General features: G+C 64.6%; 52 protein-coding genes and 1 tRNA gene (2 of these 53 cut by a window edge). 51 read left to right on the top strand and 2 right to left on the bottom strand.

What is annotated here, in order from left to right:
• The 4 genes from uvrB to H5T73_08485 all read left to right on the top strand — a co-directional run.
• Positions 1-871 carry the 3' portion of an excinuclease ABC subunit UvrB gene (uvrB, locus tag H5T73_08500; GenBank protein ID MBC7247806.1) on the top strand. It extends 1,133 nt beyond the left edge of the window, so 871 of the gene's 2,004 nt are visible here — the last part of the coding sequence; its start codon lies beyond the left edge, outside the window; the stop codon is at positions 869-871.
• 22 nt (positions 872-893) lie between these two features.
• Positions 894-3,716, top strand: coding sequence for an excinuclease ABC subunit UvrA (uvrA, locus tag H5T73_08495; protein ID MBC7247805.1), 2,823 nt, complete (start codon positions 894-896; stop codon positions 3,714-3,716).
• Positions 3,717-3,837: 121 nt separating this feature from the next.
• Entirely contained in the window at positions 3,838-5,736 is a 1,899-nt protein-coding gene (gene uvrC, locus H5T73_08490) for an excinuclease ABC subunit UvrC (protein ID MBC7247804.1), read from the top strand.
• A gap of 87 nt (positions 5,737-5,823) precedes the next feature.
• A complete protein-coding gene (locus tag H5T73_08485; protein MBC7247803.1) occupies positions 5,824-6,315 on the top strand; it encodes a methylated-DNA--[protein]-cysteine S-methyltransferase in 492 nt (163 codons plus the stop codon).
• Between the two features lie 9 nt (positions 6,316-6,324).
• Here H5T73_08485 and H5T73_08480 read toward each other — a convergent pair whose 3' ends face one another.
• Positions 6,325-7,716: a radical SAM protein gene (locus tag H5T73_08480; GenBank protein ID MBC7247802.1), complete on the bottom strand. Its 1,392-nt coding sequence runs from the start codon at positions 7,714-7,716 to the stop codon at positions 6,325-6,327.
• A gap of 229 nt (positions 7,717-7,945) precedes the next feature.
• Here H5T73_08480 and rapZ point away from each other — a divergent pair, with 229 nt between their 5' ends.
• The 42 genes from rapZ (at position 7,946) to H5T73_08270 (ending at position 51,844) form a co-directional block, all read left to right on the top strand.
• Entirely contained in the window at positions 7,946-8,800 is an 855-nt protein-coding gene (rapZ, locus tag H5T73_08475) for an RNase adapter RapZ (GenBank protein ID MBC7247801.1), read from the top strand.
• A gap of 3 nt (positions 8,801-8,803) precedes the next feature.
• A complete protein-coding gene (whiA, locus tag H5T73_08470) occupies positions 8,804-9,736 on the top strand; it encodes a DNA-binding protein WhiA (protein MBC7247800.1) in 933 nt (310 codons plus the stop codon).
• A gap of 173 nt (positions 9,737-9,909) precedes the next feature.
• Entirely contained in the window at positions 9,910-10,902 is a 993-nt protein-coding gene (gap, locus tag H5T73_08465; protein MBC7247799.1) for a type I glyceraldehyde-3-phosphate dehydrogenase, read from the top strand.
• Positions 10,903-10,915: 13 nt separating this feature from the next.
• The gene (locus H5T73_08460) at positions 10,916-12,106 is read left to right on the top strand and encodes a phosphoglycerate kinase (protein ID MBC7247798.1); all 1,191 of its coding nucleotides are present in this window, start codon (positions 10,916-10,918) and stop codon (positions 12,104-12,106) included.
• Positions 12,107-12,114: 8 nt separating this feature from the next.
• Entirely contained in the window at positions 12,115-12,876 is a 762-nt protein-coding gene (locus H5T73_08455) for a triose-phosphate isomerase (protein MBC7247797.1), read from the top strand.
• A gap of 198 nt (positions 12,877-13,074) precedes the next feature.
• Positions 13,075-13,290, top strand: coding sequence for a preprotein translocase subunit SecG (secG, locus tag H5T73_08450; protein ID MBC7247796.1), 216 nt, complete (start codon positions 13,075-13,077; stop codon positions 13,288-13,290).
• A 174-nt stretch (positions 13,291-13,464) separates the two neighbouring features.
• Positions 13,465-14,664, top strand: coding sequence for a methionine adenosyltransferase (locus tag H5T73_08445; protein MBC7247795.1), 1,200 nt, complete (start codon positions 13,465-13,467; stop codon positions 14,662-14,664).
• Between the two features lie 181 nt (positions 14,665-14,845).
• Positions 14,846-15,349, top strand: a complete 504-nt coding sequence (def, locus tag H5T73_08440; GenBank protein ID MBC7247794.1) for a peptide deformylase — start codon at positions 14,846-14,848, stop codon at positions 15,347-15,349.
• 36 nt (positions 15,350-15,385) lie between these two features.
• The gene (gene fmt / locus H5T73_08435) at positions 15,386-16,372 is read left to right on the top strand and encodes a methionyl-tRNA formyltransferase (GenBank protein ID MBC7247793.1); all 987 of its coding nucleotides are present in this window, start codon (positions 15,386-15,388) and stop codon (positions 16,370-16,372) included.
• Positions 16,356-17,819 (top strand): 16S rRNA (cytosine(967)-C(5))-methyltransferase RsmB, encoded by a 1,464-nt coding sequence (rsmB, locus tag H5T73_08430; protein MBC7247792.1) that lies wholly within the window; start codon positions 16,356-16,358, stop codon positions 17,817-17,819. Before fmt ends, rsmB begins: the two co-directional genes overlap by 17 nt.
• A gap of 214 nt (positions 17,820-18,033) precedes the next feature.
• Positions 18,034-19,122, top strand: a complete 1,089-nt coding sequence (gene recA / locus H5T73_08425) for a recombinase RecA (protein ID MBC7247791.1) — start codon at positions 18,034-18,036, stop codon at positions 19,120-19,122.
• 333 nt (positions 19,123-19,455) lie between these two features.
• The gene (gene rny / locus H5T73_08420) at positions 19,456-20,991 is read left to right on the top strand and encodes a ribonuclease Y (protein MBC7247790.1); all 1,536 of its coding nucleotides are present in this window, start codon (positions 19,456-19,458) and stop codon (positions 20,989-20,991) included.
• 337 nt (positions 20,992-21,328) lie between these two features.
• Entirely contained in the window at positions 21,329-22,438 is a 1,110-nt protein-coding gene (locus tag H5T73_08415; protein MBC7247789.1) for a sensor histidine kinase, read from the top strand.
• A gap of 471 nt (positions 22,439-22,909) precedes the next feature.
• A complete protein-coding gene (locus H5T73_08410; protein ID MBC7247788.1) occupies positions 22,910-23,170 on the top strand; it encodes a stage V sporulation protein S in 261 nt (86 codons plus the stop codon).
• 173 nt (positions 23,171-23,343) lie between these two features.
• Positions 23,344-23,730 (top strand): hypothetical protein, encoded by a 387-nt coding sequence (locus H5T73_08405; protein ID MBC7247787.1) that lies wholly within the window; start codon positions 23,344-23,346, stop codon positions 23,728-23,730.
• Positions 23,731-23,778: 48 nt separating this feature from the next.
• Positions 23,779-24,531, top strand: a complete 753-nt coding sequence (locus tag H5T73_08400) for a sugar phosphate isomerase/epimerase (protein ID MBC7247786.1) — start codon at positions 23,779-23,781, stop codon at positions 24,529-24,531.
• Between the two features lie 165 nt (positions 24,532-24,696).
• Complete coding sequence (miaB, locus tag H5T73_08395) at positions 24,697-26,010, top strand: tRNA (N6-isopentenyl adenosine(37)-C2)-methylthiotransferase MiaB (protein ID MBC7247785.1); 1,314 nt, start codon at positions 24,697-24,699, stop codon at positions 26,008-26,010.
• Between the two features lie 89 nt (positions 26,011-26,099).
• Positions 26,100-26,936: a hypothetical protein gene (locus H5T73_08390; GenBank protein MBC7247784.1), complete on the top strand. Its 837-nt coding sequence runs from the start codon at positions 26,100-26,102 to the stop codon at positions 26,934-26,936.
• 12 nt (positions 26,937-26,948) lie between these two features.
• Positions 26,949-27,482, top strand: coding sequence for an AmmeMemoRadiSam system protein A (amrA, locus tag H5T73_08385; protein MBC7247783.1), 534 nt, complete (start codon positions 26,949-26,951; stop codon positions 27,480-27,482).
• A 163-nt stretch (positions 27,483-27,645) separates the two neighbouring features.
• Positions 27,646-28,626 (top strand): tRNA (adenosine(37)-N6)-dimethylallyltransferase MiaA, encoded by a 981-nt coding sequence (gene miaA, locus H5T73_08380; protein MBC7247782.1) that lies wholly within the window; start codon positions 27,646-27,648, stop codon positions 28,624-28,626.
• Between the two features lie 20 nt (positions 28,627-28,646).
• Complete coding sequence (locus H5T73_08375) at positions 28,647-29,513, top strand: diaminopimelate epimerase (protein MBC7247781.1); 867 nt, start codon at positions 28,647-28,649, stop codon at positions 29,511-29,513.
• Between the two features lie 101 nt (positions 29,514-29,614).
• Entirely contained in the window at positions 29,615-30,832 is a 1,218-nt protein-coding gene (locus H5T73_08370; protein ID MBC7247780.1) for an LL-diaminopimelate aminotransferase, read from the top strand.
• Between the two features lie 23 nt (positions 30,833-30,855).
• Entirely contained in the window at positions 30,856-32,139 is a 1,284-nt protein-coding gene (gene hflX, locus H5T73_08365) for a GTPase HflX (GenBank protein MBC7247779.1), read from the top strand.
• Positions 32,140-32,285: 146 nt separating this feature from the next.
• Positions 32,286-34,454 (top strand): diguanylate cyclase, encoded by a 2,169-nt coding sequence (locus H5T73_08360; protein MBC7247778.1) that lies wholly within the window; start codon positions 32,286-32,288, stop codon positions 34,452-34,454.
• Between the two features lie 125 nt (positions 34,455-34,579).
• Positions 34,580-34,657 (top strand) — tRNA-Pro (locus H5T73_08355).
• Positions 34,658-34,780: 123 nt separating this feature from the next.
• A complete protein-coding gene (gene pgsA / locus H5T73_08350; protein ID MBC7247777.1) occupies positions 34,781-35,365 on the top strand; it encodes a CDP-diacylglycerol--glycerol-3-phosphate 3-phosphatidyltransferase in 585 nt (194 codons plus the stop codon).
• Positions 35,366-35,522: 157 nt separating this feature from the next.
• Positions 35,523-36,209: an MBL fold metallo-hydrolase gene (locus tag H5T73_08345; GenBank protein ID MBC7247776.1), complete on the top strand. Its 687-nt coding sequence runs from the start codon at positions 35,523-35,525 to the stop codon at positions 36,207-36,209.
• A 153-nt stretch (positions 36,210-36,362) separates the two neighbouring features.
• Entirely contained in the window at positions 36,363-38,858 is a 2,496-nt protein-coding gene (locus tag H5T73_08340; GenBank protein MBC7247775.1) for an NTP transferase domain-containing protein, read from the top strand.
• 253 nt (positions 38,859-39,111) lie between these two features.
• Positions 39,112-39,645, top strand: a complete 534-nt coding sequence (locus tag H5T73_08335; protein ID MBC7247774.1) for a cysteine hydrolase — start codon at positions 39,112-39,114, stop codon at positions 39,643-39,645.
• A 14-nt stretch (positions 39,646-39,659) separates the two neighbouring features.
• Positions 39,660-40,832 (top strand): nicotinate phosphoribosyltransferase, encoded by a 1,173-nt coding sequence (locus tag H5T73_08330; GenBank protein MBC7247773.1) that lies wholly within the window; start codon positions 39,660-39,662, stop codon positions 40,830-40,832.
• Between the two features lie 64 nt (positions 40,833-40,896).
• Complete coding sequence (locus H5T73_08325) at positions 40,897-41,799, top strand: lipoate--protein ligase family protein (protein MBC7247772.1); 903 nt, start codon at positions 40,897-40,899, stop codon at positions 41,797-41,799.
• Positions 41,796-42,104 carry a hypothetical protein gene (locus H5T73_08320; protein ID MBC7247771.1) on the top strand — a complete coding sequence of 103 codons (309 nt, stop codon included), beginning with the start codon at positions 41,796-41,798 and terminating at the stop codon, positions 42,102-42,104. The genes H5T73_08325 and H5T73_08320 overlap by 4 nt, the downstream gene beginning before the upstream one ends.
• Positions 42,105-42,246: 142 nt before the next feature.
• Positions 42,247-42,723, top strand: a complete 477-nt coding sequence (locus H5T73_08315; protein ID MBC7247770.1) for an FHA domain-containing protein — start codon at positions 42,247-42,249, stop codon at positions 42,721-42,723.
• A gap of 41 nt (positions 42,724-42,764) precedes the next feature.
• Positions 42,765-43,496 (top strand): MerR family transcriptional regulator, encoded by a 732-nt coding sequence (locus H5T73_08310; protein ID MBC7247769.1) that lies wholly within the window; start codon positions 42,765-42,767, stop codon positions 43,494-43,496.
• A 92-nt stretch (positions 43,497-43,588) separates the two neighbouring features.
• Positions 43,589-44,083 (top strand): hypothetical protein, encoded by a 495-nt coding sequence (locus H5T73_08305; protein MBC7247768.1) that lies wholly within the window; start codon positions 43,589-43,591, stop codon positions 44,081-44,083.
• A 52-nt stretch (positions 44,084-44,135) separates the two neighbouring features.
• Complete coding sequence (gene mgtE, locus H5T73_08300; GenBank protein MBC7247767.1) at positions 44,136-45,941, top strand: magnesium transporter; 1,806 nt, start codon at positions 44,136-44,138, stop codon at positions 45,939-45,941.
• A 72-nt stretch (positions 45,942-46,013) separates the two neighbouring features.
• The gene (locus H5T73_08295; protein ID MBC7247766.1) at positions 46,014-47,444 is read left to right on the top strand and encodes a D-alanyl-D-alanine carboxypeptidase; all 1,431 of its coding nucleotides are present in this window, start codon (positions 46,014-46,016) and stop codon (positions 47,442-47,444) included.
• Between the two features lie 101 nt (positions 47,445-47,545).
• A complete protein-coding gene (gene hpt, locus H5T73_08290) occupies positions 47,546-48,097 on the top strand; it encodes a hypoxanthine phosphoribosyltransferase (protein ID MBC7247765.1) in 552 nt (183 codons plus the stop codon).
• 370 nt (positions 48,098-48,467) lie between these two features.
• Positions 48,468-48,938, top strand: coding sequence for a bifunctional nuclease family protein (locus tag H5T73_08285; GenBank protein ID MBC7247764.1), 471 nt, complete (start codon positions 48,468-48,470; stop codon positions 48,936-48,938).
• Positions 48,939-49,091: 153 nt separating this feature from the next.
• Positions 49,092-50,141 (top strand): potassium channel protein, encoded by a 1,050-nt coding sequence (locus H5T73_08280; protein MBC7247763.1) that lies wholly within the window; start codon positions 49,092-49,094, stop codon positions 50,139-50,141.
• A gap of 600 nt (positions 50,142-50,741) precedes the next feature.
• Positions 50,742-51,278 carry a septal ring lytic transglycosylase RlpA family protein gene (locus tag H5T73_08275; protein MBC7247762.1) on the top strand — a complete coding sequence of 179 codons (537 nt, stop codon included), beginning with the start codon at positions 50,742-50,744 and terminating at the stop codon, positions 51,276-51,278.
• A 161-nt stretch (positions 51,279-51,439) separates the two neighbouring features.
• On the top strand, positions 51,440-51,844 hold the full coding sequence (locus H5T73_08270; protein ID MBC7247761.1) for a hypothetical protein: 405 nt from the start codon (positions 51,440-51,442) through the stop codon (positions 51,842-51,844).
• 330 nt (positions 51,845-52,174) lie between these two features.
• Here H5T73_08270 and H5T73_08265 read toward each other — a convergent pair whose 3' ends face one another.
• Positions 52,175-52,879 carry a helix-turn-helix domain-containing protein gene (locus H5T73_08265; protein ID MBC7247760.1) on the bottom strand — a complete coding sequence of 235 codons (705 nt, stop codon included), beginning with the start codon at positions 52,877-52,879 and terminating at the stop codon, positions 52,175-52,177.
• Between the two features lie 90 nt (positions 52,880-52,969).
• On the opposite strand from H5T73_08265, the gene H5T73_08260 reads away from it, so the two are divergent.
• From H5T73_08260 to H5T73_08240, 5 genes are all read left to right on the top strand, one after another.
• A complete protein-coding gene (locus H5T73_08260; GenBank protein ID MBC7247759.1) occupies positions 52,970-53,266 on the top strand; it encodes a hypothetical protein in 297 nt (98 codons plus the stop codon).
• Positions 53,267-53,355: 89 nt separating this feature from the next.
• Positions 53,356-53,568 carry a DUF1858 domain-containing protein gene (locus H5T73_08255; protein ID MBC7247758.1) on the top strand — a complete coding sequence of 71 codons (213 nt, stop codon included), beginning with the start codon at positions 53,356-53,358 and terminating at the stop codon, positions 53,566-53,568.
• Positions 53,569-54,000: 432 nt separating this feature from the next.
• A complete protein-coding gene (locus tag H5T73_08250; protein ID MBC7247757.1) occupies positions 54,001-54,552 on the top strand; it encodes a signal peptidase I in 552 nt (183 codons plus the stop codon).
• Between the two features lie 188 nt (positions 54,553-54,740).
• On the top strand, positions 54,741-55,550 hold the full coding sequence (locus H5T73_08245) for a glycerophosphodiester phosphodiesterase (protein MBC7247756.1): 810 nt from the start codon (positions 54,741-54,743) through the stop codon (positions 55,548-55,550).
• Between the two features lie 586 nt (positions 55,551-56,136).
• Positions 56,137-57,671: the 5' portion of an AMP-binding protein gene (locus H5T73_08240; protein MBC7247755.1), read on the top strand. The gene runs 190 nt beyond the window's last position; 1,535 of the gene's 1,725 nt are visible here — the first part of the coding sequence; its start codon is at positions 56,137-56,139; its stop codon lies off the right edge, out of view.

Here is a 57,671-nt window from a genome sequence, read left to right as displayed (position 1 = left end):
CGAGTTCCTGGAGAGGACACACCAGCTGATAGCGGTGAGCGCCACCCCCGGTCCCTGGGAGCTGGGGGTATCAGAGCGCGTGGTGGAGCAGATAATACGCCCCACGGGCCTTGTCGACCCACAGTTGGTGGTGCGGCCGGCGGAGGGGCAGATAGACGACCTCATCGCCGAGATCAGGAAGAGGGTGGAACGCGACGAGCGGACGCTCGTGACCACCCTCACCAAGCGCATGGCGGAGAACCTTACCGATTACCTCCTGGAGATGGGCCTGAGGGTGCGTTACCTGCACTCGGAGGTGGACACCCTCGACCGCGTGGAGATCATCCGCGACCTGCGCCTGGGCGAGTTCGACGTGCTGGTGGGCATCAACCTCCTGCGCGAGGGCCTGGACCTGCCCGAGGTGTCGCTGGTGGCCATCCTGGATGCGGACAAGGAGGGCTTCCTGCGCAACGAGCGCTCGCTCATACAGACCATCGGAAGGGCCTCGCGCAACGTGAACGGCCAGGTGATCATGTACGCCAGGGAGGTCACCGATTCCATGCGCCGGGCGTTGCAGGAGACGGAACGCCGGCGGCGCCTGCAAATGGAATACAACCGCAGGCACAACATCAACCCCCAGACGGTGCGCAAGAGGGTGAGCGATATAATGGACATGGTCCTTCTGCCCGACGAGAAGGTGCCTTACCGCACGGGACGGCGCGAGAGGGAGGCGATGCCGGCGGAGGAGATAGAGCAGCTCATAATGGGGCTGGAGGACGAGATGCGCCTGGCCGCCGAAGACCTGCGTTTCGAGTACGCCGCGAGGCTCCGTGACGAGATAGCCGACCTGAGGAAGAGGCTGCGCCGTGCCTCGGCGGGAGAGGAGAGGTGAGGCTCGCTTGGAGTGGATCGTCATCAGCGGAGCAAGGGAACACAACCTGAAGAACGTCAACCTGCGCCTCCCGCGCAACCGTCTCATCGTCATGACCGGCATCTCGGGGAGCGGCAAGTCCTCCCTGGCCTTCGATACCATATACGCTGAGGGGCAGAGGAGGTACGTGGAGTCCCTTTCCGCCTACGCGAGGCAGTTCCTGGGCCAGATGGAGAAGCCGGACGTCGACCACATAGACGGCCTCTCGCCCGCCATCTCCATCGACCAGAAGAGCGCTTCCCGCAACCCCCGTTCCACCGTGGGCACCATCACCGAGGTCCACGATTACCTTCGCCTTCTCTTCGCCCGCATCGGCAAGGCGCATTGCCCCTCCTGCGGGAACGCGGTGGAGCGCCAGACGGCGCAGCAGATCGTGGAGAAGGTCGCTTCCCTGCCCGAGGGGACGAGGATAACCGTCCTGGCCCCGCTGGTTCGGGGAAGGAAAGGGGAATATTCGCGCCTGCTCTCGGAGGTGCGGGGAAAGGGCTTCTCCCGCGCCCGGGTGGACGGCGAACTTCGAGACCTGGACGAGGACATAAGGCTGGAGCGCTACCGCCAGCATGACATCGAGGTGGTGGTGGACCGCCTGGTGATAAAGGAGGGCGTGGGGCGCCGCCTGGCCGAGTCGCTGGAGACCGCCCTGGAGCTCGGGAAGGGCATGGTCGTCGTCTCCGTGGAGGGGGAGGGCGACCGCTATTTCAGCGAACATCTCGCCTGCCCCGCATGCGACATCTCCCTTCCCGAACTCGAGCCGCGCATCTTCTCCTTCAACAGCCCCTACGGCGCCTGCACGCAGTGCAGCGGCCTCGGTTTCCTGCAGGTGATAGACCCGGAGCTGGTGGTCCCGGACCCCAGCCTCAGCCTGGAGGAGGGGGCCCTCGTGCCCTGGCCGAGGAGTTCCAGGATCTTCTACCAGAAACTGGAGGCGCTGGCCCAGAAGTACGAGTTCAGCCTGCGCACGCCCTTCCGCGACCTTCCGGAGCACGTGCGGGAGAAGATACTTTTCGGGACGGGGGAGGAGAAGATCTATATCAGGTACCGCAACCGACGCGGCCTCCTGCGCTCTTACTTCACGCACTACGAGGGCGTCGTCAACTGGCTGGCGCGCCGCTACGAGGAAACGGACTCGGAATATTCGCGTGCCAGGATATCCCAGTACATGAGCCTGCGGCCCTGCCCGGCATGCGGCGGAGCGCGCCTCAAACCGGCCAGCCTGGCGGTGACCGTCAACGGCCTCAACATCCACCAGGTATCACAGCTCTCCATAAGGGAGTGCGTTTCCTTTCTACGGAACCTCGCCCTCACCGATACCGAGAAGGCCATCAGCGACCGCATCCTGAGGGAGCTCCTGGCGCGTCTGGGCTTTCTCGTGGACGTGGGATTGGACTACCTGACCCTGGACCGCGCCGCCTCCACCCTCGCCGGCGGCGAGGCGCAGCGCATACGCCTGGCGACGCAGATAGGCTCGGGGCTGGTCGGTGTCCTCTACATCCTGGACGAACCCTCCATCGGCCTGCACCAGCGCGACAACCAGCGTCTCATCAACACCCTCAAGGAACTGCGTGATCTGGGGAACACCCTCATCGTGGTGGAGCACGACGAGGCCACCATACATGCCGCCGACTGGGTGGTGGACATAGGCCCGGGGGCCGGAGAGCGCGGAGGGGAGATAGTGTTCAGCGGACCCCTCCAGGACCTGCTGCGACACCCGGATTCGATCACCGCCCGCTACCTGCGGGGCGAGAAGAGCATCCTTACGCCGGAAAGAAGGCGCCCTCCCACCAGGCGGAGGCTGGTCGTGCGAGGAGCGGAGGAGCACAACCTCAAGCGCATCGACGTGGAGATACCCCTGGGGCTCCTGGTGTGCGTGACCGGCGTCTCCGGCTCTGGCAAGAGCACCCTCGTGCACGACATCCTCTACCGCGGGCTGGCGCGGCGCCTCTACCACGCAAGGGTCCCGCCCGGTAGACACGAGGCCATCGAGGGATGCGAGCACATCGACAAGGTGATCAACATAGACCAGAGCCCCATCGGACGCACCCCCCGTTCCAATCCCGCCACCTATACTGGCGTCTTCGACCATATCCGGGCCCTCTTCGCCGAGACGCGCGAGGCGAAGGCGCGCGGTTACAAGGCGGGCAGGTTCAGCTTCAACGTGCGCGGGGGACGCTGCGAGGCCTGCCGCGGCGACGGCACCATAAAGATAGAGATGCACTTCCTCCCAGACGTCTACATCCCCTGCGAGGTGTGCAAGGGAAAACGTTACAACCGCGACACCCTCGAGGTGACCTACCGGGGCAGGAACATCAGCGAAGTGCTGGACATGTCCGTGGAGGAAGCCCTGGACTTCTTCGATGCGGTGCCCGCCATACGCCGCCGCCTGCGCACCCTGCACGACGTGGGGCTCGGTTACATAAAGCTGGGGCAGCCCGCCCCCACCCTCTCCGGGGGGGAGGCGCAGAGGGTCAAGCTCTCCGCGGAGCTGAACAAGCGGCCCACGGGGAAGACCCTCTACCTCCTGGACGAGCCCACCACCGGACTCCATTTCGACGACATCAACAAGCTCCTGGCCATGCTGCAGGGGCTGGTGGAGGCCGGAAACAGCGTCATCGTCATAGAGCACAACCTGGACGTCATCAAGTGCGCGGACTGGGTGATCGACCTGGGACCGGAGGGAGGGGAGGAGGGCGGAAGGGTGGTCGCCGCGGGCACCCCCGAGGAGGTGGCGGAAAGCGGCGGTTCCTACACGGGACTTTACCTGCGGCCCCTGCTCGAGGAGGCGGGCAGGGCGGCGTATTCCCTGTGAGGGAGCGGCATTCCCAAGGCAAATCCCGCAGACGCGCAGCGCGTATCGGGCTCCCGCGATACGCGACGCGCGGCGTGGGGGGCCGCGGCGAACGCGGGTCGGTGCCTCCGGGTGGTGAAAAATGGAAGCGAAGCGGAAAAAGACGGCATCCCTGCCGGACGCACCCGGCGTATACCTCCTCATGGACGGGGAGGGGAAGGTCATCTACGTGGGAAAGGCGGCCTCCCTGCGCAAGAGGGTGGCCTCCTATTTCCAGTCCCGCGAGGAGGAAAACCCGCGACTGGCCAGCCTGCGCTCGCGCATCGCCGATATAGACTTCATCGTCACCGAAAACGAGAGCGAGGCGCTCATACTCGAGGCCAACCTCATCAAGAGGTTCCACCCCCCTTACAACATCGACTTCCGCGACGACAAGTCGTATCCGTACATGGTCATACGCACGGAGGACCGCTTTCCCCGCGTCATGTTCATGCGCGGGAGGAGGGGCCGACGTTCCGTCTATTACGGACCCTTCGCGCATGCCGGCGCGGTGCGGGAGACCATCGACACCCTGAGGAAGGTGTTCCCCTTCCGCGCCTGCCGCGGCAGGGAGCCGGGCAAGGGAACGGGGGGGCCATGCCTGGATTACCACATCGGCCTCTGCTGCGGGCCCTGCACAGGCGAGGTCTCGCCGGAGGAATACGGACGTATCATCGCCGGCGTGAGGGGTTTCATGGAAGGGGACCACCAGGCCGTGCTCGCGCGGCTCGAGATGCGCATGCGGGAGGAGGCGGAAAGGCGGGAGTTCGAGCTCGCGGCGCGCACGAGGGATCGCATCGTCGCGCTGCGCAGGATACTGGAAAGGCAGCAGGCGCATTCCCTGCAGGAGGGAGACCAGGACGTCTTCGCACTCTGCGCCGGGGACCTGGACGCCTGCGTCACCGTCCTTTACGTGCGGGGTGGAAAGATCCTCGGCAAGCAGGACTTCTTCAGCACCGTTCCAGCGGGCAGCGGGGAAGGCGACATACTGGCCGCCTTCCTGCCGCAGTTCTACGCGCAGTCCACGCAGATCGCGAGGGAGGTCCTCCTCTCGCACCCGCTTGAGGACGAGGAGAAGGAGCTCCTGGAGGGATGGCTCACGTCGAGGGCGGGGAGAAGGGTTAGGATACACTATCCCCGCCGCGGGGACAAGAGAAGGCTCGTGGAGAAGGCCGCACGCAACGCGCGGCTTTCCCTGGAGGTGCGACTGGCCAAGCAGGCGAGCGACCTGGGATGGGTCTCGCGGGCGGTGAACGGCGTGCGGGAGGGGCTGTCCCTGCACCGGCTTCCCTATCGCATGGAATGCTACGACATCTCCAACCTGGGCGGGGAGGATGCCGTGGCCTCCATGGTGGTCTTCGAGGGGGGCCTGCCGCTGCGCAAGGACTACCGCCGTTTCCGCATCAGGAGCGCCGACGGGCGCAACGACGTGGCCATGATGGAGGAGGTCATCGAGCGCCGCCTTTCCAGGCTTTCCCAGGGGATGGGGGAGGGAGAAGGGGCGCAGATCGATGCGGAAAAGGCCCCCTCCCGCCTCGACTCGTTCCACAAGAAGCCCGACCTCATACTGGTGGACGGGGGGGAGGCCCAGCTGGCGGCCGCGGCGCGCGCCCTGGCGCGCCACGGGCTGCAGGACATAGAGGTGGCGGCACTCGCCAAGAGACTCGAGGAGATCCACCTGCCGGGCCGCGGGGAGCCCGTGAGCCTTCCCAGGGATTCGGAGGCCCTGCACCTGCTGCAGCGCCTGCGCGACGAGGCGCACCGCTACGCCCTGGAACACCACCGCGCGCAGAGGGAGAAAAGGGCCAGGAGTTCGCTGCTGGACGGCATCCCGGGAATAGGGCCGAAACGAAAGCGGGGCCTCCTGCGCCATTACGGGAGCCTGGCGCGCGTGGCGCAGGCCTCGCTGGAGGAGTTGCGGGAGTTGAGCTTCCTCGACGCCCGCAGCGCCGAAAACCTTTACCGCGCCCTGCACCCGCCGGCAATGGAAGGGGAGGATTGAGACGCCGTGCACGGGAAGGGTAGTAGCCGTGAGGGGGGGACTTGCCGCATTGCGGCGACGGCCGGACGCTGCGCCGTGCAGACCCCCCTGGGAGAAGTCCACGTATGTTGCCTGGAGGGGCGCCCGCTGCGCATCGTCCTCGGCGGGGGCTGTGGCGGTGAGACCGGGGAGACGCCCCCCCGGACCCGCGGCTGCGCGGTCCTGGAAGCAGTGGAGGCTTTTTTCGAGGGAGAGGACTGCCCCGAGAAGGTGAGGTCTACGCTGCTCGACGACCCTCGCTTCACCCCCTTCCAGAGAAGGGTCTACGGCGTGGTCTGCTCCATCCCGCGCGGAAACACGCTCTCCTACGGCGAGGTGGCGCGCAGAGCCGGCCGCGCGGGGGCGGCACGCGCCGTGGGGAGCGCCATGCGCCGCAACCCCTTCCCCCTCCTCATCCCCTGCCACCGCGTGATAAGGGGGGACGGGAGCCCCGGGGGATACAGCGGTCCGCCGCACGCAAAGCCGTGCCTGCTCGCACTCGAAGGCATGGAGCTCGCGCCCTCTCCGCGGGGATTCCTCCGGAAGAACGGGGAGGCCTGAGTAGTATCCTCAGTCCATGGCGTCCATGAAGCGCTTGGCGAGATAGAAAAGCTGCCTGGGCGTCTCTATATCCCTCATGACCCTGAAGGCCACCCGGGGGCGGAGGTAAAAGCGCAGGTATGCCCTTCTCTGTAGGTTCTTCAGCTGTCTCCTGGTCATGCCCTCGGGGACGTAGCTGACGTCGTGGACGAAGAAATGGTCCGTGGGCAGGCCGTCAAGCTTGCCCTCCTCCTTGAGCCTGTCGTATATCTCGGTGCCCGGAAGGGGCATGAAGTTGTTGAACTGCGCACGGTGGATGGGCAGCTCCCTCGCCAGGCGCATGGTCATGAGCATCTCCTCGCGTGTCTCGCCCGGTATCCCCATCAGGAAGAAGCCCGTCACCTTGATATCGTACCTGGCGAGGAGCGCTAGTTTCTCCCTGATGACGTCGACGGTAAGCCCCTTCCTGGTCAGGGCATGGATCCTGTCCGAACCGAATTCCACCCCCACCGCCAGGGAATGACATCCCGACCTGCTCATGGCGTCAAGCATCTCCGTGTCCAGGTTGTCCAGGCGTATCCCGGATGGGCAGGCCCAGGTGAGCCCAAGGCCGCTTTCCATGAGGGAATCGCAGAACTCCATGACCAGCCTGCGGTGGAGGGTGAAGTTCTCGTCCTCCACGTGCACCTCGCGTACCCCGAAGTCCTCCGCCAGGTAGCGCAGCTCCTCCATGACGTTGGCGATGGATCTCTTGCGGACCAGCGTCCCGGTGACCGATTTGCCGGAGCAGAAGGTGCACTTGAAGGGGCAGCCCCTGGTGATGATTATGGGCGCCACGGGAAAGTTGCGCGCGAAGCCGCCGTGGGGAGCCTCGGGATATGTCCTGGGGTCCATGAGGTCCCATGCCGGGAAGGAGATGGTGTCGAGGTCGTGTATCACCCTCCACCCGTTGACCACGATCTTCCCCGCGGGATCCCTCCATATCAGGTTGGCGACCCGCCCCATGTCCGCCCGCGAGCCCCCCTCCCTTATCTTTTCCAGGAATTCCCTGAAGCCCAGCTCCGCCTCGCCGCGGAAGGCGAAGTCGGCCTGGGGGAAATCGTTCAGGATACCGAGGAAATCGCCGCTGGGATGCGCCCCGCCGAGGACGATCAGCGATGACGGGTAGTGTTTCCTTATGATCTCTATGTGTTTCCTCGTGGGGTTGATGTCGTAGGTCATCATAGTGATGGCGAAGATGTCGGCGGGGTTTTCCACTATGTAGCGCTCGAAATCCCGGAAATCCATCCTCTCCTTGAGGCAGTTGAGGATGCGCGGTCGGTAGCCGCTCTCCCTGGCCACGCTCGCGAGGTAACCGAGACCCAGGTGGGGCATGATGACGTATGTCCTGTTGATGGGCACGATGAACAGTATGCTTTCCATGGTCCCTCTCGTCCCGGGGCGGCCGCCGGCGCCTCCGACGCCCACCCTTATACCATAACGCACGGCGCATGGCAATCAAATCACGGGGACCGCGTAATAGCACTCCAGGCGCCGAGCGCCCCTATCCGTTATCCGGTAATCGCGGGCGGTGAATCCTGTATAATATTCCTATAAGATACTGGTGCAGGAAAAACGTCGCTGCGAGGAAGGTACGGGGGGTAAGAGAGAGCTGGAACTGACCATCATCACCGGCCTTTCCGGGGCAGGGAAATCGGTGGCCATCAAGAGCCTCGAGGACTCCGGCTTCTATTGCGTCGACAATCTACCGCCCTCCCTTATCCTCAAGATGGTCGAGCTCTGCATGCAGGGCGACGCCGTGGAGCACCTCGCGGCGGTGATCGACGTGCGCGGCGGCGAGTTCTTCGACGACCTGAACGACGCCCTGGACGAGCTCGACCGCGGCGGCATATCCTACCGCATCCTTTTCCTGGAAGCGGACGACGACACCCTCATCCGCCGTTTCAAGGAGACGCGCCGCTCCCATCCCCTGCACGCGGAAGGCGGCATCGCCGAGAGCATCGCGCGCGAGAGGGAACTCCTGCAAGGCCTGCGGGGCCGTGCCGACATCGTCATCGACACCTCGAAGAGCAACATGCACCAGCTGCGCGAGCAGCTCATGAACCTCTACCGCGCGGAGGGCCTCTCCTTCCCGCTGGAGGTCGCCATCATCTCCTTCGGCTACAAGTACGGCCTTCCCCTTGATGCCGACATCGTCCTTGACCTGCGCTTTCTTCCCAATCCCTTCTGGGTGGACGAGCTGCGCGAGCTTGCCGGCGATGACCCGAGGGTGAGGGAATACGTGCTGGGCAAGAGGGAGAGCGAGGAATTCCTGGACCGCGTGCACTCGCTCCTGCTCTACCTGAAGGAAGGCTTCGTGCACGAGGGCAGGCGCTATATCACGGTGGCCCTGGGATGCACGGGAGGGCGTCACCGCTCCGTGGTGATGGCCGACGAACTGGCGGAGAGGCTGCGCTCGCACGGCCTGCAGGTAAGCGTCCGCCACCGCGACATGGACCGTAGATAGAGCATGAGTTTCACCTCCAACGTGAAGAACGAGCTGGCGCGCGTCCGCCCTTCGCGGCGCTGCTGCCGACTGGCGGAACTCTCCGCCCTCCTGCACCTGGAGGGCTCCCTGCACCTGGTGGGCCCCCTGCGCCTCGCCGTTCACACCGAGAGCGAGAACGCGGCAGTGGCGCGCCTCATGTTCAACCTGCTCAAGGAGCTCTTTTGCGTGACCCCGGAACTGCGCGTGGAGAAGGCTCCCCGCCTAAGGGGTCGCAACTGCTACCATCTTTACCTGCAGCAGGAGGGCATGGCGCAGATCCTCAACGAGACGGGCCTCCTCGACGATTCGCTGCGTCCCGTCCTCGGGATCCCTGCGCGCATCGTACGCCGCCGCTGCTGCGGGGTGGCCTACCTGAGGGGCGCCTTCCTGGGCGGCGGGTACGTAAGCCGTCCCGAACAGCCCGCCCATCTCGAGATAAACGTGCAACACGCCGAGATGGCCGAGGGATTGCGCCTGCTGATGGAGAGATACGATATCCACTGCCAGGTGGCCAGGCGCAGGAACATGCTCGCCGTTTACGCGAAAAACCGCCGTGACCAGGCGGATTTCCTGGCCCTGGTGGGCGCTCACCGCACGGTTCTGAGCCTGCAGAGCGACGCCGTGGTGCGCGAGCTGCGCGAGAACGTGAACCGCAGGGTGAACAGCGAGGCGGCCAACCTCGAGAAGGCGGTCGCCGCCGCCCAGAGGCAGCTCAAGGACATCTCCCTCATCGAGAGCAGGGTGGGCTTGCAGGGCCTGCCGCAAACCCTGCGCGCCGTGGCGGAGGCACGCATGAGAAACCCCGAGGCCAGCCTGCGCGAGCTGGGCGATGCCCTCCGTCCCCCGGCGAGCAAGTCGGCGGTGTATCACCGCATGCTGCGCCTGCAGCGGCTGGCCAGGGAACTGCGGGGATAGCGGCCGTGCGGCAAGAGGGTCCCCACGGAGACCGGCGGTCGGCATCCCCGCCCGGCCTCGGTGCGGCTCCGTGAAAACTCCATCCCTGCATGTTTATACCACGTGGATTTGGCTTATAATGTCATGGTGGACTTGGTAGGAGACATGTCGTTGCGGCGAAGGAGGTAGGAAAAATGGCAAGTAGAGTGGGAATAAACGGCTTCGGAAGGATCGGTCGCCTCTTTTTGCGGGCGGCGGCCGGCAAGGACGTGGACATAGTGGCCGTGAACGACCTCACCGACCCGAAGACCCTCGCCCACCTGCTGAAGTACGACACCGTTTTCGGCAGGTATCCCGGCGAGGTGGCCGCGAAGGAAAGCGCCCTGCTCATAGACGGCAAGGAGATAGAGGTGCTCTCGCAGTCCGACCCCGCGCAACTTCCCTGGAAGGACCTGGAAGTGGAAACGGTCATCGAGGCCACGGGGAGGTTCACCGACCGCGAAAGCGCCGCCAAGCACCTCTCGGCGGGTGCCCGCAAGGTCATCATAACCGCCCCCGCCACCGACCCGGACATCACGGTGGTCATGGGGGTCAACGACGGTAGCTACGACCCCGAAAAGCACCACATCCTGAGCAACGCCTCCTGCACCACCAACTGCCTGGCGCCCGTGGTCAAGGTGCTCATGGAGAGCTTCGGGGTGGAGCGCGGCTTCATGACCACCGTGCACGCCTATACCAACGACCAGCGCATCCTGGATTTCCCGCACAAGGACCTGCGCCGCGCCCGAGCCGCCGCCGGCAACATCATCCCCACCTCCACGGGTGCCGCGCGCGCCATCGGGCTGGTGCTGCCGGAGCTCAAGGGGAAGATGGACGGCATCGCCATGCGCGTACCGGTGATGGACGGCAGCGTCGTCGACCTCACCGCCGTGCTATCGCGGGAGGCAAGCAAGGAGGAGATAAACGCGGCCATGAAGGAAGCCGCCGCAGGAGCCCTCTCCGGCATCCTCGAGTACACCGAGGACCCCATCGTCTCCTCGGATGTCATCGGGAACCCCGCCTCATCCGTCTTCGACGCCGCGTCCACCATGGTCATGGGCAACATGTGCAAGGTTGTCTCCTGGTACGACAACGAGTGGGGGTTCTCCAACCGCCTGGTGGACCTGCTGGGCATCCTTTATCGCTGAGCGAGGGTGGAAAATGCCCAAGAAAACAGTTCGCGACATCGAGGTGTCGGGAAAGAGGGTCCTGATCAGGGTGGATTTCAACGTCCATCTGGGAGAAGGGGGGGAGATCGAGGACGACACCCGCATACGGGCCTCCCTTCCCACCCTGCGCTATCTATTGGAGCGGGGAGCCTCCCTGGTTATCATGTCCCACCTGGGGCGGCCCAAGGGCAAGGTGGACGAAAGGCTGCGCCTTGATCCCGTGGCGGCACGCCTGGGCGAGCTGCTGGGGGTGGAGGTGCGCAAGCTGGACGAGGCGGTGGGGCCGGCGGTGGAGGAGGCCTGCGCCCGGCTGCAGCCGGGCGAGGTCGTGCTCCTCGAGAATCTCAGGTTCTACCCCGGCGAGACGGACAACGACCCGGATTTCGCCGCCTCGCTGGCGCGCCTGGGAGACGTCTACGTCAACGACGCCTTCGGGGCCGCTCATCGCGCCCATGCCTCGGTGGTGGGGGTGGCACGGCACCTTCCCGCCGTGGCCGGCTTACTCATGGAGAAAGAGATCACCTCCCTTGACAGGCTACTGCACGAACCCGCGCGCCCCTTCATAGCCATACTGGGCGGCAGCAAGATCTCCGATAAACTGAAGGTGCTGGGAAAGTTCCAGGAAATAGTGGATGCCATCCTGCTTGGAGGGGGCATGTGCTTCACCGTCATGAAATGGCAAGGTCTGGAAATCGGAAGATCCCTGTGCGAGGACGACCTTCTCGCGGAAGTCGGCGAGGTTATACGGGAAAGCGGAGGGAAGAGGGCTGAGATGTTGCTGCCCCTGGACCTGGTGGTCGCAGCCGATTTCAGGGAGGACGCCGAGAGCAGGGTGGTGGAAGCGGGGGCGATCCCCGAAGGATGGATGGGCCTGGACATCGGGCCGCGGACCGTCGCGGCGTACGTCAAGAGGATCGGCGAGGCCGCGACCATCTTCTGGAGCGGGCCCATGGGCGTCTTCGAATGGGAACGTTTCCAGGAGGGCACGCGCGCCGTGGCCGAGGCCATAGCCGCTTCCGAAGCGGTCACGGTGGCCGGGGGAGGCGACACCATCGCCGCTATCCGCAAGTACGGGCTTGAGGACTCCTTCACCCACATCTCCACGGGGGGAGGAGCCTCCATGGAATACCTTGAAGGCAGGCCGCTGCCCGGCGTGGAAGCCCTGCAGGACAGCGAGGGGTGACGTTGGACATGCGCATACCGCTTATTGCCGGCAACTGGAAGATGCACAAGAACCACCTCGAGGCGGTGGAGCTGGTGCGCGGGCTGCATGCCCGGGTCGCCGACCTGGAGGGCGTGGAGATCGCCGTGTGCCCGCCCTTCACCGCCATTCCCGATGTCTCCCGCCTCCTCTGCGAGCTCGCTTCCTCGCTGGTGCTGGGAGCCCAGGACGTTTATCCCGCCGACGAGGGCGCCTTCACGGGCGAGATATCGCCCGGTATGCTGAAGGCGCTCGACGTCGTCTACGTCATCACCGGCCACAGCGAGAGAAGGGAGATCCTGGGAGAGGACGATGCCTTCGTCGCGCGCAAGGTTAAGGCGGTTCTCGCCGCCGGCATGAGGCCCATTCTCTGCGTGGGGGAAAGCGACGCGGAGAGGGAGGCGGGGAAGGCGCGTGCCAAGGTGGAGGGCCAACTTGAGGCCGCGCTCGGCGCGCTCTCCGCGCGCGAGATGGAAGGAACCGTCATCGCCTACGAGCCCATATGGGCCATCGGCACGGGCAAGACGGCCACCCCCGGCGACGCACAGGAGATGAACGCCTTCATCCGCGCCTGGCTGGAAGGTCGCTTCGGCGGCGAGGTCTCGGGCAGGGTCCGCATACTCTACGGCGGGAGCGTGAAGCCGGATAACGCGTCGGAGCTCATGGCCATGCCGGACGTGGACGGGGCACTGGTCGGCGGCGCCAGCCTCAAGGCCGAGGATTTCGCGGCCATAGCCCGTTCCTCCGCCTGAGCCCGAAGCCCGGCGTCACGCCGCGAGCGCACCTCGCGTCACGGCGGCCACGAGGCGATGTGCGTCCGGCGCATGGTAAACGGGGGGCAAGCCGTGAGGGTTCGCTGCCGGGGATACCCTTGCGGGGAAAGCGTGGTAGAATATCCCGCATGGGATCTCTCTGAGAGGAGGTAGGAGTTGGATATACTAAAATACATCATGTTGCCGCTGTTCTTCCTCTCCGGCCTCTCCATGACCGTCTTCGTACTGCTGCATTCCGGAAGGGGAGGCGGCCTCTCCAGCGCCTTCGGCGGTTCCTCGCTCGGAGGACTCTCGGGGACGCAGGTGGTGCAGAAGAACCTCGACCGCATCACCATCAGCAGCGCCGTGGTATTCGTCGTAACCACCATCGTCCTCATATATATCTACAAGTGACCTGGCAGCCACCCCGGCACGGGCGGCGCATCCGCCGCCAGGCGAGCGCATAACCCGATCCGTCATGCGGGATGAGCGCGTGCGTGGAGCGGGCGTGTAGTATAATAATGCGATTAAGGGCCGTGCAGCTCATCACGGAGCGAGGTTCGCGCGGCGGGAAGGAAAGGAGCGAAAGTGGGCGACAGACATCTTTTCACGTCGGAGTCCGTCACGGAGGGACATCCGGATAAGATAGCCGACCAGATATCCGACGCCATCCTGGACGAGGTTTACAAGGACGACCCCTTCGGGAGGGTGGCGGTGGAGACCCTGGTGACCACGGGCCTGGTGATAGTGGCGGGCGAGATGACCACCTCCACCTACGTGGACATACCGTCAGTGGTCCGCAGGACCATCGAGGACATCGGTTACACGCGCGCCAAGTATGGGTTCGACTACGAGACCTGCGGCATCGTGGTCTCCATAGATCCCCAGTCTCAGGATATCGCCCAGGGGGTGGAGCAGGCGCTCGAGGCGCGCCTGGGGATGGCGGAAGACGAGATGCTAGATTCCCTTGGGGCGGGTGACCAGGGGATGATGTTCGGTTATGCCTGCAACGAGACCGCTGAGCTCATGCCCATGCCCATCCTCCTCGCCCACAAGCTGGCGCACCGACTCTCGGAAGTGCGCAAGGCGGGCATCCTGCCCTACCTCCGCCCCGACGGCAAGTCGCAGGTTACGGTGGAATACGAGAACGGGAAGCCGGTGCGCGTGGACACCGTGCTCATCTCCGCCCAGCACCGGCCCAACGTGGACATAGAAGAGCTCATGAAGCCGGACCTCATCGAGCACGTCATATCCCCGGTGCTCCCACCCGAGCTGGTGGACAGGAACATGCGCGTTCTGGTGAACCCGACGGGAAAATTCGTCACCGGCGGCCCCATGGGGGACACGGGCCTGACCGGCCGCAAGATCATCGTCGACACCTACGGGGGGATGGCACGCCACGGCGGCGGCTGCTTCTCGGGCAAGGACCCCACCAAGGTGGACCGCTCCGCCGCCTATGCGGCGCGCTACGTGGCCAAGAACGTGGTGGCCGCGGGCCTCGCCGACCGCTTCGAGATCCAACTGGCGTACGCCATCGGGGTGGCCCATCCGGTATCCATGATGATGGACGCCTTCGGCACGGAAAAGGTGTCCCTGGAGACCATCGAGGAGTTGATACGTTCTCACTTCGACCTGCGCCCGGCGGCCATCATAAGGGACCTGAACCTGCGCCGTCCCATCTACAGGAAGACGGCCGCCTACGGGCATTTCGGGCGCATGGACAAGGACTTCACCTGGGAGAGGACGGACAAGGCGGAGGCGCTCAGGCGCGAGGCGGGGCTCGCATGAGCGGCGTCATCGCCCTCGCCCCCGCGTTTCTGTCATTATTTCTTCATGACATGCTAGCTGCGCAGGCGGCGGCGACCGGGAAGGGCCGCCGATAGCGCGAAAAGGCCGGTGAGGGGCGGCGAGATACGGTACCGCGGAGGACGGCCGCTGGAAAGAAATACCGGACGGGAGGTTGCAGGACATGGCGGTTCTGCCCATTAGGACCTTCGGAGACCCCGTGCTCAGGGAGAGATGTAGCGAGGTCGGCGAGGTCGACGTGCACATCCTGCGACTCGTCGACGATCTCGCTGATTCCATGCCCAGGCCCGGTGGGGCGGGGCTTTCCGCGAACCAGATCGGCATCCTGAAGAGGGTCTTCGTCTACGATGACGACGGAGAGATCGCCGCGTGCATCAACCCGCGCCTTATCTCCGCCTCCGAGGAGATGGTGGAGGAGATGGAGGGATGCCTGAGCCTGCCCGGAGCCGTCGTCCCCGTGAAACGCCACGCCTCGCTGGAGCTCGAGTTCATCGATCTCCATGGCGAGAAGAAGAGCTTGCAGGCGGAGGGGTGGCTGGCAAGGGTATTCCAGCACGAGCTGGATCACCTGGATGGGATATTGATCCTGGACCGCACGGACCGGGAGAGCAGGGTGGAAGCGCTGCAGATCCTGCATGGCGCTCCGGGGCAAGCGATAGAGCTTTGACGACTGCGTTGGCGGTCGAGGGGGGAGCTGTCTTCCTTGGAGATCATCTTCTTCGGCAACGGTGATTTTGCAAGCGATCTTCTCGATGGCATGCTCCGGGTCGAACTGCGTCCCCGCGCGGTGATCACGGGCCCGGACCGTCCAGTGGGCAGGGGCCTGCGCAGGACGCCCAGTCCCGTGGCCGCCCTCGCCGCATCCGTGGGCTTGCCTTTGCACAAGTTCGCGGGGCCGCGGGAGGCCGGGCTGCGCGAGGTGCTCTCGAGGGAGAGACCGCAGGCCGTGCTCGTCGCAGATTACGGGCATCTCATACCCCGCGATGTCCTGGACCTCTTCCCGGAGAGGTTCCTCAACGTGCACCCGTCCCTGCTCCCCCTCTACCGCGGCGCGGCGCCCATCCGCAGGGCGCTCCTCGACGGGGTGGAGGTCAGCGGTGTATCCTTGATGGTCATGGTGGAGAGCCTGGACGCGGGGCCGCTCATCGGCCAGGCGGAAACGCCCGTGCTGCCGGATGACGATGCGGGAGAGTTGCGGCGCCGCCTGGCGCTCCGCGGCGCCGACCTGGTCGCGGAGAGGCTGCCGCGTTACCTCCGCGGCGAACTCGTCGCCGAGCCGCAGGACGAATCACGCGCCACTTATGCGGCCCCCGTGGAGAAGCACGAGCTGCGCATCGATTGGGGGCAACCCGCGGTTTATGTCCACAACCGCGTGCGCGCCTTCGCCCCGCGCCCCGGGGCATGGACCTGCTGGCGCGGCGGCAGGCTCAAGATCCTGCGAACGCGGCAGCGACGGGAGGCGTCGGGACTGCGGGCGGGAGAGCTGCGGCGCATAAACGGCGAAAGGCTGGTGGTCGGCACGGGGGAAGGCGAGCTGGAGCTGTTGCTTCTGCAGCCCGAGGGCAGGAAAAGGATGACGGCCGCCGAGTTCCTGCGCGGCTACAGGCCGGCGGAAGGCGAGACCTTCTCCTCGCCTGGCGGGGAAAGGCATTGCGTCTCGAAAGAAAGCGGGGATGATGGACTTGGGTAAGGACAACAGGAACCGGGGAAAGAAAAAGGGCGGCGACGTGCCGGACGCGGGCCGTCATCGCCGTAACGGCGGGCGCCACGACGAGCGGGGAGGGAAGAAGAAAGGCGGCGACGTGCCGGACGCGAGGGAGACCGCTTACCAGATCACGCGCAGGGTGCACAGCAAGGGCGGCTACCTGGGGCTCTTGATCCGCTACAACGCCGGAAAGAGCGGCCTTTCGGCGCGTGACCGCTCGCTGGTCGCCGAGCTGTGTTACGGGTTACAGAGACATCGCAACAAGATCGATCACCTCATCGCGTACTTCTCAAATCGAAGCCTGGATGATATCGACCCCGAGGTCCTCGACATCCTCCGCCTCGGTTTCTACCAGCTCTCGGAGATGGGGACCCCGCCGCACGCAGCGGTCAACGAGACCGTCGAGCTGGCCAAGCGGCACCTGGGAAAGGGAGCGGGTTTCGTCAACGCCGTGCTGCGCAGGGCTGTGGTCGCGTGGGACGAGGTGGAGTGGCCGACCCGCGAGGACCTCGCTGGTTACCTGGAGATCGTGCAGTCCCACCCGCGCTGGCTCGTTGAATACCTCATCAAGTACCTCGGTGCGGAGGACGCGGAGGGCCTGTGCCTCGCCGACAACCGTATCCCCACGCTCTCGCTTCGCGTGAACCTCGAGAGGACGGAGCCTTCCGCCCTCCTGGAAGAGATCGCTTCCCACGGCTGGGCGGGAACGGCGTCACGGCATTTTCCCGAGGCGCTGGTGGGGGTGGGGATGCCCTACGACGCCCTCATGAGATGGCTGCAGAAAGGTCTCTGCGTGGTCCAGGACGAGAGCTCCATGGCCGTCAGCCACGTGGTGCGACCGGGTGAGGGGAAGACTGTGGTGGACGCCTGTGCCGCGCCGGGAGGAAAGACCACCCACCTGGCCCAGCTGGGCGGGGAGTCCTGCCGCGTGGTGGCCGTGGACCGCAACCGGCGCCGCCTGAAAGCCCTGCGCAAGGTAACGGAAAGGCTCGGACTGCAGGGGGTGGAGATCGTGGAGGGCGACGCCACGAGGCTGCGGGAGCTGGTGGGGGAGGTGGACGCGGTGCTCCTCGACGCTCCCTGCAGCGGCCTGGGTACCCTGCAGAGAAACCCCGAGCTCAAATGGAGAAGGTACCCGGGGGACATCGCCAACCTGGCGACCGTGCAGGCCAGGCTTCTGCGCGGCTGCGCCGAGGCGGTCAAGCCCGGTGGCGTGATGGTGTATTCCGTCTGCACCTTCACGCGCGGGGAGACCGTGCGGGTTGTGGGGGATTTCCTGCACGAGCGCGATGACTTCTCCTGCGAGGATCCCACTCCCTACATCCCGCGGAGCCTTGCTTCCGCCGTCGTGCAGGGGAAGTACATACAGCTCATGCCGCACCGCCACGACATGGAGGGCATGTTCATCGCCCGCCTGCGACGGCGCGGCTGAGGACGCCGCAGAGGGTCCGCGGGCCGCGAGGTCCGCGCAACCCGGAATGTGAGGGGCGAGGTGCGGCGCCGGAGGCAACACGCCCTCCTTTCCGCTTTCCCGCCACGGAGGTCATCCTGTCACTGCACAGAAATATAATCTAGGAGGTTCGAGAGAGGCTTCTCGCGCCGAGGCGGTTTCCGTGGCAGGTCGCGTTTACGGAGAGGTCAGGAGGATGAAAGTGGAAAAGGACAAGGCGCTGGAGATGGCCCTCATGCAGATCGAACGCCAGTTCGGCAAGGGCTCGATCATGAAGCTGGGCCAGGATAACCACCGTTTCCAGGTGGGGGTGATACCCACAGGGGCTCTCTCCCTCGACCTGGCGCTGGGTATCGGGGGGGTTCCGCGCGGGCGCATCGTGGAGATATTCGGCCCCGAATCCTCGGGCAAGACCACGGTGGCGCTGCACATCATAGCGGAGGCGCAGAGGAGGGGAGGTATAGCCGCCTTCATAGACGCCGAGCACGCCCTGGACCCCAGCTACGCCAAGGCGTTGGGGGTGGACGTGGACGAGTTGCTCATATCCCAGCCGGATACGGGAGAGCAGGCCCTCGAGATAGCCGAGATGCTGGTGAGGAGCGGTGCCCTCGACGTGGTGGTCATAGACTCCGTGGCCGCACTGGTCCCCCGCATGGAGATAGAGGGGGAGATGGGAGACGCACACGTCGGCCTGCAGGCGAGGTTGATGTCGCAGGCCCTGCGCAAGCTCGCCGGCACCATAAGCAAGTCCAACACCACCGCCATCTTCATCAACCAGTTGCGGGAGAAGATAGGCGTCATGTTCGGCAGCCCGGAAACGACCCCCGGCGGCAAGGCGCTCAAGTTCTACGCCTCCGTGCGCCTCGATATCCGCAAGCTGGACAGCATCAAGCAGGGGGCGGAGATAATCGGGAACCAGGTAAGGGTCAAGGTGGTCAAGAACAAGATGGCCCCTCCCTTCAGGAAGGCGGAGTTCGACATCATGTACGGGCGTGGAATATCAAGCGAGGGAAACATCCTGGACCTGGCGGTGGAACACGGCCTGGTGAAAAAGAGCGGTTCCTGGTACACGTACGGTGAGGAGCAACTGGGACAGGGCAGGGAAAACGCCAAGCAGTACCTCGTCGATCACCCGGAGGTCCTGCAGAAACTCGATCGCGAATTGAGGGCAAGGCTTAACCTCCCACCCGACCAGGGCGCCCCACAGCCACACGAGGCCGCCGCGGCACCCAAGCCGGGCAATGGGGGAAAGGCCGAGGAGAAGGCGACCGCAAAGGAGGCCTGAGCGGGAAACGCCTGCGGCTGTTTCTTGCGATGGGCACAGCACGGCGTCGCGCCCGAGCAAGCGCGGCGCCGCTTTTTCCTCGCTTTCTTGACACCCCTTACCTGCTTTCATAGAATGAAATCAGGCTAAGGTTATAGATGCAGTTGCCGATATCCTGGCGGGATCATGGTGACCCGCTTTTAGGATAAACCGTAAGTGAAGGAGAATGGAATCGGTTTGAACTTACGGTAAACTTAAATAAGAGCTTTAACCTTATGCCGAGAAATCCGCTCGGCATTTTTCGTTACGTATCCGGGCCTGCGTACCGGGTTGACATAGAAGGGAGGAACGGAAATGGTGATAGCGATAGTGATAGGAGTTGCGGCTCTGCTCGTTGGAGTCATAGTAGGCTACCTATCAAGGAAGTTCATGGCCGAGGCCAAGATATCTTCCGCCGAAGAGGAGGCGAGGAGGATCGTACAAGAGGCGGAAAAGGTCTCGGAAACGAAGAAGCGTGAAGCTATGGTGGAGGCTAAGGATGAGATCTTCGCCATGCGCAACGAAGCGGAGAGAGAGATAAAGAACCGCCGTAACGAACTGCAGAGGTTCGAGCGCAGGCTGCTGCAGAGGGAGGAGCAGTTGGACAACCGCGTGGAGAACCTCGAAAAACGCGAGAAGGCCCTCTCCTCGAAGGAACGCGAGCTGGAAGACATGCGCAAGAACGTCGAGAGACTGCAGGCGGAACAGGAGGAGAGGCTGGCGAGCATCGCGGGGCTGTCAAAGGAGGACGCCAAGCAACTCCTTCTTTCCCAGGTGGAAGAGGAGACGAAGCGGGAGGCGGCCCAGATAATCAAGAAGATCGAGTCGCGCGTGAGGGAGGAAGCGGAACGGAAGGCGAAGCACATCATCGCTAACGCCATCCAGAGGTGCGCCTCCGACCACGTCGCGGAGACCACCGTATCGGTGGTCCCCCTGCCCAATGACGAGATGAAGGGCAGGATCATAGGGCGCGAGGGGAGGAACATCCGCACCTTCGAAACCCTCACGGGCATAAACCTCATCATCGACGACACGCCGGAGGCGGTCATCCTCTCCAGCTTTGACCCCGTGAGGAGGGAGATAGCCCGCCTCACCCTCGAGAGGTTGATCGCGGACGGGCGCATCCAGCCCGCGCGCATCGAGGAGATGTACGAGAAGGCCAAGGCGGAGGTTGAGGCCGAGATCAAGGAGCTCGGGGAGCAGGCCGTCTTCGAGGTGGGACTGCACGGGGTCAACCAGGAGTTGATGAAGGTCCTCGGGCGCCTGAAATACCGCACCAGCTACGGCCAGAACGTACTCAAGCACTCCCTGGAGGTGGCGCACCTGGCCGGCCTCATGGCGGCGGAGCTGGGGACCGACATCAAGCTAGCCAAGAGGGCGGGGCTGCTCCATGACATCGGCAAGGCCATCGACCACGAGGTCGAGGGCTCGCACGCCATCATCGGCGCCGAGCTGGCCAAACGACTGAAGGAGAGCGACGCGGTGGTCCACGCCATAGAGGCGCACCATGGCGAGGTGGAGGCGCAGACCATCGAGGCGGTGCTGGTCCAGGCCGCGGACGCCATCAGCGCCGCGCGTCCCGGCGCGCGGAGGGAGACGCTGGAGAGCTACATCAAGCGCCTGGAAAAGCTGGAGACCATCGCGGACTCCTTCGATGGCGTCGAGAGCTCCTACGCGCTGCAGGCCGGCCGCGAGATAAGGGTCATGGTGAAATCCGACGTCATCGACGATCTCGGGTGCGTGACGCTGTCCCGCGAGATCGCAAAGCAGATCGAGGACGAACTCGAATACCCGGGCCAGATCAAGATCACGGTGGTGAGGGAAAAGCGCGTGGTCGATTACGCCAAGTGAGGACCCACCCTCACCGCCGCTGCCATCGCCGCCCGACGGGGCGACACGCCGTCTCGTGATCGCGGCAGCGCTCCACAGGCGCCGCGCGACAGGAGAAACGACGCCCGCCGGAGCTCCGTCGTCATGGACACGTGCCGCCCCGGGGCGGCCCCCCGTTATCATGCGAACACGCCTGCACGTGAAATCTGCCGCGGCGGGTCTTATACTTGTCGGGGAAGAGGGGGCAAAAGGGCTCGCGAAAGGCGCCGTGACTTACTTCCGGGTTCAGGTGCGTCCCCGGCGTGCCGAGATGAAGATTAGGACGTGCGCCGGTCTCCTCGTGGAAGGACGAGAGCGTATGGCCGCGAAGGAAAACAGCGAAGACCTGCTGGCGTTCGTGAAGGAGATCGCGAACGCGGAAACCGTCTCCGTCGAGGAGGATCTCGGTCACGGCTACGTAAGGTTGCGGGTCACGGAGGCGGAGAGGCGCCAGGCCCTGCAGGACATCCGTTGCGTGGAGGACGTGGTCAAGGAGCTGGTGCGCAACGCGAGGGACGCCGGCGCCGATCGCATCTACGTTTCCTTCCAGAAGGAAAAGGGGCGCTGGCGTCACCTGCACGTGCTGGACAACGGGAAGGGAATACCCCCCGAGCTGCACCGCAAGATCTTCGAGGCCCGCGTGACCTCCAAGGTCGCAGACGTGGTGGAGGACCATTTCGGGGTGCACGGCAGGGGGATGGCGCTTTTTTCCATCAGGCAGGTGGTGGAGGAGATCCGCCTCGTGGACTCCGCGTTGGGCAGGGGGACCATAATACACGCGCGCATAGACACGCACCGCGTACCAGAGAAAAAGGATCAGTCTACCTTCCCGCGCCTTGAGACCGACGAGGACGGCAGGCTCGCGGTCGCCGGAGGACCCCGCAACGTGCCGCGCATCCTCGCCGAGTTCGCCCTGGACGCGGGCGGCACGGAGATATATTTCGGCTCCAACTCCGAGATCCTCTCCACCCTCTACCACCATTCCACGGAGATGCGCAAGCACTGGGCCATGGGCGTGGAGGGAACAGATCGCCCCCTCTGGTTCGAGCTCGGCGGCATCAAGGACGGGAAGAGCCTCCACCGCTTCGCCACGCAGAACCTGGCGCTGGCGGTATCGGAACGCAACGCGTTCCGCGTGCTGGAATACGAGATCCCGCCCCTCATGAGCGTGAACGAGCTGCTCGGAGGCAGCAGGGGAGAGAGGTGCGTGCGCCGCGCGGACCTGCAACGCAAGCCGAAGCCCTCGTGGGGGGATCATCTCGCACGGCGCCTTTCACCCCAGGACATCAGCTTTTTCGCCGACAGGCTGCGAGATGCTTTCGCCGCCATCGGTGAGCGCAGCTGGCTGACGGCGGAGGACCCGGTCATACGGAGGCGTAAGGACCGTCTCGTCATAACCCTCAAGCTGCACGAGAAAGAGGAGGAATGACATGGCGGCGACGCGGCGGCAGTTTCGGAAACCGCGGGCTTCGCGATCTTTCCACGCATGAAAACGACGGTCAGGCGCGCCTTATGCCGAAGGAACTGGCCGGTCGCCGCGCGAGGGCGGACACGTGAGAAAGCACGGGAGAAAGGGATGCCGGGCGGGCATGAGACCAAGCGGGGGCACGTGTGGGCGAAGCTGTATCGTCTCAACAGGCGCTTTCCGGATTGAAAAGGGCGTGGGGACACGAGGGTTGCCTTTCCCTGCGCCGGGTGATATTTTTTTTCACTAACCGGGCATTATTGTATTCGGAACTGCCCGGAAAGCGGCGATGTTCGCGGGGGGTTTCGCGGCGCGGCCATATTTATCGAGAAGGCAAAGCATTTTAAAATCGTATATGGATACAGGCCCGTTGAGGGCCGGATACCTTGGGGATCGGTTTCGCCGCAGAGAGGAAGCAAGGGGAGGAGTAAAGAAATGGAAGTGCTTAAGGTTTCCTCGAAATCAAATCCCAACTCCGTGGCAGGGGCATTGGCGGGAGTGCTACGCGAATCAGGGAGCGCTGAGATCCAGGTGATAGGGGCGGGTGCCCTCAACCAGGCCATCAAGGCCATCGCCATCGCCAGGGGATTCGTGGCCCCCAGCGGCATAGACCTCGTCTGCATACCCGCATTCACGGACATCATCATCGACGGCGAGGAGCGGACAGCCATACGGCTTTCCGTGGAATCACGCTGAACCCCGCATCAGCGCGGCAGCGGAGAAAGCATGCCATACCTGCTCCCGTCATCCGGAAGCGGTGATGAGGCGAGCGCGTTTTACCCCGCGGAGGCATGCATATAAAATGGGGACGGGATCTCATTACGGCATGCCGGTGCCAGTTAGGCTGGCCCGCCGGAAAGGGAGGGACCATGCAGGTCTTGAAGGTGATACTGGCTCTTCTCGCCATCGTCCTCTTTCCCGTCCTGACCTTTCAACTCGTCCGCCTTGCTCTCAAGGCGGGCAGGGCCCTGGATCACCTCAACCGCACCCTGGATGACGCGCGCCCGCAGCTGCTCGTCTTTCTCGCCAACCTCAACCACGCCCTGGATGAGGCCAACCACGAGTTGGACGACGTGGTACGCATGACCGGCGAGGTGGAGGAAATGCTGCGGTCCGCCGAGGAAGGCCTGCGCGCCGTCGAGAAGGCACTGCGTTCTCCCTGGGCACGCCTGGGAGGCACGCTGGCGGCTTTCGCCACCACCAGCTTCCTGTTGCGGGGGGTGCTCCGCCGCCTCCCGGGCGGGAGAGACGGCTGAGGAGGTGGCAAGATCGACTTCATATTCTCCACCGCGTCCCTCTTCAACATGGAACTCGACGACGTCATGCGCATGGCGCGGGACGCCGGCTTCCAGGCCATAGAGCTCATGGTGACCAAGCGGGAGGAAACCCAGTCCGCGGAGCGGGTCCGGGTCCTGTGCGAACGTTACGGCCTCAAGGTGGACAGCATACACGCCCCCTTCCTCATGGCTGCGAAAAGGGTCTGGGGTGGCTACCTGGGAAAGATAGAACGCTCGGTGGAGATGGCGGAGCGACTGGGGGCCGGGGTGGTGGTGGTTCACCTTCCCTACTTCTGGCAGTGGGACTACGCACGCTGGGCGCTCCGCCACCTAACGCGCTGCGGCGAAAGGAACGGCGTGATGCTCGCGGTGGAGAACGCCATGCTCCTGAAGCTGCGCCGGACCTGGAACCTGAGCCTCTTCAACTCCCTGCACGACCTGGGGCGTTTCCAGAACCTGGCATTCGACACCAGCCACTTCGCGGTGGCTGGGGTGGACATCTTCCATGCCTGGAACGAACTGCGGTCCCGCGTGCGCCACGTACACCTTTCCAATAATTACCTGAAGGGTTTCGACGATCACGCCCTTCCCTTCGAGGGGCGCCTGCCGCTCGCCCGCTTCATCTCCCTCCTCTCCCGCGATGGCTTCGCCGGTAAGGTGGCACTCGAGCTCGGCCCCGGTCCGCTGGAGGCGCGCCTGGGAGAGGAGCGCATCGTGCGCAACCTGAGGCGCAGCCTCGCCTTCTGCAGGGAAGCGGCCGCCGCCGGGCCACGGCACTGAGACGCCGCACTGGACGCGGGCCTGCCGAGGACGTCTTCCCGCGGCGCCCCCGGAATGCCCGTCGGTTACAATGATCGTATGGTCGTGCGTGGTAACGCCGCCGCCACGCAACGGCGCGGGCGCCGGGAGGCGGCGAGAAGGAAAGAGCGGGCAGGTAAAAACGGGATGGCGAGAAGATACGCGCTCCTGACCTTCGGATGCCAGATGAACATCCACGACGGGGAGCGCATAAGCGGGGCGCTGGAGGCCGCGGGCTGGAGGGAAGCCTCGCTCGAGGACGCCGACGCGGTCATACTCCTCACGTGCTGCGTGCGCGCCAGCGCCGAGAGACGCCTCATGGGACGCCTCGCCTCCTTGAAGCCGTTGAAGGAGGGGAGAGGGGTGACCATAGCGGTGGGGGGCTGCCTCGCACAGAAGGAGGGTGTGCGCCTCCTGCAGAGGGCCCCCCACGTGGACCTGGTCTTCGGCACCCACCAGTATCCCAACATAGCCGCGCTGCTCGAGGAGGCGGCGACGGGGGCCACCTGCGCCCTCGACATGGACGGCCTGCGCCTGCACGACGTCCCCGTGAAAAGGAGAGAGGGCTTCCGCGCATGGATCACCATATCCCACGGCTGCGACAACTTCTGCAGCTACTGCGTGGTGCCTTACGTGCGCGGCCGGGAGGTGAGCAGGCCAGCGGACGAGATACTCGCGGAGGCCGAAAGGCATGTAAGCGAAGGGGTGCGAGAGATCGTGCTCCTCGGCCAGAACGTCGATTCCTACCGCCTGCGCGAGGAGGGGAGGAGCCGCTTCGCCGACCTCCTGCGGCGGTTGGGCTCCACGTTTCCCGACGTGTGGATCCGCTTCCTCACCTCCCACCCGAGGGATTTCGACCGCGACGCGATCCGGGCCATCGCGGAGACCCCCAACGTATGCGAGTACGTGCACCTCCCCATGCAGTCGGGGTCCGACCGCATCCTCGCGGCCATGAACCGCGGGTACGACAGCGAAACCTACCTGTCAAGGGTGAAGGCCCTGCGCGACTCCGTGGAGGGCGTGGTCCTCTCCACGGATATCATCGTCGGTTTTCCCGGCGAGAGGGAGGAGGACTTCCTCCACACCATGGAGATGGTGGAGCTGTGCCGCTTCGACGCCTCATTCACCTTCCTCTACAACCCGCGGCCGGGGACGGCGGCGGCGCACCTTCCCGACGACGTCTCCCCGGCGGAAAAAGGCGCGAGGATGGAGAGGCTCCTTTCCCTCACCCGTCGGCTCACGGCGGAGAGCCTGCGCGCCAGGGTGGGCAAGGAGGAGGTGGTGCTCGTGGAGGGGCCGAGCGCCAGGGACCCCGGGCGCTGGCGGGCGCGTACGCGTGGCAACCAGCTCGTGCACTTCCCGCGCGGGAAGGAGGACCTCACCGGGAGGTTCGCCCGCGTGCGCATCACCGCCTCCGGCAGCTGGTGCCTGCAGGGCAGCCTGCGGGAGGTGCTGGGTTAGAAGTTTCCGCCGCGCGGCATCGGGGTATCCTAATTACTTGAAGGCAGCCGGTGATGAACGACGGATCAAGAGGCCCGCATGGGGGTGAGATGATGAGCGCGGCAGGCGGCTTCCTGGGTGGTTGTATCGTTCCCCACCCTCCCTTGCTGGTCCCCGCCATCGGGGGAAAGGACCTTGACACGGTGCGCGCCACCCAGGATGCGATGCGCGAGCTGGGAAGCGAACTGGCGGGGCTGCGCCCAGAGGTGCTGGTCATGATCTCCCCGCACACCCCCATCTTCCGCGATGCCTTCACCGTGAAGACGGCGTCGACCCTCGAGGGAAGCTTCGCCTCCTTCGGTTGCCCGCAGGTGCGCATCGCCAAGAAGAACGACGTCGAGCTCTCCGCGGCGCTGGTGGAAGCCGCGGGGGAGAGGAGGTTCCCGCTGCTTCCTGTGGATGCGGCTTCAGGCCGCTGGTTCGAGCGCGGAGAGGATCTCGACCACGGGCTCCTGGTGCCCCTCTACTACCTCGACCAGTACCTGGAAACCCCCGTAGTGTCCCTCTCCATCGCGGCGCTGAGCTACGACAGCCACTTCCACCTGGGCTCCCTGGCGTCGGAAGTATGCCGCCGACTGGGACGGCGCGCCTTCTTCGTCGCCAGCGGGGACCTTTCACATCGTCTCATCAGGGGCGCCCCCGCGGGTTATGACCCGCGCGGACGGGATTTCGACGCACGCATAGTGGAGATCGCAAAAAGCGGTGATTTTCCCGCCTTGAAAGAGTTGGAAGAGGACCTGGTGGAAGCGGCGGGCGAATGCGGGCTGCGCTCCATATACGCCCTGTGGGGAGCCCTGCATGACGGCGCCCTGCGCAACCGTGTGCTTTCTTACGAGGGTCCCTTCGGGGTGGGCTACATGGTCTCCCTGCATCTTGTCGCCGATTGAGGGGGTGTGCTAATGCCGGGAAGCACCGCGAAAGGAAGTCCCCACGTGCAGCTGGCAAGGGCTGCCATCGAGGCATGGGTGAAAGAGAGAAGGATACTCGATGCGGCGGAGGCGGAGGACCTGAGCAGGGCGCTCCCGGGAAGGGCGGGCGCTTTCGTGAGCCTCAAGAAGAGGGGGGTGCTGAGGGGATGCATCGGTACCTTCCAGCCCACGCGTGAAACCCTGGCCGAGGAGATCATCTCCAACGCCATAAGCGCCGCCACGCGTGACCCCCGTTTTCCTCCGGTCGGCCCCGAGGAGATCGACGAGCTGGAGATCAGCGTGGACGTCCTCAGCGACCCGGAAGCGGTCGACGACATAGCGCAACTCGACCCCCGCCGTTACGGGGTCATCGTGCAGCGGGGGAGCCGCATAGGCCTTCTCCTTCCCGACCTGGAGGGCGTGGACACGGTGGAGGAGCAACTGGATATCGCCCGGCGCAAGGCGGGCATAGGGCAGCACGAGCCCATCCAGATCTACCGCTTCACGGTTGACCGGTATCACTGACGGAACACGGCCGGGGGCCCGACCCCCGACCCACCCCGCAAGCGTGACCACGGGAGGCCGGTCCCCCTTCCGGCATGAGGCGACGTGCTATGCTCTTGGCAGAGAGCACCGCGGATCCGGAAGAGAGGGATGGCGATGGAACACGGCAGAGGAGCGCGGTACCGTGGCGCGCCCGCTGAGCGACATTAAGGTGGCGGCGCTCCTGGGTCCCACGGCGGTGGGTAAGAGCGCCATCGCCGTGCAGCTGGCCCTGGACATGGGGGCGGAGATCGTCTCCGTCGATTCCATGCAGGTCTACCGCGGCATGGATATCGGCACCGCCAAGCCGCCGCCGGAAGTGCGTTCCGCCGTCCCCCATCACATGATCGACCTGGTGGAACCCGACGTGGAATTCTCGGTCTCGCGCTTCCAGGAGGAGGCGCGGCGGGCGGTGGAGGAGATAGCCGCGCGGGGTAATCTCCCCCTCCTGGTCGGCGGCACCGGCCTGTATTTCGAGGCGGTTGTCTTCGACCTCCGTTTCCCTCCCGGCGGCCGCGACGACGAGATCAGGCGGGAGGTCGAGAGGTGGGCGGAAGAGGACCCCGAGGGGCTCAGGGAAAGGCTGCGCGAGATCGACCCCGCTTTCGCGGCGCGGGATGACTTCACGAACATGAGACGCGTGATCAGGGCCATGGAGGTGTACCGCCGCACCGGGCGGCCCATGTCCGCCTTTCAGGCGCGCAGGGGCTCGCAGCCGCCCTATTTCCGCTACGCGGGGGTGGCGATCGACGCCCCCCGACAGGCCCTCTACCGAGCCATCGAGAGGCGCGTCGACGCCATGATGGAGGCCGGATTGCTGGAGGAGGTGCGCGCCCTGGCGGCCGCAGGAGGGCTTTCCCGCACGGCCCGCCAGGCGCTGGGCTACAAGGAGATCATGGATCACCTTGACAGGGGCATACCTCTCGACGAGACTATCTCTGAAATTAAGCGGCGCTCCCGGCGCTACGCCAAGAGGCAACTGACCTGGCTCAGACGGGTCCCGGGCCTGTGCTGGTTCACGCTGGAGGAAGCGGACCTCCACGCGAGGCCACCGCAGGCGTGGAGGAGCATAAGGGAGTTGCTGGAACGGGAGATGGCGAAGGCCGTGCGGGATGAGATAGAGTAGAGATGAGACAGATGCATGCCATGAGGTTCTACAAGTATCACGGTACGGGCAACGACTTCATCATCCTCGCCGCGCGGGACGGGGACGCGCTCCCCCTGGAGCCGCAGGACATGGAGGAGCTGTGCAGGCGCCACACCGGCGTGGGGGCCGACGGCATCATCTTCGCCTGCCCTCCCCTGGGCGGAGGCGACGCCCGCATGCGCATCTTCAACGCCGACGGCTCGGAGGCGGAGATGTGCGGGAACGGTATCCGCTGCCTTGCCAAGTACCTCTACGAGAAGGAGGGGACGCGCGGAGAGGCCCTGCTGATCGAAACCCTTGCGGGGTGCAAGGAAACCCGGCTCACGGTAAGCGGGGGCGAGGTGGTGCAGGTCGAGGTGGACATGGGGCTCCCGGAGCTGCGGTCGCCGGACATCCCCTCGCCCGACGAGTCCTCCCGGCAGGGCACGCGAACCCTGGAGCTGCCCGGGGGGGAGGAGGTGACCGCTTTCTGCCTTTCCATGGGCAATCCCCATTGCGTGCTGTTCGTCCCCGACGTGGAGACGGCCCCGGTGGCGCAATGGGGGCCGGCCCTGGAACACCACCCCCTCTTTCCCCGCCGCACCAACGTGGAATTCGTGCAGGTGACCGGGCCCGGCAGCCTGGCCGTCAGGGTGTGGGAGAGGGGGGTGGGGGAAACCCTCGCCTGCGGCACGGGAGCATGCGCGGCCTTCGTCGCTGCTCTCCACCTGGGAAAGGGAAGCCGCTCCATGCGCGTTTCTCTCAGGGGAGGGGAGCTGACCGTAGGGGCGGACGAGGCGGGCCACGTCCGCCTCGCCGGCCCGGCCGTGGAGGTTTTCGCGGGGGAACTGAGCCCCTCGTGGCGGGGCGGCCCGCCTGACGGCTGAGGCGTCCCCCGCCACGCCGAACGGCCTGCCAGGCAGGGAAACGGCGCTTGCCTCAGGGAACCAGAGACCGCGAAGGAACGACCGCGAAAGAAGGGGGACGTATGCACGACGAGGATGAAAAGGCCGGCCTTACGACGCCGGAGGGACACGGGGGGCCGAGGATCTCCAGGCGCCTGAGCGACCTTCCGCCCTACCCGTTCGCGGAGATCGACCGCCGGGTGGAGGAGAAGGAGCTCCAGGGGGTTGACGTCATCAATTTCGGTATCGGAGACCCCGACCTGCCCACGCCCCCTCACATCGTCGAGCGGCTGTGCGAGGAATGCCGCCGCCCCGAGAACCACCGTTATCCGTCATATCGCGGCATGGACCGTTTTCGGGAGGCCGCCGCCGGCTGGTTCCAGGAACGCTTCGGCGTGTCTCTCGACCCGGCAAGGGAGGTGCTGGCGCTCATCGGCTCCAAGGAAGGGATCGCCCATCTTCCGCTGGCCTTTCTCGATGCGGGCGATACGGCGCTGGTCCCCGATCCCGGCTATCCCGTCTACCGCAACGCCACCATCCTCTGCGGCGGACGGCCGGTTTCCCTGCCCCTGCGCGAGGACAGGGGATACCTGCCCGACCTGGGAGCGCTGGAATCCTCCCTGCTGGACAGGGCACGGCTGCTCTTCGTCAATTACCCCAACAACCCAACGGCTGCGGTGGCCGACGCCGCCTTCTTCGAGGAGCTCGTGTACTACGCCAGAAAGCACGACCTGATAGTTGCCCACGACAACGCCTACTGCGAGATCACCTACGACGGCTACCGTTCACCCTCCCTGCTGGAGGTGAAAGGCGCCAAGGACGTCTCGCTCGAGTTCCACTCCCTCTCAAAGACCTACAACATGACCGGCTGGAGGGTCGGCTTCGCCGTGGGGGGCGAGAAGGTGATCTCCGCCCTGGGCCAGGTAAAGACCAACGTGGACTCGGGGGTATTCAACGCCGTGCAGCTGGCCGCGGTCGCCGCCCTTGAGGGGCCGCAGGACTGCGTGCGCGAAAACTGCGAGGTCTACCGCCGCCGCCGGGACATCCTGGTCGACTCCCTGCGCTCCCTCGGCTGGGAAGTGACCCCTCCGGCGGCCACCCTCTACCTGTGGATGCGGGTCCCCCAGGGCTACGATGCGGCGTCGTTCACGGGCGAACTGCTGGAAAGGGCAGAGGTGGTGGTGGTCCCGGGCACCGCCTACGGCGCCCGCGGCGAAGGCTACGTCCGTTTTTCGCTCACCCTTCCCGACGAGCGCCTGCAGGAGGGCGCGGAGCGGATCAGGCGGGCCTTTTCCCGGTGAAGGCTTGAGGATCACGCTCGAAAATGCGGAAAAAGAACGACGGGACAAGATTGAAAGGGGAGGCGGATCGCGAGCGGGCCGTCCTGGTCAGCGTGCTCTGGGGCGGCGGCGAGAAAGAGGCGGAGGAAAGCCTGCAGGAGCTCGCTTCCCTCAGCGAGACGGCGGGAGCCGAGGTATGCGCCAGCTTCCTGCAGGTGCGTTCCCGTCCCGATGCGGCGACGCTCCTGGGCAGGGGAAAGGTCGAGGAACTCGGGAGGCTGGTCTCCTCCGTGGGGGCGGACATGGTCATCTTCGACCAGGACCTGACGCCCTCCCAGCAGCGAAACCTCGAGAGGGAGACGGGGGTCAAGGTCATCGACCGCACGGCCCTCATCCTCGACATCTTCGCACAGCATGCCCACTCCAAGGAGGGCAAGGCGCAGGTAGAGATGGCACAGCTCCGTTACCAACTCAGCCGCCTTGCCGGCCGTGGTGCGGAGCTGAGCCGCCTGGGAGGCGGGATAGGCACCCGCGGACCCGGTGAGACGAAGCTGGAGGTGGACAGGCGGAGGATCAACGCGCGCATCAGGGCCCTCGACCGCGAACTCAGGGAACTCACGCGCATACGCAGGGTAAAGAGGAAAAGGAGGCAACGCCTGAGCGTGCCAACCTTTTCCCTGGTAGGATATACCAACGCCGGCAAGTCCTCCCTCCTGAACGTCCTGACCGATGCGGAGGTCGCGGTGGAGGACCAGCTCTTCTCCACGCTGGATCCCACCACGCGCCGCCTGGTGCTTCCCGGCAACCGCAGGGCCGTGGTAACGGACACCGTCGGTTTCATCGACCACCTCCCTCACCAGCTGGTGGAGGCCTTCAAGTCCACCCTGGAGGAGGTACGGGAGGCCGACTTCCTCCTGCACGTCATCGACGCTTCCTCGCAGAACATCGAGCGCAGGGTGCGGGCGGTGAACGAGGTCCTCGAGGAATTGCGCGCGGAAGGCATACCCGTCATCTATATCCTCAACAAGGTCGATCTACTGGGGGAAGAGGAGAGGACTGCGCTGCGAAAGGCGTTCCCGGCGGGGATTTTCACCTCCACCGTGACCGGGGAAGGCCTGCAGGCGCTGCGGGAGAGGATGTCCGCTCTCCTGGCCGCCTCGCGCCCCCTCAGGCTGCGGCTTCCCGCCGAGAAGGGCGACCTGCTCTCGCTGCTTTACAGGCGCGGCCGGGTCATCGACATGCGCGTGGAAGACGGCACCATCTTTCTCGTCGCCGAAGTCCCCCCGGAACTCGTACACCGTTTCCTCCCCTTCGCCGGCGAAGATTGAAGGGCGCGAGGCCCCGTCCACGGTCGGGGAAGTGCGCGCTTACACGAAGGTCGCCGCGACCCCGTCTCATGCTCCGGGGCTCGTCGCCGCGTCTCCTTTTCCGGATACCGTCATGTCGTTCTCATATGTTTACATATGATAATGTATTGATATCGGACCGTGACGTGCGCGATACAGGGGGCATGATGATACAGGAGAGAGACGCGCCGGGGGAGGTCAAGCCCGTGGAGGGGACGGAGCTCTACTCCCGCGGCCGCGAGCTGGCATTGCGCACCGCGCTCGCCCTGTCCTTCCTGGCCCTCGTGCACGTACACTATATCAACGCGGACCTGGGCGGGAAGATCAGCTTCCTCCCCCTCTACGTGCTCTTCGCCTGCTACCTCACCTTTGCCCTCGCCGCCTACGCTTTTCTCGTAAGGGTGGGGGGCGGCCACCGCCTGCGACGCTTTTCCGCCCTCGTGGACATCGCAGCCCTCTGCGTGGCCGTCCGTTACAGCGGCGGCGTTCAGGGCTATACTTTCCTTTTTCTGGGAATCGCCCCCTTCATCGGCGGTTTATACGGGGGGTACAGGGGGGCGCTGCTCGCCGCCTTGACGGCCTCGCTGGGGTACGGCCTGGTCGTCGTCTTCGACGGCGACATCCCCCCCGGGTACGACCTGTCACGCGCACTGGCGCTGCGTTACGGTTACCTCGCGGGTATGGCGCTTATCTTCGCCTACGTCCTTGACATCGTACTCGAGGACCGAAGGAGATTGCGCGTCTTCAACGACATAAGCCAGAGCTCGAGCAGGAGCCCCGCCTTTCACCACGTGCTCAACGAGATAACCCAGCGGGTCGCCAACATCATGCAGGCGGAGATCGCGGTCGTCTTCACCTACGACGAGCACAACGACTGCCTGGTGGCGCAACAGCCCGCTCCCGGCATAGATTACCAGGTGGCCGCGCAGCTGAAGATACCGCTGGGCGGGAGCACGATGATGAGCACCGTCCTGCACGGCCACAAGCCGATTCTGCTCTCGCGCCGCGTCTGCAGGGAGATCGACACCTCTTTCCTGCTCCCGGGCGGCTGCATCCTCGACCTTATCGCCTGCCCCCTGGAGGCACGCGGCAAGAGCATCGGCGTGCTCGTCCTGGCGAACAAGCTTTCCCGCAGGGGCTTCGCGCGCCGCGACCTCGAGCTGGCGGGCCTCCTGGCCCCCCAAATCTCCGTTTTTCTGGACAACGCCCTCCTCTTCCGACGCAGCGAGGAGAAGGTGGCCCAGCTCACCAGCATCATCCGGGTGGTGGACGCCATCAACACCACTTCCAGCCTCGACCAGCTCTACAATCTGGCCCTGGACGTGATCCGGGGGCTCTTTGCTGCCGACAAGGCCCTCATCAACCTACTCGATCCGCAGACGGGGATGATGGAGGCCGCGCGCAGCTTCGGATTCAGCAAGCAATACGTCGAGAAGCACCTGAGCCACCCCTTCGAGCGCATCCAGGGGTGTTTTGTCCTGGAACACGACGAGATCTTCATCAGCGGGAATATCGCCGTAGACAGGCGCTGTCCCAACATGGTCGTGGGAAGCGACGTGCGGTCCGTGCTGTGCGTTCCCATCCGTTCGGGACAGACGGTCTTCGGCATCCTGCACATGTCCAGCCGCTACGAGGACGCCTTCGACGACGAGGATATCGCGCTGGCCAAGGCCATCGGCGAGCAGATCGGCATGGCGGTGGAACGGGCGAAACTCTTCGAGGAGATCAACCAGCTGGCCATCACCGACGACCTGACCGGGCTTTACAACAGCAGGCATCTCAAGCGCGTCCTGGGAGAGGAGTCCAAGCGCTCCATCCGTTACGGGAGATCGTTCTCCTTCATCATGCTGGACATCGATTTCTTCAAGATCTACAACGACCGGCACGGACACCTTAGGGGTGACGAGGTGCTGCGGACGCTCGCGAGCCTGCTTCTGCAGAACACCCGCGACGTCGACATGGTCTTCCGCTACGGGGGCGAGGAGTTCTCGATCATCATCCCCGAGGTCTCCAAGCAGGAGGCCTTCACCATGGCCGAGCGTATAAGGCGCGTGGTCCAGGACCACGTCTTCCCCTTCGAGGAGGAACAACCCGGCGGGAACCTGACGGTCAGCATGGGCATAGCGGGTTTCCCGGAGGACGCCGAGGATAGCGAGCAGCTGATCGACAACGCCGACCGGGCTCTCTACCGCGCGAAGCTCAGCGGGCGCAACCGCGTCTGCGTTTACGACCCACGCATCGACACCCGCGCTTTCCATGCCCACATGCCGGAGACCGCCGGGGGTTTCACCTCGTGATCGCACCTGCGCGTGATGTTGTATCGTTTCGATAGGCGCTCTCCCGGTTGAAAGAGTTGGTAGACCGGCGCGTCCACGCGTTGCCTTTTCGCGCCCGCGCCATTTAGAATAGGTCCTGGAGAACACGGGATGTGGCGCAGCTTGGTCAGCGCGCTTGACTGGGGGTCAAGAGGTCGCCGGTTCAAATCCGGCCATCCCGACCACGAGGAAGGGGGCGGCCTCCATCCGCCCCCTAAACGTAAGGGAAGCGGAACGCCGTTGCCGCCTCCTTGCCGCGAGAGGAGGAAGTCCCGGTCGTCGGCCTCGCGGGGAAAGAGGGGTGCGTGATGATCAGGAAGAACCTCGCCAACATCTTCACCTGTCTGCGCATCGCGCTGATACCGGTAGTTGTCTGGCTCATCTTCGCCGCCTCCGCGAACGACGTGGACGCGGCCCACGCCTGGGCCCTCGCCGTCTTCCTCTTCGCAGCCTTCACCGACTTCATAGACGGCCAGATCGCGAGGCGCACCAACACCATCTCGGAGTTCGGGAAGGTGGTGGACCCCCTCGCGGACAGGCTGCTGGTGATCTCGGTGCTGGTGGCCCTGATGTGGAGGCATTTCATTCCGCTCTGGATAGGCCTGGTGATCGTGGCCCGCGACGCGCTGATGATCGTGGGGGCCCCGATAGTGGGCATAAGGGACAGGGAGGTGAGAGAAAAGCTCGCGGTGCACTGGACCGGTAAGCTTGCCACCGCCCTCCTCTTCGTGTCCATATGCATCTTCATCCTCTGGAACGTCGCAGACCGCGTCAACCCGGTCGGTCTGGTGATCTTCTGCGTCGGCATCCTTTTTTCCTACCTGAGCGGTTTTATCTACATACGCAGGGGTATAAAGTTGTTAGGGAAGCACCGGGGGGGAGCCGCGGCCTGAGCGGCCCACGACGGTACGCGCCGGCGCGGCGGCGACCGCCAGCCGGCTGCGGGCGCCGGTCCCCGCGCACGGTACCGGGAAAGGGATCGACATGCCGTGTCCCGCGATTGGCGTGCGGTGATCTACCCCGGCTTGTCCGTAACATTTAGGAGGTGAGATGATGTCTTCCCGTTTCACGCAGGAAAAGGACCTGTCTCGGGCGGTTCGCGTCACCTGGCTGGGACATGCCATGTTCCTCCTGGAAGACGGTGCCGGGCACCGCGTGGTGACCGACCCCTACGGCGAAGGCGTCGGCTACACGCTCCCCCAGGTGGAAGCCGGCATCGTGCTGGTAAGCCACGACCATTTCGACCATGCCCACGTGGCGGGGGTGAAAGGAAACCCGCAGGTGGTTAGCGATCCCGCGCCGCGTAGCCTGGACGGGGTGGAGATCGAGGGATTCGCCACCTACCACGACGAGAGCGGCGGGAAGGAGCGCGGTCCCAACATCGTCTTCCGCTTCCGCCTGCAGGGCATGACCTTCGTGCACCTGGGAGACCTCGGCCACATGCTCCCGGAGGAACAGCAGGAGGAGCTGCGCGGTGCGGACGTGCTCTTCGTGCCGGTAGGGGGCACCTTCACCGTCGACGACGCGGGAGCGGCCGAACTGGTCACGGCACTGGCGCCGCGCATCGCCATTCCCATGCATTTCCGCAACGACGCCTGCTCGTTCCCGATCCTGACCGAGGAACCCTTCCTGGCTCGCTTCCGGAACGTCGAGAGGGCCGGCAAGAGCCCCGTTTATCTCTCCGCGGACGATCTGCCGGAGCCGACCCTCGTGCTGGTCCTCGATTACCTGTCCTGAGAGGGTGCGGAGATTCCCTCCGTCACGGGGAGGCGCATGGACCCCGGAAAAGCGGGTCGCCTCGCGGGCTACCGTGCGGGCCGCTGCAGGCGGGCTGGACAGGAAACGTGATCGGCGTACGGAGACGATGAGAGGAACGGAGGTCGCTGCAGCATGAAGGCGGTCATCATGGCCGGGGGGCAGGGCACCAGGTTGCGGCCGCTGACCAGCAACCAGCCCAAGCCGATGCTCCCTGTGGTGAATCGTCCCATGATGGAACACATCCTCAATCTCCTCGTCGCCTGCGGCTTCAAGGAGATGGTGGTCACCCTGCAGTTCCTTCCCACCCTTATCAGTAACTATTTCGGCGACGGCAGGGATTGGGGAGCGGACATAGAATACAGCACGGAATCGGCGCCGCTGGGCACGGCGGGAAGCGTGAAGAACTGCGCGCAGTTCCTTGACGACACCTTTCTGGTCATCAGCGGTGACGCCCTCACGGACATCGAACTCGGCGCCGTGGTGGAGTTCCACCGCAGCAAGGGCGCCGTCGCCACCATCACCCTGGTGCGTGCCGCGAACCCGCTCGAGTTCGGCATCGTGGTCACCGACGCGGAGGGACGCATAGAGAGGTTCCTCGAGAAACCCAACTGGGGCCAGGTGTTCAGCGATACCATAAACACCGGGATCTACGTCCTCGAGCCGGACGTGCTCGATTTCGTGCCCGCGGACCAGGCCTTCGACTTCTCGAAGGACCTCTTCCCCCTGCTGCTGGAAAAGGGTTATCCCGTCTTCGGGTACATCGCCGATGGCTACTGGTGCGACATAGGCAACTTCGAGCAGTACATCATGGCACATCGCGATATCCTCGATGGGAAGGTGAAGATCGACCCCCCCGGCTTCCGCATGTCCGAGAACATATGGGTGGGAGAGGGCGTGGATATCGACGCCAATGTGGAGCTGAGGGGTCCCGCGGTGCTGGGAGACCACTGCAAGGTGGAGAGGGGATGCAAGGTAAGGGAATACACCGTCCTGGGCAACAACGTGATCGTCAAGGGTGATTCCTTCGTGCACCGCGCCATAGTCTACGATAATTCCTTCATCGGCAACGGCTGCCACCTCAGGGGCTGCGTGGTGGGGAAGAACTGCGACCTCAAGGCCAACGTGCGCCTGGAGGAGGGCGTGGTCATAGGGGACGAGTGCCTGATAGGTGAGAGCGTCATGGTCAACCACGACGTAAAGATCTACCCCTTCAAGACGGTGGAGACGGGTGCCACGGTGAACACGAGCATCGTGTGGGAGTCCAAGGGGATGCGCACCCTCTTCGGAAAGCGGGCGGTATCCGGCATTGTGAACGTGGACATAACGCCGGAGCTGGCTCTGCGCGTGGCCATGGCCTACGGATCGACACTGCCACTGGGTTCCACCGTGGTGACCTCGCGCGATCCGTCACGCGCGGCCAGGACCATCAAGCGGGCGGTCATCAGCGGCCTTAACGCCTCGGGGATCGACGTTTCCGACCTGGAGGTCTCGCCGGCGCCGGTGAACCGCTACGCCATCCGGGCGGAGAGGGCGGTGGGAGGCGTGGACGTCCGCATCTCGGCCTTCGACCCGCAATCCATAGAGATCCGTTTCTTCGACGAGCAGGGGATAGACATCGCGGAGGGCAAGCAGAGGGAGATCGAGAAGGTCTTCAACCAGTCGAGCTTCCGCAGGGCCTTCATCGACGAGATCGGCGCCATCGTCTTTCCCCCGCGCGTTCTGGAAATGTATTCCAACTCGCTGCTGGCGGGCCTCGACCTCGAGCGCCTGCGGGCCCGGAAGTTCCGCATCGTCGTCGACTACGCCTTCTCCAGCGCCAGCCTGATCCTGCCCGGCATACTCGGCAAGATGGGCTGCGACGTCCTGAACCTCAACAACTTCACGGACGAGAAGCGCGTCACCCTCTCCCAGGAGGAGCTCAACTCCTCCCTGCGCAACCTCTCCCAGCTCGTCATGTCCTCGGAAGCCGAGATCGGCATGCTCCTGGACAACGCCGCGGAGCGAATCTACCTTCTGGACGAGAAGGGTAGGCAGGTCCACCCCGGCCTGGCGCTGCCCCTCTTCGTCAAGATCCTGGGGGAGGCGGGCAAGCGCGGCGTCATAGCGGTCCCCGTAAGCGTCACCTCGCTGGTCGAAAAGGTGGCGGCACGCTTCGGCATCAGGGTGGTGCGCACCAAGGTAAGCCGCAGCGCTTTGATGAAGGCCTCGCTGGAGGAAGGGGTGATCTTCGCCGGATCGGGGAGCGGCGCGTACATATTCCCCTCCTTCCTGCCCACCTACGACGCCATGGCCGGCGCCGCCATGCTCCTCGACAATCTCTGCAAAACGGAAAAGACGCTCTCGCGCCACGTCGAGGAACTGCCCCCCATTCACGTCCTCTCCGCGGAGCTTCCCGCGTCCTGGGAGCAGAAAGGCACCATCATGCGACGCCTGGTGGAGGAGACGGAGCAGGAGAGGCTGGAACTGGTGGACGGGGTGAAGATACGCCTTGACGACAACGCCTGGGTGCTGGTGTTGCCCGACCCGGACGAACCCACGCTGCACATCATCAGCGAGGCGGACGAAGACACGCGGGCGGCGCGCATCATCGCGGAAACCAGCAAGAGGATCGCCGGCTTCGTGTCCTGACGCTCTCCGCGCCGTGCGCCCTGCGGCGTCCTTGCCTAACACCTCCGCCGAGACTAAACTTCATCAATAAGGGAGAACGGCGAGCCCCAGGGGCCCGCCTGGAAGATGTTGGGCCCTTATCGCCGGGGCGGAAAACGCGGGCGGCTAGGTGGCCGACCCGCGCGTCCGCGGCGGCCCGGCAGCAAGTGCAGGGCCGCGATCCGGCGCAGGCAAGGCCGGCGGCAGGCTTTCTCGGGAAAGGTGGTGATACCACGTGGGCGTGGAATTCCATCCGCAGGGTGCGCTGCTCATCATCGACATGCTCAACGATTTCATAGACGACGGCGGGGCGCTGGTGGTCCCCGGCGCCCGGCGCATCGTGCCCCGCGTGAGGCAGTTGCTCGAAGCCGCGCGGGAGCGGGGCACGGCGGTCGTCTTCGTCACCGATCACCACAGCGAGGACGACCAGGAGTTCCGCTACTGGCCCGCCCATGCCGTCGCCGGCACCTGGGGAGCGGAGGTGATACCAGAACTTGCCCCCCTGCCCGGTGAGCACGTCGTGCGCAAGCGCAGGTACAGCGCCTTCTTCGGCACGGACCTGGACCTCTACCTGCGCGAGCACGGCATCTGCAAGCTCTACCTCGCGGGCGTCCTCACCAACATCTGCGTCTACGCCACCGCCCTGGATGCGGCCATGCGCCTGTACCAGGTCGCCGTTTTCCGCGACGCCGTGGCCTCGCTCAGCGAGGAGACGGACGCCTTCATCTTCCGCCAGCTCGCGGAAGTCCTCCAGGCCGAGCTGATATGAGAAAGGAGACGGGGATGACCTTCCACACCGCTTCCCCCGAGGAGATAATGCAGGGCAAGGTCACCGACATCTACTTCGTCAACGTGGTGAAGACCCTGCGCAGCCTGCACATGAATCCCCGTGTCGCCATGGAGGTGCGCGCGAGCGGCCTGCCGGACGGGTGGAAGTGGGCGATCTTCGCGGGCCTGGAGGAGGCCCTGCAGCTCTTCCTCGGCCGCGATGTCGACCTCTTCGCCATGCCCGAGGGGACCCTCTTCCACGCCGAGGACACCGTCCTCATCCTGGAGGGACCTTACCTGGAATTCGCCGTCCTGGAAACGGCGCTGCTCGGTTTCCTCTGCCAGGCCTCGGGGGTGGCCACCAAGGCCGCGCGCTGCCGCGTGGCGGCCGGTGACCGCATGGTGTTGAGTTTCGGGGCGCGGCGCATGCACCCCTCCATAACCCCAATGATCGAGCGCAACGCCTTCATCGGTGGCTGTGACGGCGTCTCCGTCGTGGCCAGCGCGGAGCTCATAGGGGAAAAGCCCCTGGGCACCATGTCCCACTCCCTCATGCTCTGCGTGGGCGAGGAGGAGCGGGCCTTCCTGGCCTTCGACGCGGCCGCGGATCCCTATATCCGTAGGGTGGCCCTCGTGGACACCTTCCAGGACGAGAAGTTCGGGGCCCTCACGGCCGCAAGGGTGCTGGGGGACAAACTCTTCGCCGTGCGCCTGGATACCCCCGCCTCGCGGCGCGGCGACTTCCTCGAGATAATGCGCGAGGTGCGGTGGGAGCTCGACATGCGCGGTTTCGAGAAGGTGAAGATCTTCCTGAGCGGCGGCCTGGACGAATACGACATCCTGCGCTACAACCCCTACGCGGACGCCTATGGGGTGGGGACCTCCATATCCAACGCGCCGGTGGTCGACTTTTCCCTGGACATCGTGGAGGTGGAAGGCGAACCCAGGGCCAAGCGCGGCAAGATGTCGGGCAAGAAGCAGACCTGGCATTGCCCCTCCTGCGGACGACACGAGATCCTGCCCTGGGGAAGAGAGGCGCCCCGCTGTCCCTGCGGGGGAGAGAGGGTACCCCTTCTAAAGGAATACATCTCCGCGGGCAGGGCGGTACGGGACCTTCCTTCCCCGCGGGAGATCAGGGGATACGTACAGGGGCAGATCGAGGGCCTCGCCATCGAGCCGCTTTCCTGACGGGAAAGAACCCCGCCTTTCGTGACCTTCTCTCACGGCAGGCACGGGCGTACGGGAGAAAGAGATGACGCGCGCATGGAGACTGCTCCCCACCCTGAGCATGGAGGGGGCGGCCCACATGGCACTGGACCAGGCCCTGCTCGAGTCGGCCTGCGAGGAAGGCTTTCCGCCCACCCTGCGCTTCATGCGTTGGGAGCCGCCGGCCCTTTCCCTGGGGCGTTTCCAGGACCTGGAAGAGATCGACCTGGAGGCCTGTCGCTCACGGGGGATCGAGGTGGTGAGGAGGCCTACGGGCGGACGCGGCATACTGCACCTGGACGATTTCACCTACAGCATCGTGCTCCCTGCCACCATGGGGCTTTCCGGTAACGTGGCGGAGGCCTACGCCTTCATCTGCCGCGGCATCGTCGCGGCACTTTATCTGTTGGGTATCGAGGCTGCCGTGCACCAGGGAAGCGGCGACCGTTACGCCGAGGCGGGCGGGGCGTGCTTCACCGCATCCACCCAGGCGGACCTCAAGCACGCGGGGCGCAAGATATGCGGCAGCGCGCAGCTGTGGCGGGGCAGGGCGGTACTGCAGCACGGCTCATTGCTCATCGAGGACCGCTCCACCACGCTCTTCGCTCTCCTGAGGTTCGTGGACGAGGAGGAAAGGAGAGCCTCCCTGGCCGCCTATCGCGCGGGCTGCGTAACCCTCAGGGAAGCGGGTTGGGAGGGGAGCTGGGAGGACGTCGCCTCCTCTTTCCGCCGCGGCTTCGAGGAGAGCTTCCGGGTCTCGCTGCGGGAGGGAGGGGTGACTTCCCGGGAAGGGAGGCGGTGGCGTGAGCTCCTCGCGGCATACCGCTCACGCGCATGGCTGGAGAACCGCCGCCGGCAACGCCTTCCCGGCGAAAGACCTCGTCATGGCCATGGAAAATCTGTTAAAATGAAGCGCGACGATCACGCGCAAGAGGAGGAAGGCGAATGAAAAAGGGGGAAGGCAAGGGCAAAGCGGTTCCTCCCCACGAGATCTACATCGATTACAGCAGCAAGAGCGACGAGGAACTGCGGAAGATCCTCGAGGAACTGCTCAAGGAAGAGAGCAAGATCTCCTACCAGAGGCGTATCCTGCATGGCAAGATCGACCTCCTCCGGGCCGAGCTGGTGCGGAGGAAAAAGAGCAGCCTGCACGAGGGGAAGCCGCTGGTGAGCGACGAGGAGATAAGGAAGCTCAGCGAGATACTCGCGGGAGAGGCGCTGGGAGTGCATCACAACGACCCCACCGTGGATTGATCCACTTAACCCTAACCATAAAGCTTTTCTTTAAAAAATCCTCGAAGCATATTATTATAGGGGCGGGACCGAAGGCCTCGCTCCTGTCGTCCCGCAAGGGGTCCCGAGAATAATAGGCCGTACGGCGTGACGGAGGGTCGACGTGTATTGCGGGCAGTGCGGACATGACAATCCGGAGGACGGCGTCTTCTGCTCCCGTTGCGGCGCGCGCCTGCGGGAGGCATCATGCTCCGACGACAAGACGGTGGGCCTGCCGGTCCTGGAAAGCGAGGAGGAAGAGGACGAACTGGAGGTAGCCGCCCCACGCCAGCCGCTGAAGAAGGGCAGCGCGTTGCTCATCATCAAGAAGGGCCCGGACGTCGGGATGAGCTTTACCATAGACCGCGATCGCGTGAGCATCGGAAGGCACCCGGAGAGCGATATCTTCCTCGACGACATAACCGTGTCCCGGCGACACGCGGAGATAACGCGCAAGGGAGAAAGCTTCCTGCTCACCGATACCGGCTCCCTCAACGGCACCTATCTCAACAGGGAGCGCATCGAGAGCGCCCCCCTGCTCAGCGGCGACGAGATACAGGTAGGCAAGTACAGGCTCCTCTTCTACGCGGGCACCGATTGAGAGGCGGGAAGCGATAAGGGACGACGACCAGCGAGGGCGAAATGGACGGGATCAAGGAAAAGATGAGCATCGGAGACCTGCTCAAGTCCTTGAAGGACGAGTTTCCGGAGCTGACCATCTCCAAGATAAGGTTCCTCGAGAGCGAGGGCCTGCTCAGCCCGGAGAGGACTCCTTCCGGCTACCGCAAGTTCACGCCGTCCGACGCCCAGCGCCTTCGTTTCATACTAAGGTTGCAAAAGGAGAAGTACCTCCCCCTCAAGGTCATCAGGGAGAAGATAAACGAGCTGGAGAGCGGCAAGATGCGTGCCGGCGACCTGGTTTCCGGGGGCATGGAATCGCTGGAGATGGGGGAGGAGCTGGCGACATACCAGGAAACCACGATACTGCGGGAGAACCTGCCGCAGGCGCTGGACATAGACATCTCCTTCGCGCAGACACTCGAGGAATACGGCCTTATCTGCGCACACCAGGGCGACGACGGGCCGTACTACGAGAAGGAGGACCTCAAGATCCTCCGTATCGCCAGGGAGTTCTCGCGCTACGGGCTGGAGCCGCGCCATATGCGCATGTACGAGAACCTGACCGGGCGCGAGGTGGTGGCGTTCGAACAGATAGTCCTGCCGGCGCTCAAGTCCAAGGACCCCGAGGCCAGGCGGCGTGCCCTGGACAACCTGTTGCAGCTGGTCAACCTCTCACGGGAGCTCAAGGACCTCCTGTTGAAGAACAGGGTGAAACAGTACTTCCAGCAGTTCAACCAACCCGTGCCTTTCTGAAAGTCGCCGCGCGGGCAAAGGGCTCGTGACCAGGTGCCGGCGATGACTTTCGCGGCGTTGACGGCGTTTTCTTCGCGTTCCGGGAGGTCGTCTTGGGTACGGGCGGTGACGAAGGCGGCACGCGCTTTCTCGCCGACCGCATGCTCGGCCGGCTGGCCCGTTACCTGCGCATCCTGGGGTATGATGTCGCCTATCCGGCCCCATGCTCGGACGCATGGCTCATAGCGCAGGCGAGGCGCGAGGGACGGGTTCTTCTGACCAGGGACATGGGAATCGCCGCGCGTGCCGCCTCCTTTCCTGGACATCCCGCTATCGTCGCGCTGCGTTCCCAATCCGTCCTCGCACAGGTGGAGCAGCTGGTCGTCGAGGGCTGGCTGGACCTCGCCCGCGAGCCGCGCTGCCCCGCGTGCAACGGGTCCCTGGGGACGGTAAGCCCCGGGGAAGCGCGCCACCTGGTTCCGCCCTACACCTTCGCCACCCAGCTCGACTTTCTCCACTGCGCCTACTGCAACCTGGTGCTCTGGGAGGGGAGCCACCGGGACCTCTTCCGACGCCGCATGGGAGGTATCCTGGCACGGCCGCGTTGACGCTGCTTCGGCCACGGAAATACAATTTATCCGTCGCGACGGGAGGGTTTCCATGTATTTCTTCAGCGAGCTGCAGGAAAAAAGGGTGCTGGACAGGTCCGGGAGACCGCTTGGAAGGGTCCAGGATATCGGGGTGACGACGGATGCGGGGCTGCCCCAGAGCGAGACGCTCGTCATCTCGCGCACACGCCGCGGGCGCAAGGAGACGGTGGCGGTGCCCTGGGAATGGGTGATCTCGCTGGACCGTTCCGGGATCACCCTCGACCGCAATCGTGAGGAGGTCTGGAAGAGCAGCCACCGTGAGAGCGGCCTTCTCCTGGGAAGGAACCTGCTCGACCGACAGATCGTGGACCTCCACGGCAACAAGGTGGTCCGCGTCAACGACCTCCGCCTGGCGGAGTTCGACACCCGGCTGCGGCTCACGGGGGTGGATGTCAGCCAGAGGGCCCTGCTACGCCGCCTGGGCCTGGACAGGCTGGTCGGGGCGCTGGGAGCCCTGGGCATAGACCTCCCGGAGCGGACCATCCCCTGGGACCTCGTGGCGCCCCTGGAGATGCGCCGTCCGGACCTCAGGCTGACCGTGAGCCAGACCCAGCTCGCCGACCTGCACCCCCCGGACCTTGCGGACATCATCGAGCAGCTCGATCCCGCCCAGCGCGGGCGGCTTCTCGACCTCCTCGATGCCTTCACCGCCGCGGAATCCCTGTCCGAGGTGGACCCGGATAAGCAGGCCGAGGTCATAGAGGGCCTGACGGAGACGAGGGCATCGAACCTCCTGGAGATCATGCCGCCCGACGAGGCCGCCGATATCCTCGCCAACCTCCCTCGCGACAAGGCGGAACGCCTCCTCAACATCATGGGCGTGAGGGAGGCGGAGGTCATCCGCGAACTCCTCGGGTACGGCGAGGACACCGCGGGAGGGAGGATGACCCCGGAATTCCTTGCCGTACCGGGCCGTTACACCGCTGCCCAGTGCATAGGCTACCTCCGGGAAAAGGCACCGAACGCGGAGACCCTCTATTACGTCTACGTGGTTGACGACGAGGGCAGGCTCAAGGGGGTGGTATCCCTGCGCGACCTTCTCACCTCACCTCCCGGGGAAAGGATAGAGGAGTTCATGAACCGCGACGTCGTATCCGTGAACGTCTCCGACGACCAGGAAGCGGTCGCCGAGATCATGGCGCGCTATAACTTCCTGGCCCTCCCCGTCGTGGACGACGAAAACCACCTCAAGGGCATCATCACCGTCGACGACATCATCGACGTCCTGCGCGAGGAGGCCGTTGAGGACCTGTCCCACCTGGGGGGTCTCGAGCTCTCCGAGGTGGGAGCCGCGCCCTCCCTGCGCAGCAGGCTTCCCTCCATCGCCGTCACCCTCATAGGCGGCTGCGCGGGCGCGCTGCTCATCATGGCCTTCGAGGGACGGGCCATCCCCCTTGTGACCCTGGCCTTCTTCCTCCCCCTGATACTGCGGGCCGCACAGGACATCGGCCTGATCTCGCAGGCGGTGGTGCTTGAAAGCATAGGGGGAAGGGAACTGGGCACGGGGGAGGTCCTCGCCATCGCCTGGAGGGAGATGCGGGTGGTTCTGCTCATCTCCGCGGGGCTGGCCCTCATCGGGGGCGTAGCGGCCTTTCTCTGGGAGGGCTACCTGCGGCTGGGGATGACCATCGGTTTCTCGCTGCTGCTCTCGATCTCTCTCGGCGGCGTGCTGGGGATGGTCTTTCCCCTCATCTCGCGCAAGGTGAGGGGGGAGCTGTACTATACCCAGGTCCGCTTCTCTTCCCTATTCATCGCCCTCTCCGCGCTGGTCATCTACTTCGGCATGGCCGCCGTGCTCCTGCGCGGCATCGCCTGAGACCGCCCTTGCATGACCCCTTCCGCGCATGCAGGCTGACCGTCGCAGCGATGTTCTGTTAAACTGCATGCCATGGGAGACCAGGAACGGAAAGAGGTGCCGGGCCGCGATGCGGCGACGTACAGGCGCGTACAGGCGAGGCCGCTGAGCAAGAGGGAACGCCGGCGTCGCGCCAGGAAGCGCCTGCGCGAGCTGCGCCGCCGCAAGCGCAACAGCCGTCGAGCCGCGGGGATGAACGCATTTCCCAGGACGCGCACCGTCGCGCTCGTGCTGCTCTTCGCCTTTCTCCTTGTCTCCTGCCTCCTCGCCTGGGCCGGCAGGGGAGGGGACACGGGCTTGCAGGTCCTGGAGATCCCCGCCTCGAACCTGGCGGACCTGCAGGGGCAGGTTGTGCAGCCCGGCGGGATCGGCGAACCTTGCATCACGGCTCGCGCGGCCTTCCTGCTGGACACCTCGACCGGGGAAGCGCTGTACGAGAAGAACGCGGACGAGGAGCTCCCCATGGCCTCGACCACCAAGATCATGACCGCCCTCGTCGTGCTCGAGAACGCCTCCCTCGAGGAGCAGGCGGTGATCAGCGAGAGGGCTTCCTCGACGGGCGAGTCCTCGGCCTGGCTGGAAAAAGGGGAGGTCCTCACGGTCGACCAGCTTCTGCACGCCCTCATGGTGCAATCGGCGAACGATTCCGCCATCGCCCTGGCGGAACACGTCGCCGGCTCCGTGGAATCCTTCGTGGAGATGATGAACCGGAGATGCCAAGAGCTGGGCGCGACGCACACCCATTTCGCGAACCCCCACGGTCTCGACGAGAACGGCCATTACACCACGGCACGGGACCTCGCGCTCATCGCCTCCCGGGCCATGCAGAACCCGGTGTTCCGCGAGCTGGTGGTGAGCGACGGTTACCAGATCCCGTGGCCGGGCCATCCTTACCCGAGGGTCATGGAAAACCACAACAAGTTCCTGAAGCTTTACCCTTACGCCAACGGCATAAAGACGGGTTATACCAACCGGGCCGGCAAGTGCCTGGTCGCCTCGGCCTCCCGTGACGGAAGGGAACTCATCTCCGTCATCCTCAACGGGGGAGAGAGCTACTGGGACCAGACCGTCACGCTCATGGACTACGGGTTCGACTGCTTCGCCCGCGTGGAGTACGCCTATGCCGGGCAGGTGCTGGCCCGGTTCCAAGTGGGAGATTTTCCCAGGAGAACGGTTGCCCTCACGGCGAACAGGAACCTGGCCTTTATCGTACGCCGCGATCACCTGCCGCGCTTCCTCGTCGCCGAACTGTCCTGTCCGCGCTGGCTTCCTTACCCGGTAGGGAGGGGACAGGAGATCGGGCAGCTGGTGGCGGGCGAGGGGGGTGCGGATGAAATAAGGGCGCCCCTGGTGAGCGAAACGGCCTGCCGCCCGCCCAATTTCCTCGCGCGCATCTTCGCTTTCCTGGGTTCCCTCCTCGCCATGTGGTGGCGGTGGATAAAATGGCTCATCCCGGGGCTGTGAGTATGAGGAAAACGTTTCGGATGGCGCCGGCCTTGGGGCCGCGGAGGACAAGGCGACTCGTTCCGGAACGGTGAGGAGTGAGGGCTCGGAGGCCGGCCGTGATGCAGGTTCCGCTGGATAGGGTATTGTTCAGCGAGGAGGAGATCGCCTCCCGCGTGCGAGAGCTGGGAGAGCGCATAACGCGCGACTACCGCTCGCTGCGCGGGCCCGGCGCGGAGCTGGTGCTGGTGAACGTCCTCAAGGGGGGCTTCGTCTTCCTTGCCGATCTCGTGCGCTGCCTCGATCTTGATGTCGTCGTGGACTTCCTCGCCATCACCAGCTACGGGGGAAGGGAGGGCTCCGTCGGGGGGGTACGCTTCGTGAAGGACCTCAGCGAGAGCATCTACCGGCGCGACGTGCTGGTGGTGGAGGACATCGTCGACACCGGGTTGACCCTCGGCTTCATCCTCCGCAACCTAGCCTCCCGCCAGCCGGCCAGCCTCAGGGTGTGTACCTTCCTGGACCGCTCGAGCAGCCGCATCGTGCCCCTCGAGGTCGATTACCGCTGCTTCGAGGTGGGCGGGGAGTTCGTCGTGGGGTACGGCCTCGACTACGGGCAGAAATGGAGGAACCTGAAGTATGTGTGCACCCTGCGTGCGGCTGAGCTCGCCTGAGGCGGCGGCACCGTGCATGCGGCGCACGCGCAAAGCCGCGGAACGCGGTGGATGCGAGACGCGGCGGTACCCCTGCGCGGGCCGCCCCGCGTGACGCGAGAGGAGGGGTTCAACATCCGCGGCGGCGCAGTCGATATAAGGAGTGGGCTCACAGGGTCGTCGGCGAGGGCGCGGGGCCGCGAGCCCGGCTAACATGCGGTTCGCCCGGCGCGGGCACATGTATCTCCGCCGGAGATGACCTTGCGATTCCGCTCGGGTAATATATATATACGTAAGCGCGCCGGGCACGGAAGGTACGCGTGGAAGGGCTGTTTGACACGCCATGAAGGGTGCTATAGTTTAACGGTGAAACGATGAGGATGTGATGGCGATGGTGGAGCTGACACTGATAGGGGTAAGGGTTGAGCTGCCGGCGAACCAACCCATAGTGCTCCTCAAGGAAAGGAAAGGCGACCGCTACCTTCCCATATGGATAGGGGCCTTCGAGGCCACAGCCATCGCTTTCGCCCTCCAGGGCATCGAGACCGCGCGTCCCATGACACATGACCTCATGAAGAACATCCTTGACGAGCTGGGCATCACCATGAAGGAAGTGGTCATCTCCGACCTGAGGGAGGGCACCTTCTACGCCGACATCAACCTCGTATACGAGGGGAAGCCCTTCAAGATCGATGCGCGCCCCAGCGACGCCATAGCCCTGGCGGTGCGTACCGGCGTGTCCATATACTCGGACGAGCACGTGCTGAACGAGGCCAGCGTCTTCATCCAGACCGACGAGGAAGAGGAGATCGAGCGCTTCCGGGACTTCCTGAAGGACGTCAAGCCCGAGGACTTCTTCTAGGCAGCCGCCCCCGATGCGAAGGGCCCCCGTCTTGCCAGCCAAGCTTCCTTACGGAGCTCATTTTACCGAAGGAGCGCGCTTGCGTTACTATTTTTGGGAAAGGTCCCGCGGGGAACGCGGAGGCGGCGATCCCACGACGACGAGAGGTGAACGTTGGACCGGTTAAAGGCCCTGGAGAAAGCGGCGATACTGCTGGTGGCAATCACCATCCTCGGCACCGTGGGGTACATGATCATCGAGCACCAGAACTTCCTCAACGCACTCTACATGGTGATCATAACCATCACCACCATCGGCTACGGCGAGACCTTCACCCTGGGAACGGGGGGAGAGATATTCACCATCTTCCTCATCATCGGCGGGGTGGGCACCGTGGGCTACACCCTGGTCAGTGCGGTAGAATTCATGATAGAGAACAGCCTGACGGGAATCATGGGAAGGAGAAAGATGCGCAAGGACATCGAGAACCTGATCGGGCACTACATCCTTTGCGGTTACGGAAGGGTGGGCCAGCACATAGCGGAAGACCTGGAGGACGCGGACGCAAGCTTCGTGATCATAGAGAAGGACCCCGCGGTGGCGGAGAAAGCTCTGGAAAAGGGATACCTGGTGATAAAGGCGGACGCAACCAAGGAGGAATCGCTGCGGGAAGCGGGGATCGACAAGGCCAAGGGCCTGGTAACCGCCCTCTCCAGCGATGCCGAGAACCTCTACATAACCCTCACCGCCAGGGAGCTGTGCCCCCACCTCTTCATAGTAAGCCGCTGCGACGTGGAGGAGTCCGAGTCCAAGCTGCGGCGCGCGGGCGCCGACAGGGTCATCTCGCCGCACTCCATCGGCGGGAGGCGCATGGCGGCCATGCTCCTCAAGCCCATGGTCTGGGACTACCTCGACCTGGTGACCAAGGGCCAGTATATCCAGTTCAACATAGAAAACCTCGAGTGGCGTATCGACGACGTCGAGATCCAGCCCAATTCCTACCTGGACGGCAAGACCATCGAGGAGGCCAAGATATACTCCGCCTCGGGCGCCCTCGTCCTGGCGGTGAAGAAAAGGGGCTTGAACTTCGACACCAAGCCCGCCAAGGATACCCGCCTCGACGCCGGAGACTGCATCATCGCCATCGGGACCGTGGAGCAGCTGGCAAAACTGGAGGAGATCGCCACTTCGAAGGCCTGGCTGCAAGGAGGGCGTTATACCTGATCCCGTGCTGGCCCACTCGAACCCCATCGTGGTCAACCTGCGCTTGAGGATGATCTTTTCTGCTATGATTGAACATGAACCTGAACGGCAAAGTGAGGTCATGGCATGAGGTCAGCGAAAGGGTCGCGTGGCGTTGCGCGCAGGGCGGTGACCGCGCTCATGGCCCTGCTCATGCTCCTTTACGCCCTTCCCGCCGCGGCGGGAAGCGGGGAGGAAAAAGAGCTTCGCGAGGAGGCCAACCGCCTGACCTACGAGATACTCGACCTGCGTGCGCGCAGAAAACTGGCGGCGGCCGAAGGGGAGGCCCTGCAGCATGAACTGGAAGACCTCGACCGGCGCATCGCCGCCGCCCAGGAGGCTGAGCTCAGGTTGCAGGAGGAGCTCGCCGACCGCCAGAAGGTATACGACGCGTCGCTGCGCTCCCTTTACATGCGGGGGGAGGCGAGTGAGCTGGAGGTCATCCTCGAGGCACGGGAGTTCGATGACCTCTGGCAGGACACGAGCTACTTCGACCGTATCGGTGAAGCGCACAGGAAGGCACTGCAGGATCTGAAGGAAAAGATCGCCGAGAGCGGCCTGGCGGCGCGCGAGCTGAGGGAGATGCGCGCCAGGAGGGAGAGAATAGCCGCGTCCCTCGACCTCCAGGCCCTTGACTCGCGTATAGCTTCCCTGCAGGCAAAGCTGGACGAGATAAACGCCCGCCTGCGCGTACTGGCAGCGGGGCGACAGGCAAAGCCGACCGGCTCCACCTCGCCGCCCGCCACCACCTGGTCCGTGCCCCCTCCCGGTAAGCTCCTGGACAGGGTGCCGACCCCTCCGCCACTCTCGGACTTCGAACGCACCGGGTTGGTCTATGCGGGTTACACGACATCCTACGGGGCCGAATTCCACGGGAGCCCCACGGCAAGCGGCGTGATCTTCAACATGTACGATTACACCTGCGCCCACCGCACGCTGCCTTTCGGGACCTGGCTCCTGGTAACCTTCAGGGACAGGCAGGTGATCGTGCAGGTGAACGACAGGGGGCCATTCGTCCCGGGCAGGGTCCTCGACCTTTCCGAAGGGGCGGCACGGCACATAGGGCTGAGCGGCGTGCAGTGGACGGAGTTCGAGGTTCTCGTCCCCAGGGGCGGCTGAAAGTCCCTTGACGAGCGGAATCCGTTCTTCCGGGCACGGGCTCCGCGAAAAGGCGGGGTCCGCAAAGTCCGCCTGAGCCCGCCCGGCGGAAGAGCGATGCGAGCGAGGCTGCGGACGCGGGAGGGGTAGGAAGGCCGGAAAGCGCAACGGTGGTTCTTGCCGTGAACGAGGAGAAGGTCTACAGGCGCTGGTACGAGGTCAGATTCGCTCACCGCAGCGAACAGGAATTCGCCCGCTTGCTTGATTTCTACGATATCAAGTGGCTCTATGAACCGGTCAGTTTCGACATCGCCTGGGACAAGAACGGCAACCCGGTCTCCAAGTTCACCCCCGACTTCTACCTGCCGGAGTTCGACCTCTACATCGAGATAACCACCCTGGACCAGAAGCTGGTGACCAAGAAGAACCGCAAGATCCGCAGGTTATGCGAGTTGTATCCCGAGGTGAAATGCAAGATTTTCTACCGAAGGGATTACGAGCACCTCCTCCTGAAGTACGGCATCAAGCTGGGAGGGGAGGGGAGAGCCGGAACGGGGCGTGACGGCATGCCGGACGAAGAGGCTTGAGGGGCCCTGGTGCAGCCCCCGGCCATGGGGATCGTCTCGCCCAGCCTGTATCCCGTTTCCATACCTCATCCTGCTCCTGTCGGTTACCCGCTCCCATGGATATGGGGTTGTCCCCGGTGCCTTAATGCGTGTCCGGGGAGATCGGGTGTACCAGACCGGCATGCCACGGGGAACCACCCCGCGGCATGCCGTGTGAGCCGCCATCTCCAGGCTACGCCGGCCTCGCGCGGCGGCGCGCCCTTGCGGAAACTCGTACGGAAGGTCAAGGGCATCAGCGACTTCTTCGAGACGCCGGCCTCGCGCGGCGGCGCGCCCTTGCGGAAACGCAGCTCAACCCGCGCGCCGCCCCGGCCTTCTTCTGCGGGCGGTGAACACGCAGCCTTCCCCCGCGCGCTCTATACGCCATTCCCCGGCCAGGCCGAGCAGGCCCTCCTCCATGCCACGATGTATCTCGCACACCAGCTCGCGACAGACGTCCACGACACCGCCGAAGGGACAGGAGAGAAAGGTGACCTCCACGCTCCCGTCCTCCCTCCCGCCCAACCGGGCCGAAACCCCCCTGCGGGCAAGGTCTTCCTTCCAGGCCTCCACCAACGCGTCCAACTTCGCTCCCCGCGCCAGCAGGGCAAGGGGCGACGCGTTGCGCGCTCCCTCCGATCGCCCGTAAGCCCGCGCTTCCTCGACCAGCGATGCCATCACGTCCGTCCCGCATTGCCGCAAGCCGGAAGCGAGTATGGCGGCCAGGGGCCTGTAGCTGCGCGGGGGCAGGTGCAGTTCCCAGTCCTCATCGCTAACCACGTACATGTGGGCGGGGCGGCCCCCCCTTTCGCCGCGCCGGCGGGTAACCGCCAGAAGCCCCCCCTTGACCAGCTTCTCCAGGTGCATGCGCGCCGCGTTGACGTGCAGGCCGAATGCCTCCGCCACCTCGCGCGCCGACATTGGCATCCCGGCGTCGAGGAGCAGCTCCATGATCTGGCGTCGCGTCGGGTCCGCGAGGGCCGCGGACACCATGGCCACCCTCTCGCGGTAAGTCAAGATCCCTCCCGCCTCAACGTATTGACAAGGATTATTATAGCATAGTATATAAATACAGTATATATAGTTTTTAATGTTAAAGGAGGGGAGATGCTCAGGATAAAGTCGCGTTGCTGGAGGTGCGGAGACGTGGCCCTGGCCGTCGAGGACATCATCCTGGTGGAACACGGGGACGGTGACGGTACCTTCTACACCTTCACCTGTTACGGCTGCGGTGACCCCCAGGCCTACCCCGCGGACCCGCGCTTCGTCGACTTCATGCGCATGAACGGGCGGGAGCCCGTGCTCCTGAACCCCCCCATAGAATGCAAGGAGGCGGCCGATAACCCGCCGCTTTCCTGGGACGATCTCCTCGACCTTCACCTGCAGCTGGAGAACGAAGGCTGACCTGCATCATGCGCGGCCGGGAAAATGCTCTGGCAAACGCAAGTGCATACGCTTAAACTAAAGGGGACGAGATAAAAGGAGGTAGAGAAATGGCCATCACCAAGTACATGACCATCCAGGAAGTGGTGGAGAAGAACCCCGAGACCATAAGGGTCTTCATGGAGCACGGGTTGCATTGCGTGGGATGCGCTGTGGCGCGTTTCGAGAACATAGAACAGGGCGCCCTGGCTCACGGCATCGACGTGGACGCCCTCGTAAAGGACCTCAACGCGAAGGTGGGGGAGGGCGCCCAGGAGGGATGAGGAGACCTTTCCGTTCCCGTCCGCGCTGCCACAGCCATGGGTAGGGCCGGCTTGCGATACTTTCACTCCGGGGATACCTGGCGGGATAAAAGACGCTTGCGAAGCCCGCTTGCTGCGCCCGCAAGGGCGTGCGATGGTCATGATACGGCGACCGTCGCAGGAACCTCTTTCCCCTTGCGCTTGGATCTCCCGTAAAACGCAACGCCTCTGGGTGACGGACCGCTAGGGGTCACGCCCTGCGCGCTCCTTCCGCCACGCCCTCGCTTAACGGGGACAACGCGCGCATGCGACACGCGCGCATGCGACACCGGGACCCGGGGTGTTTCATATCGGTCCGAGGTACGTCGGGAATAATACCTTAGGGCTATCCACATCCTTCCGCGCGCCTTCCGATGCATGACCTTGGAAAACACGAGGGAGGAGGAGGACGAGATGCGGTTCGTGGAAAGGTCTCTGTCACGGCTGCTGGAGCTCGCCGTCTACTGCCTGGTGGCAATGGCGTTGTTGTGCAATTTCCTCATCATCGCTCAGGCGCTCTTCTCGCCCCTGAACGAGGTGCAGGGCGATTCCATGGAGCCCACCATCAGGGACAGCGATGCCGTCCTTGTGGCGGGCGTGCAACCAGAGGGTATCAAGCCCGGAGACGTGATCATCTTCCCGGATCCCGAGGATGGCGCGGCCCGTATCGTCCACCGCGTCGTCTCCATGCAGGAGCGTGACGGAGAGCTGGTTGCGGTCACCAAGGGGGACGGCAACACCCAGGTAGACCCCTTCGTCATACCGGCACGGAAGGTGCAGGGGAAGGTGCGCCTGGTGCTGCCAATGGGAGGGGCCTTCCTGCGTTTCCTGGGATCCCCTGGAGGTTTCGTGCTCTGCGTGCTCTGTCCCTTCCTGTTGCTGGCGCTTTTCCTGACCGCCAATTATTACAAGGAGTCCAGGGGCGACAACAAGGGCATCCTGTTGCGCCAGGTCATCCGCGCCTGAGTCGCCTGGGACGCCTGGGTGGTTCGCGCCCGGGCGTCCTGCCGCATGCCGGGGGCCGGTCGCCTGAGCCACCGCGCCATCTCCAAGCGGAACGGCCGGGCTTTGCCGTCCACATGCATGTCCACCCCGCGGCAGGCTGCGTTTCAGTCGCGGCGCCCGGCGGCCGAAGAAGTGAGCGGAGGTGCAAGATGATCATCCTGCGGCGCACGAACGGTAGGGTGGAGGAGAGCGAGTTCCTTCTGGTGAGCCATCGTGGCGGGCGCGGCTTCGGGCCGGAGAACACCCTGCAGTCCCTGCGGCAAGCCCTGGACTTCGGGGTGGAGATGGTGGAATGCGACGTGCGCATGTCGAGCGACGGCGTGGCGGTGATCCACCACGGTCCCTTCCTCGGCTACCACATCCTGGGGCGCCTTAGCCTGCGGGAGATAAGGGAGAGGGCCCCCTACGTGCCCACACTGCGGGAATTCCTGGAGACGGCGGGCGACAGGTGCGCCCTCAACCTCGAGATCAAGAAGTGCGACCCGCTTGTCCTGGCTGAAACCCTGCGCGAAACCCCCCCGGCGTACACGCCCCTCATCACGTCCTTCGACGTCGACTTTCTGGCCGCCTTCCGGGAAACCGCCTGCCCTGCGGAGATCGGTGTCCTAAGCCAGTTCGATCCCGCGGCGGACAGGGTGCTCCGCATGGCACGCCGTTGCGGGGCCTCCGTTGTGCTTCCCGTCTGTTTCAGCGTCGACGGCGAGCTCGTGAGCAGGGCGCACGCACGCGGCCTGAGGGTGATCACCTGGACGGTCAACTCCGCCGGGAACCTCGAGGAGCTCCTCGCATGCGGCATCGACGGGGTGATCACCGACGCTTATCCCGAGCTCAAGGCCTTCCTGGAAGAGAACTTCGGCGAAGGTGCGCCACGGTCCCCGGTTCGGGCACGACAAAATGGAAGCAGCCGACCGGGGGGGCCGGCTGCATTCCGGGTGGGGCGTTGGACTCTCAATCCGTAAATAATTCTGTATTAGTTCCGGCGGGTAAGAAAATCGACCTTTGGTATTAGAAAAAGGCTTTATATGTAATTATATGGAAAATTAGGTAGCATTGCTGATGGAAGCGGGGGAAACCGCCTGCTGGGTCGCGGCGTCGCGGAATGGGCGTGACGGAACGGTGGACGGCGGGGATGCCGTATCGTTTCGGCGGGCGCTTTCCGGGCTGAAAGAGGTTGGGAGTCCAGCATTATCATCCCGACAGATCAAGCAAATTTGACAAGAGGAAAGGGGTGATCTCCCAGATGTTCGGTCTGGAAGATCCGGCAAAGTCCGGTCTCACAGACGTCCGGTATCGCAACGACGGGGGTAAAAGCGCTGGAAGAGCAGCGTAACGTGTTCTATCATTATAAAACGGGGATGCAGCCTCAACGGAACGGAAAGTCGCAGGTCCTCAATCACATCCGTTTTCGTCTTCCTGCCGCCCGATGACGGGAGTGTGCCTCACGCCTTGGAGGCTTGGCGCGGCCTTGGGGGGTGGGGGATGAAGCGCGAGGGGATGGCGTTCGATGACGGGTGAGGAGGGTCCGACGAGGAAGGGGGATATGTCATGGAGAAGAACTTCAAATGCTGGCCCAAGGGTGTCTTCCGGAACCTGAACTACCCGGAGGTACCCGTATTCGAGATCCTGCGCTCCTCGGCCCGGCGCTGGCCGTGGCGCAACGCCATCATCTTCGGTGGCATGGAGCTCACCTACCAGGAGCTGGACAACCTCTCCGACCGTTTCGCGACCGCCCTCGCCTCCCTGGGGGTGAAAAAGGGGGACCGGGTGGGCATCCACTTACCCAACTGTCCCCAGTTCGCCATCGCCTACTTCGGTCTCCTCAAGGCGGGTGCGGTGTTCGTGCCGCTGAGCCCCCTGCTGGCGGAACGCGAGCTGGAGTTCCAGCTGTGCGACGCGGGCGTGGAGACCTTCGTGGGGTTGGACCTCCTCTTCGGGACCCCGCAGCAGGTCCTACCCAGGACACCGGTGAGGAGCACCGTCCTGGTGAGCCTGGCCGACTGCTATCCTCCCGTCGCCGCGCCCGCCAAGCTCCTGCAGAAGCAGCCGCTCCCCGAGGACGTACTCGATTTTTCGGTTCTGCTCGCGGAGCACCCGGCGGAGCCTCCCCGGGTGGAATTCGACGTGCGCGAGGATCTGGCACACATCGCCTACACCGGAGGCACCACCGGCACCCCCAAGGGGGTGATGATCACCCACTACAACGTGATAGTCAACTGTTGCCAGTTCGCCCTGTGGTTCGGCGGAGGCGACGTCGACTTCCACGACGGCACATTTCACGTCAGGCGCATGGAGGGCGACCGTCCCGAGGACCATCCCACAAGGGAGGGCAGGGAGGTGTCCCTCATCGTGGTGCCCTGGTTCCACGCCATGGGCGTAATCGGCTACCTGGATATGCAGCTCCTTGGCGGCACCACCCTCGTTGTCTTCCCGCGCTTCGACCCCACGGAATACCTGCAGGCCATCAACAAGTACCGGGCCACCGGCTTCGGGGGAGCCCCCCAGCTTTTCGTGCAGCTGGTGGAGAACCCGCTTTTCCGGGAGATAGACATGTCGGATATCAGGCTGGTCGCCTCCGGTGCCGCCCCCATCCCCCTGCACCTCCTGGAGTCCCTGCAGGAAAAGATACCCGGGGTGGTATGTGAGGCTTACGGCCTCTCCGAGTGCACCATGGGCTGTGCCGCCAACCCGCCCAACCGCGAAGGCTTCAGGCTCGGCTCGGTCGGCCTCCCCATGCAGGACACGGAGATAAAGATCGTCGACCCCGAGAGCGGCGAGAAGGAGCTGCCGGTGGGGGAGATAGGGGAGATCTGTATCAGGGGACCCCAGGTGATGAAAGGCTACTGGAACCGCCCCGAGGAGACCGCCGAGGTGCTGCGCGACGGCTGGCTCCATACCGGCGATATAGGGAAGTTCGACGAGGACGGCTACCTCTACATCGTCGACCGCAAGAAGGACATGCTCATCTACAAGGGCTACAACGTCTACCCGCGCGACCTGGAGGAGGTCATCAACTCCCATCCCGCCGTCGCGCAGTCGGCGGTGGTGGGGAAGTACGACGAGCGTTACGGCGACGTGCCCGT

The sequence above is a fragment of the Actinomycetota bacterium genome (assembly GCA_014360655.1).
In the GTDB taxonomy this organism is placed as follows: domain Bacteria; phylum Actinomycetota; class Geothermincolia; order Geothermincolales; family RBG-13-55-18; genus JACIXC01.
This window is presented reverse-complemented; position numbering and strand designations above follow the sequence as displayed.

Coding starts and splice junctions, on each gene's coding strand:
- mgtE (MBC7247767.1), top strand. CDS start 44,136: ATGTATTTCTTCAGCGAGCTGCAGGAAAAAAGGGTGCTGGACAGGTCC.
- H5T73_08250 (MBC7247757.1), top strand. CDS start 54,001: ATGCGGTTCGTGGAAAGGTCTCTGTCACGGCTGCTGGAGCTCGCCGTC.
- hpt (MBC7247765.1), top strand. CDS start 47,546: ATGCAGGTTCCGCTGGATAGGGTATTGTTCAGCGAGGAGGAGATCGCC.
- amrA (MBC7247783.1), top strand. CDS start 26,949: ATGCCGGGAAGCACCGCGAAAGGAAGTCCCCACGTGCAGCTGGCAAGG.
- H5T73_08320 (MBC7247771.1), top strand. CDS start 41,796: ATGAAAAAGGGGGAAGGCAAGGGCAAAGCGGTTCCTCCCCACGAGATC.
- def (MBC7247794.1), top strand. CDS start 14,846: ATGGCGGTTCTGCCCATTAGGACCTTCGGAGACCCCGTGCTCAGGGAG.
- secG (MBC7247796.1), top strand. CDS start 13,075: ATGTTGCCGCTGTTCTTCCTCTCCGGCCTCTCCATGACCGTCTTCGTA.
- H5T73_08375 (MBC7247781.1), top strand. CDS start 28,647: ATGAGGTTCTACAAGTATCACGGTACGGGCAACGACTTCATCATCCTC.
- H5T73_08415 (MBC7247789.1), top strand. CDS start 21,329: ATGGCCGCGAAGGAAAACAGCGAAGACCTGCTGGCGTTCGTGAAGGAG.
- H5T73_08345 (MBC7247776.1), top strand. CDS start 35,523: ATGATGTCTTCCCGTTTCACGCAGGAAAAGGACCTGTCTCGGGCGGTT.
- pgsA (MBC7247777.1), top strand. CDS start 34,781: ATGATCAGGAAGAACCTCGCCAACATCTTCACCTGTCTGCGCATCGCG.
- H5T73_08285 (MBC7247764.1), top strand. CDS start 48,468: ATGGTGGAGCTGACACTGATAGGGGTAAGGGTTGAGCTGCCGGCGAAC.
- H5T73_08245 (MBC7247756.1), top strand. CDS start 54,741: ATGATCATCCTGCGGCGCACGAACGGTAGGGTGGAGGAGAGCGAGTTC.
- H5T73_08255 (MBC7247758.1), top strand. CDS start 53,356: ATGGCCATCACCAAGTACATGACCATCCAGGAAGTGGTGGAGAAGAAC.
- gap (MBC7247799.1), top strand. CDS start 9,910: ATGGCAAGTAGAGTGGGAATAAACGGCTTCGGAAGGATCGGTCGCCTC.
- H5T73_08400 (MBC7247786.1), top strand. CDS start 23,779: ATGGAACTCGACGACGTCATGCGCATGGCGCGGGACGCCGGCTTCCAG.
- rny (MBC7247790.1), top strand. CDS start 19,456: ATGGTGATAGCGATAGTGATAGGAGTTGCGGCTCTGCTCGTTGGAGTC.
- rsmB (MBC7247792.1), top strand. CDS start 16,356: ATGATGGACTTGGGTAAGGACAACAGGAACCGGGGAAAGAAAAAGGGC.
- H5T73_08370 (MBC7247780.1), top strand. CDS start 29,615: ATGCACGACGAGGATGAAAAGGCCGGCCTTACGACGCCGGAGGGACAC.
- miaB (MBC7247785.1), top strand. CDS start 24,697: ATGGCGAGAAGATACGCGCTCCTGACCTTCGGATGCCAGATGAACATC.
- H5T73_08455 (MBC7247797.1), top strand. CDS start 12,115: ATGCGCATACCGCTTATTGCCGGCAACTGGAAGATGCACAAGAACCAC.
- H5T73_08275 (MBC7247762.1), top strand. CDS start 50,742: ATGCGCGCCAGGAGGGAGAGAATAGCCGCGTCCCTCGACCTCCAGGCC.
- H5T73_08330 (MBC7247773.1), top strand. CDS start 39,660: ATGACCTTCCACACCGCTTCCCCCGAGGAGATAATGCAGGGCAAGGTC.
- H5T73_08405 (MBC7247787.1), top strand. CDS start 23,344: ATGCAGGTCTTGAAGGTGATACTGGCTCTTCTCGCCATCGTCCTCTTT.
- hflX (MBC7247779.1), top strand. CDS start 30,856: ATGCGGAAAAAGAACGACGGGACAAGATTGAAAGGGGAGGCGGATCGC.
- H5T73_08260 (MBC7247759.1), top strand. CDS start 52,970: ATGCTCAGGATAAAGTCGCGTTGCTGGAGGTGCGGAGACGTGGCCCTG.
- H5T73_08310 (MBC7247769.1), top strand. CDS start 42,765: ATGGACGGGATCAAGGAAAAGATGAGCATCGGAGACCTGCTCAAGTCC.
- H5T73_08295 (MBC7247766.1), top strand. CDS start 46,014: ATGGGAGACCAGGAACGGAAAGAGGTGCCGGGCCGCGATGCGGCGACG.
- recA (MBC7247791.1), top strand. CDS start 18,034: ATGAAAGTGGAAAAGGACAAGGCGCTGGAGATGGCCCTCATGCAGATC.
- H5T73_08390 (MBC7247784.1), top strand. CDS start 26,100: ATGATGAGCGCGGCAGGCGGCTTCCTGGGTGGTTGTATCGTTCCCCAC.
- H5T73_08410 (MBC7247788.1), top strand. CDS start 22,910: ATGGAAGTGCTTAAGGTTTCCTCGAAATCAAATCCCAACTCCGTGGCA.
- H5T73_08325 (MBC7247772.1), top strand. CDS start 40,897: ATGACGCGCGCATGGAGACTGCTCCCCACCCTGAGCATGGAGGGGGCG.
- H5T73_08460 (MBC7247798.1), top strand. CDS start 10,916: ATGCCCAAGAAAACAGTTCGCGACATCGAGGTGTCGGGAAAGAGGGTC.
- H5T73_08480 (MBC7247802.1), bottom strand. CDS start 7,716: ATGGAAAGCATACTGTTCATCGTGCCCATCAACAGGACATACGTCATC.
- uvrC (MBC7247804.1), top strand. CDS start 3,838: ATGGAAGCGAAGCGGAAAAAGACGGCATCCCTGCCGGACGCACCCGGC.
- whiA (MBC7247800.1), top strand. CDS start 8,804: ATGAGTTTCACCTCCAACGTGAAGAACGAGCTGGCGCGCGTCCGCCCT.
- H5T73_08340 (MBC7247775.1), top strand. CDS start 36,363: ATGAAGGCGGTCATCATGGCCGGGGGGCAGGGCACCAGGTTGCGGCCG.